Origin of the sequence: Enterococcus sp., from assembly GCF_032555305.1 — a bacterium.
In the GTDB taxonomy this organism is placed as follows: domain Bacteria; phylum Bacillota; class Bacilli; order Lactobacillales; family Enterococcaceae; genus Enterococcus_A.
Genome location: NZ_JAWGOQ010000006.1, coordinates 57,672 through 115,342 on the forward strand (window position 1 = coordinate 57,672; position 57,671 = coordinate 115,342).

Annotated in this window: 57 protein-coding genes (2 of these 57 cut by a window edge); 52 read left to right on the forward strand and 5 right to left on the reverse strand. The window is 41.3% G+C overall.

Annotation, left to right across the window (positions count from 1 at the left end; all coding sequences use genetic code 11):
* The 30 genes from E6139_RS06445 to E6139_RS06590 form a co-directional block, all read left to right on the forward strand.
* A protein-coding gene (locus E6139_RS06445; protein WP_316402236.1) for an aldehyde dehydrogenase family protein crosses the window boundary here: on the forward strand, positions 1–1,047 show its 3' portion. It extends 414 nt beyond the left edge of the window; only the last 1,047 of its 1,461 coding nucleotides appear in the window; the start codon falls outside the window, past its left edge; it ends in the stop codon at positions 1,045–1,047.
* Between the two features lie 396 nt (positions 1,048–1,443).
* Positions 1,444–3,519 carry a BglG family transcription antiterminator gene (locus E6139_RS06450; protein ID WP_316402237.1) on the forward strand — a complete coding sequence of 692 codons (2,076 nt, stop codon included), beginning with the start codon at positions 1,444–1,446 and terminating at the stop codon, positions 3,517–3,519.
* Positions 3,519–3,992 (forward strand): PTS sugar transporter subunit IIA, encoded by a 474-nt coding sequence (locus tag E6139_RS06455; protein WP_316402238.1) that lies wholly within the window; start codon positions 3,519–3,521, stop codon positions 3,990–3,992. The genes E6139_RS06450 and E6139_RS06455 overlap by 1 nt, the downstream gene beginning before the upstream one ends.
* 94 nt (positions 3,993–4,086) lie before the next feature.
* Positions 4,087–4,377: a PTS sugar transporter subunit IIB gene (locus tag E6139_RS06460; protein ID WP_316402239.1), complete on the forward strand. Its 291-nt coding sequence runs from the start codon at positions 4,087–4,089 to the stop codon at positions 4,375–4,377.
* Positions 4,378–4,492: 115 nt separating this feature from the next.
* Positions 4,493–5,761 (forward strand): PTS galactitol transporter subunit IIC, encoded by a 1,269-nt coding sequence (locus E6139_RS06465; RefSeq protein WP_316402240.1) that lies wholly within the window; start codon positions 4,493–4,495, stop codon positions 5,759–5,761.
* Between the two features lie 13 nt (positions 5,762–5,774).
* Complete coding sequence (locus tag E6139_RS06470; RefSeq protein WP_316402241.1) at positions 5,775–6,833, forward strand: zinc-binding dehydrogenase; 1,059 nt, start codon at positions 5,775–5,777, stop codon at positions 6,831–6,833.
* A gap of 191 nt (positions 6,834–7,024) precedes the next feature.
* The gene (locus E6139_RS06475; RefSeq protein ID WP_316402242.1) at positions 7,025–9,115 is read left to right on the forward strand and encodes a BglG family transcription antiterminator; all 2,091 of its coding nucleotides are present in this window, start codon (positions 7,025–7,027) and stop codon (positions 9,113–9,115) included.
* A 234-nt stretch (positions 9,116–9,349) separates the two neighbouring features.
* Positions 9,350–9,808: a PTS sugar transporter subunit IIA gene (locus E6139_RS06480; RefSeq protein WP_316402243.1), complete on the forward strand. Its 459-nt coding sequence runs from the start codon at positions 9,350–9,352 to the stop codon at positions 9,806–9,808.
* Between the two features lie 23 nt (positions 9,809–9,831).
* Positions 9,832–10,134, forward strand: coding sequence for a PTS sugar transporter subunit IIB (locus tag E6139_RS06485; protein WP_316402244.1), 303 nt, complete (start codon positions 9,832–9,834; stop codon positions 10,132–10,134).
* Positions 10,135–10,428: 294 nt separating this feature from the next.
* Positions 10,429–11,850 carry a PTS galactitol transporter subunit IIC gene (locus E6139_RS06490; protein ID WP_316402245.1) on the forward strand — a complete coding sequence of 474 codons (1,422 nt, stop codon included), beginning with the start codon at positions 10,429–10,431 and terminating at the stop codon, positions 11,848–11,850.
* 19 nt (positions 11,851–11,869) lie between these two features.
* Positions 11,870–12,931, forward strand: a complete 1,062-nt coding sequence (locus E6139_RS06495) for a galactitol-1-phosphate 5-dehydrogenase (protein ID WP_316402246.1) — start codon at positions 11,870–11,872, stop codon at positions 12,929–12,931.
* Between the two features lie 15 nt (positions 12,932–12,946).
* Complete coding sequence (locus E6139_RS06500; RefSeq protein ID WP_316402247.1) at positions 12,947–13,642, forward strand: L-ribulose-5-phosphate 4-epimerase; 696 nt, start codon at positions 12,947–12,949, stop codon at positions 13,640–13,642.
* Between the two features lie 25 nt (positions 13,643–13,667).
* Complete coding sequence (locus E6139_RS06505) at positions 13,668–13,850, forward strand: hypothetical protein (protein WP_316402248.1); 183 nt, start codon at positions 13,668–13,670, stop codon at positions 13,848–13,850.
* Positions 13,851–13,875: 25 nt separating this feature from the next.
* A complete protein-coding gene (rhaD, locus tag E6139_RS06510; protein ID WP_316402249.1) occupies positions 13,876–14,715 on the forward strand; it encodes a rhamnulose-1-phosphate aldolase in 840 nt (279 codons plus the stop codon).
* Positions 14,712–15,737: an NAD(P)-dependent oxidoreductase gene (locus E6139_RS06515; protein WP_316402250.1), complete on the forward strand. Its 1,026-nt coding sequence runs from the start codon at positions 14,712–14,714 to the stop codon at positions 15,735–15,737. Before rhaD ends, E6139_RS06515 begins: the two co-directional genes overlap by 4 nt.
* Positions 15,738–15,875: 138 nt before the next feature.
* On the forward strand, positions 15,876–16,676 hold the full coding sequence (locus E6139_RS06520; protein ID WP_316402251.1) for an SDR family oxidoreductase: 801 nt from the start codon (positions 15,876–15,878) through the stop codon (positions 16,674–16,676).
* A gap of 19 nt (positions 16,677–16,695) precedes the next feature.
* The gene (locus tag E6139_RS06525; RefSeq protein ID WP_316402252.1) at positions 16,696–18,540 is read left to right on the forward strand and encodes a BglG family transcription antiterminator; all 1,845 of its coding nucleotides are present in this window, start codon (positions 16,696–16,698) and stop codon (positions 18,538–18,540) included.
* A gap of 53 nt (positions 18,541–18,593) precedes the next feature.
* A complete protein-coding gene (locus tag E6139_RS06530; protein WP_316402253.1) occupies positions 18,594–19,073 on the forward strand; it encodes a transcriptional regulator GutM in 480 nt (159 codons plus the stop codon).
* Positions 19,074–19,075: 2 nt separating this feature from the next.
* Complete coding sequence (locus E6139_RS06535) at positions 19,076–19,636, forward strand: PTS glucitol/sorbitol transporter subunit IIC (RefSeq protein WP_316402254.1); 561 nt, start codon at positions 19,076–19,078, stop codon at positions 19,634–19,636.
* A gap of 20 nt (positions 19,637–19,656) precedes the next feature.
* The gene (locus E6139_RS06540; RefSeq protein ID WP_316402255.1) at positions 19,657–20,661 is read left to right on the forward strand and encodes a PTS glucitol/sorbitol transporter subunit IIB; all 1,005 of its coding nucleotides are present in this window, start codon (positions 19,657–19,659) and stop codon (positions 20,659–20,661) included.
* 21 nt (positions 20,662–20,682) lie between these two features.
* Positions 20,683–21,036 (forward strand): PTS glucitol/sorbitol transporter subunit IIA, encoded by a 354-nt coding sequence (locus E6139_RS06545; protein ID WP_316402256.1) that lies wholly within the window; start codon positions 20,683–20,685, stop codon positions 21,034–21,036.
* 478 nt (positions 21,037–21,514) lie between these two features.
* Positions 21,515–22,741 (forward strand): S-methyl-5-thioribose kinase, encoded by a 1,227-nt coding sequence (mtnK, locus tag E6139_RS06550; RefSeq protein WP_316402257.1) that lies wholly within the window; start codon positions 21,515–21,517, stop codon positions 22,739–22,741.
* A gap of 1 nt (position 22,742) precedes the next feature.
* On the forward strand, positions 22,743–23,798 hold the full coding sequence (locus E6139_RS06555; RefSeq protein WP_316402258.1) for an S-methyl-5-thioribose-1-phosphate isomerase: 1,056 nt from the start codon (positions 22,743–22,745) through the stop codon (positions 23,796–23,798).
* A gap of 12 nt (positions 23,799–23,810) precedes the next feature.
* On the forward strand, positions 23,811–24,452 hold the full coding sequence (locus E6139_RS06560; RefSeq protein ID WP_316402259.1) for an L-fuculose-phosphate aldolase: 642 nt from the start codon (positions 23,811–23,813) through the stop codon (positions 24,450–24,452).
* Positions 24,453–24,974: 522 nt separating this feature from the next.
* A complete protein-coding gene (locus E6139_RS06565) occupies positions 24,975–26,225 on the forward strand; it encodes an NAD(P)H-dependent oxidoreductase (protein ID WP_316402260.1) in 1,251 nt (416 codons plus the stop codon).
* 59 nt (positions 26,226–26,284) lie between these two features.
* On the forward strand, positions 26,285–26,662 hold the full coding sequence (locus tag E6139_RS06570) for a transcriptional regulator GutM (protein WP_316402261.1): 378 nt from the start codon (positions 26,285–26,287) through the stop codon (positions 26,660–26,662).
* Between the two features lie 18 nt (positions 26,663–26,680).
* Positions 26,681–27,214 carry a PTS glucitol/sorbitol transporter subunit IIC gene (locus tag E6139_RS06575; protein WP_316402262.1) on the forward strand — a complete coding sequence of 178 codons (534 nt, stop codon included), beginning with the start codon at positions 26,681–26,683 and terminating at the stop codon, positions 27,212–27,214.
* Between the two features lie 13 nt (positions 27,215–27,227).
* Positions 27,228–28,292 (forward strand): PTS glucitol/sorbitol transporter subunit IIB, encoded by a 1,065-nt coding sequence (locus E6139_RS06580; RefSeq protein WP_316402263.1) that lies wholly within the window; start codon positions 27,228–27,230, stop codon positions 28,290–28,292.
* 28 nt (positions 28,293–28,320) lie between these two features.
* Entirely contained in the window at positions 28,321–28,674 is a 354-nt protein-coding gene (locus tag E6139_RS06585) for a PTS glucitol/sorbitol transporter subunit IIA (protein ID WP_316402264.1), read from the forward strand.
* Between the two features lie 187 nt (positions 28,675–28,861).
* Positions 28,862–29,824, forward strand: a complete 963-nt coding sequence (locus E6139_RS06590; protein WP_316402265.1) for a sugar-binding transcriptional regulator — start codon at positions 28,862–28,864, stop codon at positions 29,822–29,824.
* A 15-nt stretch (positions 29,825–29,839) separates the two neighbouring features.
* Here E6139_RS06590 and E6139_RS06595 read toward each other — a convergent pair whose 3' ends face one another.
* Complete coding sequence (locus tag E6139_RS06595) at positions 29,840–30,766, reverse strand: alpha/beta hydrolase (protein ID WP_316402266.1); 927 nt, start codon at positions 30,764–30,766, stop codon at positions 29,840–29,842.
* A gap of 344 nt (positions 30,767–31,110) precedes the next feature.
* Here E6139_RS06595 and rbsR point away from each other — a divergent pair, with 344 nt between their 5' ends.
* The 4 genes from rbsR to rbsU all read left to right on the forward strand — a co-directional run bounded on the left by rbsR (position 31,111) and on the right by rbsU (position 34,442).
* On the forward strand, positions 31,111–32,103 hold the full coding sequence (gene rbsR / locus E6139_RS06600; protein WP_316402267.1) for a ribose utilization transcriptional repressor RbsR: 993 nt from the start codon (positions 31,111–31,113) through the stop codon (positions 32,101–32,103).
* A 108-nt stretch (positions 32,104–32,211) separates the two neighbouring features.
* The gene (gene rbsK / locus E6139_RS06605; RefSeq protein ID WP_316402268.1) at positions 32,212–33,117 is read left to right on the forward strand and encodes a ribokinase; all 906 of its coding nucleotides are present in this window, start codon (positions 32,212–32,214) and stop codon (positions 33,115–33,117) included.
* A gap of 17 nt (positions 33,118–33,134) precedes the next feature.
* Positions 33,135–33,530 carry a D-ribose pyranase gene (rbsD, locus tag E6139_RS06610; RefSeq protein WP_316402269.1) on the forward strand — a complete coding sequence of 132 codons (396 nt, stop codon included), beginning with the start codon at positions 33,135–33,137 and terminating at the stop codon, positions 33,528–33,530.
* A 24-nt stretch (positions 33,531–33,554) separates the two neighbouring features.
* Positions 33,555–34,442, forward strand: a complete 888-nt coding sequence (gene rbsU / locus E6139_RS06615) for a ribose/proton symporter RbsU (RefSeq protein ID WP_316402270.1) — start codon at positions 33,555–33,557, stop codon at positions 34,440–34,442.
* Positions 34,443–34,464: 22 nt separating this feature from the next.
* Here rbsU and E6139_RS06620 read toward each other — a convergent pair whose 3' ends face one another.
* Entirely contained in the window at positions 34,465–35,898 is a 1,434-nt protein-coding gene (locus E6139_RS06620) for an MFS transporter (RefSeq protein WP_316402271.1), read from the reverse strand.
* A complete protein-coding gene (locus tag E6139_RS06625) occupies positions 35,876–36,820 on the reverse strand; it encodes a nucleoside hydrolase (RefSeq protein ID WP_316402272.1) in 945 nt (314 codons plus the stop codon). Before E6139_RS06625 ends, E6139_RS06620 begins: the two co-directional genes overlap by 23 nt.
* Before the next feature lie 296 nt (positions 36,821–37,116).
* Between E6139_RS06625 and E6139_RS06630 the strand changes: the two genes are divergently transcribed.
* From E6139_RS06630 to E6139_RS06660, 7 genes are all read left to right on the forward strand, one after another.
* Positions 37,117–37,518 (forward strand): hypothetical protein, encoded by a 402-nt coding sequence (locus tag E6139_RS06630; protein ID WP_316402273.1) that lies wholly within the window; start codon positions 37,117–37,119, stop codon positions 37,516–37,518.
* 59 nt (positions 37,519–37,577) lie between these two features.
* Positions 37,578–37,880 (forward strand): DUF5960 family protein, encoded by a 303-nt coding sequence (locus tag E6139_RS06635; protein WP_316402274.1) that lies wholly within the window; start codon positions 37,578–37,580, stop codon positions 37,878–37,880.
* Between the two features lie 134 nt (positions 37,881–38,014).
* Positions 38,015–38,350, forward strand: a complete 336-nt coding sequence (locus E6139_RS06640) for a PTS lactose/cellobiose transporter subunit IIA (protein ID WP_316402275.1) — start codon at positions 38,015–38,017, stop codon at positions 38,348–38,350.
* Positions 38,343–39,737, forward strand: coding sequence for a glycoside hydrolase family 1 protein (locus tag E6139_RS06645; RefSeq protein WP_316402276.1), 1,395 nt, complete (start codon positions 38,343–38,345; stop codon positions 39,735–39,737). The genes E6139_RS06640 and E6139_RS06645 overlap by 8 nt, the downstream gene beginning before the upstream one ends.
* Positions 39,738–39,801: 64 nt before the next feature.
* A complete protein-coding gene (locus tag E6139_RS06650) occupies positions 39,802–40,092 on the forward strand; it encodes a PTS sugar transporter subunit IIB (protein ID WP_316402277.1) in 291 nt (96 codons plus the stop codon).
* A 6-nt stretch (positions 40,093–40,098) separates the two neighbouring features.
* The gene (locus E6139_RS06655) at positions 40,099–41,403 is read left to right on the forward strand and encodes a PTS sugar transporter subunit IIC (RefSeq protein WP_316402278.1); all 1,305 of its coding nucleotides are present in this window, start codon (positions 40,099–40,101) and stop codon (positions 41,401–41,403) included.
* Positions 41,404–41,494: 91 nt separating this feature from the next.
* Positions 41,495–43,351 (forward strand): BglG family transcription antiterminator, encoded by a 1,857-nt coding sequence (locus E6139_RS06660; protein ID WP_316402279.1) that lies wholly within the window; start codon positions 41,495–41,497, stop codon positions 43,349–43,351.
* A 52-nt stretch (positions 43,352–43,403) separates the two neighbouring features.
* Here the strand turns inward: E6139_RS06660 and E6139_RS06665 are convergent, their stop codons facing one another.
* Complete coding sequence (locus E6139_RS06665; RefSeq protein ID WP_316402280.1) at positions 43,404–44,579, reverse strand: NupC/NupG family nucleoside CNT transporter; 1,176 nt, start codon at positions 44,577–44,579, stop codon at positions 43,404–43,406.
* A 213-nt stretch (positions 44,580–44,792) separates the two neighbouring features.
* On the opposite strand from E6139_RS06665, the gene E6139_RS06670 reads away from it, so the two are divergent.
* From E6139_RS06670 to E6139_RS06715, 10 genes are all read left to right on the forward strand, one after another.
* A complete protein-coding gene (locus E6139_RS06670) occupies positions 44,793–45,440 on the forward strand; it encodes a GntR family transcriptional regulator (RefSeq protein ID WP_316402281.1) in 648 nt (215 codons plus the stop codon).
* Positions 45,441–45,789: 349 nt separating this feature from the next.
* A complete protein-coding gene (locus tag E6139_RS06675) occupies positions 45,790–47,130 on the forward strand; it encodes an FAD-binding oxidoreductase (protein WP_316402282.1) in 1,341 nt (446 codons plus the stop codon).
* Positions 47,131–47,294: 164 nt separating this feature from the next.
* Positions 47,295–48,494 carry a glycine betaine/L-proline ABC transporter ATP-binding protein gene (locus E6139_RS06680; RefSeq protein ID WP_316402283.1) on the forward strand — a complete coding sequence of 400 codons (1,200 nt, stop codon included), beginning with the start codon at positions 47,295–47,297 and terminating at the stop codon, positions 48,492–48,494.
* Positions 48,487–50,211 (forward strand): ABC transporter permease/substrate binding protein, encoded by a 1,725-nt coding sequence (locus E6139_RS06685; protein ID WP_316402284.1) that lies wholly within the window; start codon positions 48,487–48,489, stop codon positions 50,209–50,211. The genes E6139_RS06680 and E6139_RS06685 overlap by 8 nt, the downstream gene beginning before the upstream one ends.
* Positions 50,212–50,821: 610 nt before the next feature.
* The gene (locus E6139_RS06690; RefSeq protein ID WP_316402285.1) at positions 50,822–52,765 is read left to right on the forward strand and encodes a BglG family transcription antiterminator; all 1,944 of its coding nucleotides are present in this window, start codon (positions 50,822–50,824) and stop codon (positions 52,763–52,765) included.
* Complete coding sequence (locus E6139_RS06695) at positions 52,766–53,239, forward strand: PTS sugar transporter subunit IIA (RefSeq protein WP_316402286.1); 474 nt, start codon at positions 52,766–52,768, stop codon at positions 53,237–53,239.
* 13 nt (positions 53,240–53,252) lie between these two features.
* Positions 53,253–53,537 carry a PTS sugar transporter subunit IIB gene (locus E6139_RS06700; RefSeq protein ID WP_316402287.1) on the forward strand — a complete coding sequence of 95 codons (285 nt, stop codon included), beginning with the start codon at positions 53,253–53,255 and terminating at the stop codon, positions 53,535–53,537.
* 39 nt (positions 53,538–53,576) lie between these two features.
* Entirely contained in the window at positions 53,577–54,950 is a 1,374-nt protein-coding gene (locus E6139_RS06705) for a PTS galactitol transporter subunit IIC (protein WP_316402288.1), read from the forward strand.
* Positions 54,951–54,981: 31 nt separating this feature from the next.
* The gene (locus tag E6139_RS06710; RefSeq protein ID WP_316402289.1) at positions 54,982–55,488 is read left to right on the forward strand and encodes a hypothetical protein; all 507 of its coding nucleotides are present in this window, start codon (positions 54,982–54,984) and stop codon (positions 55,486–55,488) included.
* On the forward strand, positions 55,488–56,135 hold the full coding sequence (locus E6139_RS06715; RefSeq protein ID WP_316402290.1) for a class II aldolase/adducin family protein: 648 nt from the start codon (positions 55,488–55,490) through the stop codon (positions 56,133–56,135). The genes E6139_RS06710 and E6139_RS06715 overlap by 1 nt, the downstream gene beginning before the upstream one ends.
* Before the next feature lie 140 nt (positions 56,136–56,275).
* Here E6139_RS06715 and E6139_RS06720 read toward each other — a convergent pair whose 3' ends face one another.
* Positions 56,276–57,307, reverse strand: a complete 1,032-nt coding sequence (locus E6139_RS06720) for a zinc-binding dehydrogenase (protein WP_316402291.1) — start codon at positions 57,305–57,307, stop codon at positions 56,276–56,278.
* A gap of 187 nt (positions 57,308–57,494) precedes the next feature.
* Between E6139_RS06720 and E6139_RS06725 the strand changes: the two genes are divergently transcribed.
* On the forward strand, positions 57,495–57,671 hold the 5' end (the start) of the coding sequence (locus E6139_RS06725) for a BglG family transcription antiterminator (RefSeq protein WP_316402292.1). It continues 1,965 nt past the right edge of the window; only the first 177 of its 2,142 coding nucleotides appear in the window; it begins with the start codon at positions 57,495–57,497; its stop codon lies beyond the right edge, outside the window.

The following is a 57,671-nucleotide window of genomic DNA, read 5'->3' on the forward strand; positions in this document are numbered from 1 at the left end:
ACGCATAGACCTGTTGGGGTGATCGGAATTATCAGTCCATGGAATTTTCCGTTTCACTTGACGATGCGCTCTCTGGCACCTGCAATTGCTGCAGGAAATGGAGTTGTCATTAAACCAGCTAGTGATAGCCCAGTAACCGGTGGACTTCTTCCTGCAAAGATTTTTGAAGAAGCAGGTGTTCCAAAAGGATTAGTTAATGTAACCGTCGGCAGCGGGAGTGAAATCGGGGATTATTTTGTGGCACATCCTATACCTGGTTTTATCTCCTTTACAGGTTCGACTCCAGTGGGGAAAAATATCGCTAGTCAAGCAATGAGCGGGAAGAAGATGAAACAGGTGGCTCTGGAATTAGGCGGGAATTCACCTTTTATTGTGTTAGATGATGCGAACATTGAAGAGGCAGCTCATGCGTTGATCGTCAGCAAATTCATGCACTCGGGACAAATCTGTATGGCAGCAAATCGAGCAATCGTGGTTGAAGCGGTATTTGATGAATTTGTCCATAAAGTAGTTGAACGCGTGAAAGAACTAGCTTCTGGCGATCCGTCTGATGAAAAAACAGTGGTTGGCCCTATCATCAATCAAAAACAAACGGAACAAATTCAAGAAATCATTCAACAGGCGAAAGATTCTGGAGCTGAGTTTTTGGTGGAGGGAACTATCAAGGGTCAAGTCGTTGAACCAGTCGTTTTGGTTTCAGAAGATCCTGCTCTAGAAATCTTCCATCAAGAAATCTTTGGACCGGTACTGCCAATCCTGAAATTGAAGGATACAGAAGCAGCGATCATAGCAGCTAATGATACGGAATACGGGTTATCCAGTGCTTTATTCACCAAAGACTTAGACAAGGGCAGAGCCTTAGCCAGTCGAATCGAGGCCGGAATGTGTCATATAAATGGACTAACTGTCGACGATCAACCGAATGCACCATTTGGCGGGGAGAAAAATTCTGGAATCGGACGCTTTAACGGTGAGTGGGTACTAGAAGAATTTACCAGAGTTCAGTGGGTGACAACTAAAGTGGGAAAAGGTCAGTATCCATTTTAGACACCAAGGAAGAAAAATAATCAGCTACAAGCGAAAGTGCTGAAGTGGAATTCATCCATTTCAGTGCTTTTTTTATAGCTAATCAAACTACACGCGCTGTTTGATCAGCAAAATCGGCAAAGTCTAGCTTACATAAAAAACAGACAAATAATGAGACTCTTGCTAAAATGAGGGATGTACAAGAGTACCAAGTTGCATAATAAGTAGTCAAAAACAGGAACGCAAGGATAGATTTTTGCTTTTGTATCAGCTTTCTCTATTTTTGCGGGTCTTTTTTTGTAAAAAAAAGAATTTGTAAGCACCAAGTTGCATAAAGAACACCGAACTATTTGGGAACAAAGAAGATGGAAATGTAAGCGTTTTTCGTCTAAATTGAAGATGTAAAGAGGGATGACAATGAATTTAGAAGAACGAACCAATCAAATTTTTGTTGCGTTAGTTAACAACCCGCAGATCACTAGTAAAGCATTGTGTGAGAAATTTGATTTAACACGCGGGCAATTGAATTACGCGTTGAAGAAAATCAATGATTCTTTATTGGATGAAAAGCTGAGTGAGATTAAACGAACCAAAAATGGTCACTTTCTGATCGCAAATGAGATTCTTTCAAATTATAAGGGTGGTGATGAGCAGCTCGGGGAGTCGACCGAAAGCTATGTCTTTTCCGGCAAAGAACGAGCAGCCATAATTGAATTGATGCTGTTAAGTAAAGAAGAGTATCTTTCGCTGAATCATTTTATCGATGATTTAAAAGTCAGCCGCAATACGGTGCTGCGAGATTTGAAGGAAGTCGATCATGAACTTCAGCAGCATGAACTGGCGTTAAAGTATACCCGCCAAAAGGGTTATTTCATTCAAGGAGATGAGTGGAATAAACGGAATCTTCTATCAGATTTATTAAACAATTTAGCAGTGATGTATAACGGTCTTAACGTCATTATGCAGTTTGCCAATCTCGATCCACAACAGATTAACATATTTCGTAAACGTGTAGAACTAGTAGAAGAAGAATTGGAAGTTCAATTTACTGATGAACGATTAAAAACGTTGCCTTTACTGATCATCTTGATAATTCGACGTGCGCAAAAAGGCAAGTTGATTTCCTACAGCTTTAAGATTAATTATCGGGAGCTAGCAGATACGAAGGAATATTTAGCTGCGGATCGAGTCATTTGGGATGTTGATGGTCTAAGTGAAAATGAACGTGTTTATGTAACGATGCTGCTATTGACGACAAATCTTTCAAGAGGCGATATTTTATCGGTGAAAGAGATCAATAAGATGAAGGAAGCTTTAGAGAAGGTTATTGCGAATTTTGAACGAATTGCCAGTGTCAGCTTAGAAGAAAAAGAAAAATTATTGGAGCGATTGTTGGTCCATATGCGTCCAGCCTATTATCGGATCAAATATCATTTGAATCTGCAGACTCGTTTTTATCAAGAAAATAAAGACGCAAATCTTTTTTCACTGTTTTACTTGGTTAAGGAAGCCAGCGGGCCATTGGAAACGTACTTTGGTCAACCCGTTCCAGATGCGGAATTGTTTTTCATCTCATTGTTTATTGGCAGCCACATCGTTGAAAGCTCAGAGATTGTTCATCCAGAAAATCGCAAACGAGCCATCATTGTGTGTCCAAATGGTATTTCGATTGCCGTGTTATTGGAAAACACATTAAAAAATTTGCTGCCAGAAATTGATTTTGTTACGTCGATGTCGGCCCGGGAATTTTATCGAACCGATTATGAAGTAGATTTCATTTTCTCGGCGGTTCCGTTAAAAACAGAGAAAAAAGTGTTCGTTGTAAACAACTTCTTATCCGAGCAGGAAAAGCGGCAGTTAAGAGAGCGTGTCTTACGGTCAACAGCGATCATCCAGACAGAGATCGTGACTCCTGAAAAAATCTTAACCGTTGTAAAAAAACACGCGAAGATTTTGGATGAAGCGAGTTTGTATGAAGAATTACTGAATTTATTTGCACCGAAGGAATCCAAAATTCTAGAAAAGAAACGGCCGCATTTGATTGATCTGTTGAAAGGCGAGACGATTCAGATCTTCGAGGATGCGATCAGCTGGGCAGATGTTTTAGATGCATTGGCAAAACCTTTGGAACAACAGCAAGTGATAACACCAGCCTATATCCAAGCTTTGAAAAAGGAAATGCCTATATTACCAGCTTACACGGTTTTACGGCATAAAATCGCTTTACCTCACACTGTGACAGAGGCAGGTGCAATTGGTGTTGGGATTAGCTTGGGATTAGTAAAAAAAGGTATTTTAACGGAAGATGGAAGAAAAATCCATACGGTCATTTTATTAGGTTCCAATGATAAAGAAGAGCATTTGGATTTAATATTTGAAATGATGAGTTTAGCCGGTGCAGATGAATTGACACAATTAGAAAAAGCAACAACAAAGGAAGAGATTCGGGAGTCGTTGATTCGTTTCAACGATGAGTATTGGAGGGCAAAATAATGGCAGAAACGACACTTAGTTCCTATGTGAAAGAACCATTAGTTTTCGCACAAGAGAACTTCACGTCACAGGAGGAATTGTTTGAACAAGTGTATCAGAAAGCATTAGACCTAGGTTGGGTGCGAGAAGATTTTATGGAACGGATTATGAAACGGGAAAAAGAATTTCCGACGGGAATCCAATTAATGAATTTTGGTGCGGCGATCCCGCATACAGATGCTGAATGTGTGTTAGAGGAGTTTGTGGCAGTGATTACGATGCAGGAACCTGTGGCATTTCACAGTATGGAAGACAATACCAAGCAGGTAAAAGCACAAATCATTTTTGTTTTAGGATTGAATCAACCTCACGCACAGCTAGAAATGCTGCAATCATTGATGGGGCTTTTACAAAATGAGACCATTTTATCTGAACTATTGTTAGCCACCAGCGAGAATGAGTTAGTCACAGCGATCCAAAAAAATCACTTATAAAAGAATAGGTGCCAGTTCCACTTTTCGCAGATGGACAGTGGAAAGAACGTCTATAAAAAAGTAAATACATTAATAGGAAAAAGGAGAAAACATTATGAAAACAATTCGTGTATTAGTAGCATGTGGAGCAGGAATCGCAACATCAACGGTAGTGATGAAAAAAGTCGAGGATTTATTTGCCAGAAATGAGATGCCAGTGGAAATCACGCAAATTAAAATTGCTGAAGCAGCCGGAAAACAAGATGAAGCCGATATGCTGATCTCAACAACGATGCTGCCAACACAATACAAAATTCCAGCAATTACAGCGATGGCCTTCTTGACAGGAATAGGAATGGAAAAAGTTGAGAATCAAATCATCGAGGCAGCTAAGGGAATTCAATAATTTTAACTACATGTATGTCAATTCCGCGTTTGCGGAATGATGTACATGGCGCGAATCTGATTTATTTTTAAGTTCAAAAATAAATACATCAAAACAAATTAGGAGGAATAAGTGAATGGATGGCTTAATGGATGTGGTACAGAGTATTTTAGGTGCAGGCCCGAGTGTCATGCTCCCTATCATCATTTTCATTGTCGGAATTATCTTTAGAGTTCCAGTAAAGAAAGCAATTATTTCAGGAATTACAGTTGGTATCGGAATGATTGGGATCAACTTGGTCATCACGGTACTGACCACAAATGTAGGTCCAGCAGCGCAAGCGATGGTAGAGCGGTTCGGTCTGAACTTGACGATCATCGATGCAGGCTGGCCAGCAGTCTCAGCCGGGACTTGGGCGCAACCAATCGCGGCTGTGATGATTCCAGTGATCTTGATCGTGAATTTAATTATGCTGGCATTAAATCGAACAAAAACACTGAACATTGACATCTGGAACTACTGGCATGTTAGTTCTGTGGCAGCAACTGGTTATATTGTAACAAAAAGTTTTTTCTTTGGCATCCTATGTGGAATTTTGTTTACGATCATTATTCAAATTATTGCTGATAAAACAGCACCAAAAGTTCAAGAATATTATGGCTTAGAAGGAATCAGTATCACGACTGGTTCGGCGCAAGGCTATGCGGTTTTAGCATTGCCGGTTGGGTGGTTAGTTGATAAGATTCCCGGTATCAATAAATTAGACGTTAAACCAGAAACGATTCAAAAACGCTTTGGTATTTTCGGTGAACCAATGATTATGGGGATTATCATCAGGATGTTCCTGGGCTTGCTAGGAGGCTACGATTTTATCGGCATTCTGCAAATCGGAATGAACATGGGCGGTGTGATGTTCTTGATGCCGCGAATGGTAAAAATCTTGATGGAAGGGCTGATCCCGATTCAAGAAGGCGCGCAAAAATTGCTGCAAAGCCGTTATGGCGATCGCGAAATCTACTTAGGAATGGATGCAGCGTTAGCTACAGGCTCACCAGCAGCTTTGTCAACGGGGCTTTTGATGGTACCGATCACCTTATTCTTGGCAGTTATCTTACCGGGAAACCGTGTACTGCCATTTGGTGACTTAGCCACGATCCCATTCTTCGCGGCCTTAGTCGTTCCAAGTCGTAAAGGAAATATCTTGCACTCAGTAATTTCATTGACAGTCGTAATGGCAGTAGCTCTATTAATGGCGACGAATTTCGCACCAGTCATTACCGAAATGGCGCAAGGAATCGTGAAATTCCCAGATGGTGCAGCAGAAATCACGAACTTAGATACTGGCGGAAACTTCTTGAAATGGATCTTCTTGAAATTATCAGAACTAGTTGCACAAGTGATGTAGGAGGCTTATATAAATGAGTAAAACGATGAAGGGTGTCTCTAAGCAGGCGCCTGGTTATGATCAAATGGAATTTATCGACTTGCCCGTACCTGAAGCAGTCGATAACAAGGTATTAATCAAAGTAGCCTATACCGGTATTTGCGGTTCAGACATCCATACCTTTAAGGGCGAATATAAAAATCCAACTACCCCAGTCGTACTTGGTCATGAATTTTCTGGGCAAGTCGTTGAAGTAGGAGAGAATGTCACAAAGGTCAAAGTTGGTGATCGTGTAACGAGTGAGACGACGTTTTATGTCTGCGGCGAATGCGACTATTGCAAAGAAAAACAATACAATCTATGTCCGCATCGAAAAGGTATTGGGACCCAGCAAAATGGTTCAATGGCGAATTATGTATTGGCTCGTGAAGAAAGCATCCATTTACTGCCAGATTCTTTAAGCTATGAAGGCGCGGCGATGAGTGAACCTTTAGCCTGCTGTGTGCATGCGATGTATCAAAAGAGTCACTTAGAATTAAAGGATACGATCATTATCATGGGTCCTGGGCCGATCGGATTGTATTTATTACAGATCGCAAAAGAAATCGGAGCTTTTGTTATTATGACCGGCATCACGAAAGATGCCCATCGTTTGGCATTAGCGAAAAAGCTTGGTGCTGATGTGATCGTCGATACGATGACTGAAGACTTAGCTAAGGTTGTTAATGAAGTGACAAATGGCTATGGTGTCGATAAAGTCTATGATGCTTCGGGTGCGGTGCCGGCAGTCAACGCAAGCCTGCCGCTGATCTGTAAACAAGGACAATTCATTCAAGTGGGTCTGTTCGCCAATAAAATGGTGGATCTTGATACAGAATCGATCATTCAACGGGAGATCGAATACATCGGTAGTCGTTCGCAAAATCCCTATGATTGGCCAATCGCGATCCATCTACTGGCGAAAGGTGCCATCAATATTGATGAGATGATTACGAAGAAATATCCGCTGACGCAATGGCGGGAAGCCTTCGATAAGGTGATGGAAGGCAATGAGATCAAAGTCATGATCGAATCTAACCCCGGAGAATTTTAATTAAGTTGAAGAAGTTGTACCAGCATTATTGGTACAGCTTTTTTGGTGCCTATTTTTGAATAAAAATCATACGGGACATTTTCTTTAGATCGAGGAAATCGTTATTTAAAATACCGCAAAAAAAGAAACCGTTTACTATCTTTCCTGTTCAAGCTAGACTTAAGGATAAACTGAAGTCGGGAGGAAACGAAATGGATCTTGATAATCGAAGTGTTCAGATTCTACAATCTGTCGCATCTACGGTGAAAATTTCATCTAAAGAAATCATGGAAAAGTACGATTTAACGCGTAATCAGTTGGATTATGCCATAAAAAAAATTAACGATTACCTAGATGAAAACAACTATCGAAAGATCATCCGATCACGCAATGGTAGTTTTGTAGTAGATATAAAGGTGGTGGATGCTTTTTCAGGAATCATGAATAATGAAAGTCGGTTGAAAGCAGACGAAAACAGCTTTTTAGATGAGGACCATCGTCTCCTAGTTATTTTATTATTGATTTTTTCCGCAGACTATCTTTCGTTGTATCATTTTTCAGAGAGTCTAGAGGTTAGTAAGAATACAATTGTTTCGGATATCAAAAAATTAAAAACGCGATTGAAGAGACATAAGCTGACGATCGATTATTCAAGAAAGGGCGGCTACTATTTCCGGGGAGATGAAGAAACGATCCGAGGATTGATTCTTGTCGTGACGGATCAAGTGATGGACTCTATCTATAATCGAATCATTTTTGAAAAGTATCTAACGATTCAATCGGCGGAAATTGATGCCCAACGCCAAATGCTGCGTTTGGTTGAGGAAGAGCTGCAGGTTCAATATACAGATAATCGAATCCAAACGGCTCCTTATTTTTTGGTTCTGTTGGATCGTCGAGTAAAAAATGGTCATACGATTGAGCAGCGTTTTGGTTTGTTGGCTAAAGAAATTATGGATACCAATGAATATGCTGCAATTGTCAAAGTATTGGCAGGCTTGATAATGTTGCCGAAATCCTATACGGAACATCTTTATCTTTGTCTATATATTCTCTCTCTAAAAATCACTGATCTAAGCAATATTTTTTCTCTCAACAAGGAAGCCTTACGAAAGCATATTGAACAATTTATCGCTATGCTTGAGAAAAATACGATCATTCAACTGAATGACAAGACCCAGTTAATCGAGAATCTGGCACTTCATTTGACACCAGCATATTATCGAATTCGCTATGGTTTGACTTCTGACTATACGCTGACAGACATTGTCAAGAATCAATTAGATCCCTTGTTCTTTATTGTGAAATCATCGATTGCTCCATTAGAAGAATTTTTTGAAGAACGGATACCGAACGATGAGATTTATTTGATCACCATGTTCATTGGTGCTTATATGCAGAAGGAAAAGCCAATCAATTTAGATCATACGATCGTTAAGGCAGCAGTGGTTTGTCCGAATGGGATCATCAGCTCAAAGCTTCTTGAAAAAACATTAGATAACTGGTTTCCCATGATCCACTTTGTCAGCTCCTTTTCGATCCGAGAATTCTATGAAAAAGAAGACAGTTTAGACGTTCAGCTGATTTTTTCAACCAATCCCTTGAACACAAATTTACCGGTAATTGTTGTGGGAAATGATTTGTCCGCGATGAATAAGACCTTGATCGTCAATGAAGTCATTCAGCTGATCTATAAAATCGACAGCTATAAGTTACAGCCAGATCATATTCTGTCGATCGTCAAAAAACACCTGCCTATGAATGCTGAAACAGAAGGGAAAATTCGTAAAGAGTTGATGATTTCCTACAATTCGATTTTCCAAATTCAAGATCAAGAGATTTTGACCAATGAAACTAAGCTGAACTTAAGTGATCTGATCACAAAGGAAAGTATTATCATCTTGGAGGATGGCTTGAGTTGGTCAGAGGTTTTACGTGCGACGACCAAGAACTTGATTGATCGGAAAATCGTTGAGACTAGTTACTTGAGGCATTTAGAAGAACAATTTCCTGAGGTCACGCCGAGTATTTTACTGGGAAACCAAATCGTCATTCCCCATACGGTTCCTGAAAACGGAGCCCGCGAATTAGGGATGTGCTTGGCGAAGGTGAATCGAGGATTTTCCAGTCGAGATCAAATCTATCACTATGTCGTAGTTATATCAGCGATCGATAAGAAAATGCATATTCAGCCCATGATGCAGCTGCTTAAAATCGCTAGCGATGCTAAAGTGATTCAGCGTTTGGATCAGGCACAGGATAAAGAATCACTCTTGGAAATTATCCAAGAATATAAAAAATAATCCGTCTTTCGGCTCATTTCTTTTAGGAAGTGAGCCCTTTTTTATCTGGCTGTAGCTGAAATTCAGGAACATCATTAGAGAATAAACACTTGTGAAATCAATGTTTTCAGCAAGTCATACAAATATTCCGGAATAGGTTGAGTAAAAAATGAGTTCAAAAGAAATTTAAAAGAAAGCGGTTCCGTGCTATCTTTTGGTTAAGCAAGAAGCAAAAAACAGAGTAGGAGGGATCAAGTGATCAAACGAGAATTGCTTTTTAGCAAAATGAAACCGCAAGATTATGAAGAGATGATTACGTTCTTGGGTGGGAAAATGGAGGAGCTGGGTTTTGTTAAGCCAACCTATGTTTCAGCAGTTTTGGAAAGGGAGAAGGGCTTTCCTACAGGGCTGCAGATGGGGGATTATGGTATCGCGATTCCTCATACGGATCGAGAGCATGTTTACCAATCCGCGCTAGCTATCGCAACCTTGGCAGAACCGATCGAGGTTTGCTCAATGATTAATCCCGAGGATAAGGTTTGTGTTTCATTAGTCATTTTAATGGCTGTGGAGGATCCAGATGGACAGGTAAAAATGTTGAGCAAACTGATGGGTCTCTTTCAGGATGTTGAAACACTGAAACGGTTAGAGAAAGCCTCATCGACAGAAGAAATGTACAGTATCGTGGCAAAAATGGAATTAGAAATAGCTTAGAAGCAAAAAAAGGAGGAGCAGTAATGAAAAGATACAATGTATTATCTGTTTGCGGATCAGGAACAGTAACATCGTCAATGGTGGCAGAAAAATTGAGAGAGACGTTGGAAGAAAAGGGCTATATCGTGGACACCACAGAGGCAAACCCAAATGAAGCATTGTCATTAGCAAAGACAGGGAAATTCGATTTTATTACCTACACAAGTCCACTACCTGATGGAGATTATGAAATTCCAGTAGTGAACGCGATCGGCTTTTTAACAGGGTTTGGTGAGGATGAGTTCTTAGAAGAAGTAGATGAAGTATTGCTGGCATTGGAAAAATAAATTTTGATGAAACGGTTGTTTTGGTTTCTTGCGAAAAAGTGACATAGAAATAGGTTTGAATGGCTTGGTTTCAACAAGGCTAAATACAATAATATGAAAAAGGATGCCAGTTTGTCAGTTTTACTTCTTGCTTTAGCAAGTTAGTAAAATGATATGCGTAATGACAATCAAACTCATTTTTTGTGGTTTTGGAAAAATGATTTCCTAAATAGGAATTAGCCTTGTCAAAATGTGTTGGCAGAATGGTATACGGCACGAAAAATAAATACAATAATATGAAAAAGGAGTAATGAAATGTTAGATACTTTAAAGAGCGTTTTTGATACGTTTGGTTCGGCTGTCTTTGTTCCGGTAATGATTTTTGTGGTTGCCAAAGTATTAAAGGTGAAGACCCAAAAAGCATTTTTATCTGGATTGTATGCAGGTGTAGGATTAATGGGCTTTACACTGATTTTGAACTCATACACCCCAATTATTTCAAAGGTTGTTCAGCAAATGGTGGATCAAACAGGAATCAATCTTCCCGCCTTTGATGTGGGTTGGCAGGCAACCGCACTAGTGGCGTACTCGACAGAAGCCGGAATGATCTATCTAGTAATCGCATTAGTTTTGCAAACGGTGCTGTTTTTGGTGAAATGGACCAACGTCTTTCAACCGTCAGATTTGTGGAACAACTACTCATATATGGTTTGGGGATCGATGGTCTATCTAGCGACAAAAAATATGGTTTTAGCAGTGGTGTTAATGTGCTTACTGAATATGTATAGCTTGTTGTTGTCAGAAATGTTAGCTAGAAGATGGTCTAGTTATTATCATTATCCGAATTGTACGATCATCGCTATGCACAATATCGAGCCAGGGATCTTTGCTTTATTAATGGACCCGATTTGGAACATGCTAGGTCTGCACAAAGTACGTTTGAATCCTCAAGGTTTGCAAAAGAAGCTAGGGTTCTTAGGTGAACCAATTTCACTTGGGTTGTTCTTAGGACTGTTTTTAGGAATTTTGGGAAATATCAGTAATTTGGCGGAATTGTCGGCATGGGGACAAATTACCGAAGTGGCGATCGCAACGAGTGCGGTAATGGCAATCTTCCCGAAAGTAGCAGGAATCTTCTCACAAGCCTTCAACCCGATCTCGCAAGCGGCAAGTAAGAATGTTCGCGGCAATAATGAAGGACGTGAATGGTACCTTGGTGTAAACGATGCAACTGGGTATGGCGAACCGGCGACATTGATCTCTGGAATCCTGTTGATTCCAATCATGGTCTTTATCGCAATGATCTTGCCAGGCAATCAAACATTACCAGTCGTTGACTTGTTGGCGATTCCTTATATGGTTCAAGCATTGGTATGTTTATCGAATGGAAATATCGCGAAAACACTGCTTAACGGTGTGATTTGGTTCAGCTTAGGATTGTATATGTGTTCATATACTGCACCGATGTTTACGGAAATCGCGCAAACGGTCGGCGTTACTTTACCAGCTGGAGCGTTGATGGTCACAAGCTTCAATATTTTAGGAAAACCAATTTTTGGCCTGATCTTCTTAGCGTTTTTAAGTCAGAATCCATTGTGGATCGGCTTGACGATCGTCGCGTACTTCGTTGTTTATTTCTTATTCCGTAAAAATAAAGAAGCATTTTATGGCTATGTTGAACGCGCTGCAGCGAAAAACAGTGGTGAGATTCCAGAAGGCAAAACGAAGGTTGCTTAATAGAAAAGGATGAATGTTCATGACAAAAAAGATGAGAGCAAGTGTCTTAGTAAAACCCGGTGTGTTGGAAGTGCAAGAGGTGGATGTTCCAGAAATCGGTGAAGAGGAAGTACTAGTCAAAGTCGCTTACGCGGGGATCTGCGGCTCAGATGTACCCCGCGCAAACTTAGAAGATGGTGCACGAATGTATCCGCTCATTTTAGGACATGAATTTAGCGGAACCGTCGATCGGGTAGGATCAAAGGTCACTAAAGTTCAAGTCGGAGACAAGATCGCTGTTGCACCATTGATTCCAGATCCAAATTCTGAATACACAAAAGAAGGATCATATGGACTCAGTGATAATTATAACATAATCGGTACCGGCAGTAATGGTGCCTTTGCAGAATACGTGAAAGTTCCCGAAGAGCATTGTGTGGTCATGCCGGAGGATTTGGATCTGTTGTCAGCCGCAGGAGTAGAACCGGCGACGATCAGTTGGCATGCTATGCAACGCTCAAATATGAAGGTCGGCGATACCGTTGCGGTACTTGGCTGCGGACCAATTGGACAATTTGCCATCCAAATTGCGAAAATATTCGGCGCGAAAAAAGTAATCGCAGTCGATATTTTTGATGACAAACTAACTTTGGCAAAACAGCTTGGTGCAGATGTGACCATTAACAGCAAAGAGCAGGATTTAGAAGATGCAATCAAAAAAGAAACCGGCTTGGGTGTGCACGTAGTGATTGAAACAGCTGGTAGTAAATTTACACAAAAACAGGCGTTACTAATCACTCGCAAACATGGCACAGTCGTACTTGTAGGTATTTCCCATCAAGACCTGCCGCTGTCTGAGCATGAAGCTGAACGGATCATGCGGGCAGAATTGACAATCACGGGTTCGTGGAATTCCTATACAGCGCCCTATCCGGGTCGGGCGTGGGAAGCGACATTGGAAGAAATGTCTAAACGCCGAATCAAATTTAAAGAGATGGTGAGTAATGAAATCACCTTAACCGATTTACCAGATGTGCTGCCTAAGATGTTTAAACGCGAGCTTGCTTATAACAAAATCGTTGTTGCCGTCAATCCAGAATAAGAGGGGACCGAATCGATGTTAGAACAATTAAAAGAAGAAGTATTTCAAGCCAATTTAGCTTTACCTAAGCACGGATTAATTAAATATACGTGGGGCAATGTCAGCGCCTATGATCCCGAAACGAAGTATTTTGTGATCAAACCTAGCGGGGTAGGTTATGAAGAAATGAAAGCCTCGGACATGGTGGTAGTTGATTTAGACAACAATGTAATCGAAGGACAGTTGAATCCTTCATCGGACACACCGACTCATGCAGTGTTGTATAAGGAATTTCCAGAAATTGGCGGGATCGTACACACGCATTCGACTTGGGCGGCTGCCTGGGCACAATCAGGTCTGGATGTTCCAGCGATGGGGACGACGCATGCAGATACTTTTTATGGATCCGTTCCATGTGCCCGATTTTTAAGTCAATATGAAATTGATGAAGGCTATGAGCACGAAACAGGCTGTGTCATAGTGGAGACCTTTAAACAGCGTGAACTTAAGCCTTTGGAAGTTCCAGGGGTGTTGCTTCACGGACACGGTCCCTTTACTTGGGGCAAGGATGCAAATAGCGCCGTGATGAACGCAGTGGTGCTGGAAGAAGTCTGCAAAATGAACTTGTTGACACGGCAATTAAATACTTTTGCCGAGGAATTACCGCAACGTGTACTGGACAAGCATTATTTACGCAAGCATGGCGCGAATGCTTACTATGGGCAGAAATAGGAATTAATCTGGAAGGAGGATTGCAATGATTAGCGAATTATTTGTTTTGATTGGTCTAGCCTTTTTCATCAAAATATTTTTTGATGGTGCCAAAAAGCTGGTTATTGGAGCTAATGGAGATGTTGTTAAAAGTAAAACATATTTGATCCATGGTGTATTGGGCGTGGCCTTTCTGATTGTTGCTCGAATCATTACGATCCTTCTTTAATTTTCAAATAACGGAGGATGATGGAATGAAGCTTCATGAGATCAATCAGGCTCCTTTTATTAAAGAAATGTGCGAAGCGACTAGTCAGCTGTGGTCTTATGGCTGGGCGGAGCGTAACGGCGGGAATATCAGTTATCGGCTACCGCAGGAGGAAGTTCAATATTATCTCAATATTGACCATGTTAAGAGGACAGTGGCGCTAGATTTTACTGTAAAAAATTTAGCAGGAGAGATATTTCTCGTTTCCGGATCAGGAAAGTATTTTAAAAATATCCAAAAGAATCCCGCTGATACCCTAGCGCTCATTCGAATAAATGCAAAAGGAGATAAATACGAACTATTATGGGGGTTAGAAGGAGGCGATCTGCCAACGAGTGAGCTGGCGTCGCATCTTCAATGCCACGAAGTTCGACTAGCACAAGACCCAGAACATCGAGTTATCCTGCATACCCATGCAACAGCGATATCTGCGATGACGTTTATTCATGACTTAGACGAAAAAAAATTTACAAAGACGTTATGGCAAATGATTACAGAGTGTTTGGTAGTTTTTCCCGAGGGGGTGTCCGTCCTTCCTTGGATGGTAGCCGGCACAAGTGAACTGGGTGATGCATCTGCTAAAAAAATGCAAGATTCTAGGATTGTCATTTGGCCGCATCATGGAATTGTGGGGGCGGGTCAAACGATGGATGATGCTTTTGGTTTAGTCGAAACAGCGGAAAAAGCTGCGAAAATCTATTTGCAGATCTGCTCGACGCGACAGGAGGTCAAACAGAGGATCACCGATCGTGAACTTTGGGCGTTAGCCGAAACGTTTCACGTGAAACCTAAGGCGGGTATTCTAGCCGAGGAGGCCGCAGAATGACAAACATTGTTGTTATTGGAGATCCCTTTGTATCAGCAGAAAATCTAGCTAAAGCGGCTGAAGGACTAGCACTTACAGAGCCAGTGACGATTCAAAAATTTGATTGGTATGCTGGAAAATCTCGTTCAGAGTTTCGCCAGATCATCAAGGTTTTAGAGAAGAACGGACCCGATGAGTTTGAACTTTCAGCTGAAATCGTAAAGGCGATATCTGCGGCAGATTACTTACTGATCCATCTGGCTCCGGTCTCGCGTGATCTGCTCACTCATGCCAAAAAACTAAAAATCATCGGAACATGTCGTGGCGGGCTGGAGCATATTGATTTAGCGGCAGTCCACGAATATCCAGATTTAGCGGTAATCAATGTCATTCGAAACGCTGAGCCAGTCGCTGATTTTACGATTGGCTTGATGTACGCTACAGTGCGCAATATCGCAGCTTCCGCCATTCAGGTAAAAAGTGGTAACTGGCCGCAAAATTTTCCGAATGATGCTTACAAAACTTCTTTTTCTAACTTAAAGGTTGGCTTAGTTGGTTTAGGTCATATTGGAAAAATTGTTGCCAAACGGTTGTCCGCTTTAGGAATCAGCGTTAGCGCGTACGATGCTTTTTCAGATCAGACAACACTAAACCAAGAAGGGTATCAGATCGAGCTGAAGAGTTTAGCTGAGATTTTCAGCGAGTCGGACGTTGTTTCGCTTCATTTACGGGTAGTTCCAGAAACCAAAAATCTCATTGATCACTCGCTATTAAAATTGATGAAGCCCAATGCTTATCTAATAAATACCGCACGACCGGATATTATTAATCGTAAGGACTTACTTGACTGTTTACAGAATAAAAAAATTGCTGGCGCAGGCATTGATGTATTATGGGAGGAACCCGCTGATCCAAATGAACCTTTACTCAGATTAGATAATGTAGTAATCACGTCACATATTGCTGGAGATACAATCGACGCAATTGAGCGTTCCCCGCAACTACTGCAAACAGAAATGAATAAGGTACTGCAGAAAGCTTAAGTAGATGATTCTACTTAGGCTTTTTTGTTTTTCACAAATTAGTGTACATTTTTTTCTGTTATTCAAAAAAAGAGCGTATTAAACAATCTGGGAAAGCGCTTTATACTTGGCGTGTAATTAAGAGGAGGGAACATAAAAATGTCAGATTGGTTAGACGTTGCAGGAAAAAAAGTGATCGTAACAGGCGGTTCGTCTGGGATTGGGGCAAGCATTGTCAAAGAATTGTTGGATCAAGGAGTGATTGTCGCGAACTTTGATCTTCAACCTGGTAAAGTAGTTCATGAGCAGCTTTACTATTTTCCAACAGATATCTCAGATCGGCAGCAAGTAGAAGAAAATGTAGCAAAAGTCGTTGAGAAATTAGGTCTGATTGATGGGTTAATTAATAATGCCGGAATTAATATACCGCGACTATTGGTTGACGAAGAAAATCCGCATGGTCAGTTTGAATTATCTGATGAGGTTTTTGACAAAATGATGGCGATCAATCAAAAGGGACTCTTTCTAATGACGCAAGCGGTGACGAGGACAATGATGAAAAGGCATGAAGGTGTGATTATCAATATGTCTTCGGAATGTGGATTGGAAGGTTCAGAAGGACAAAGCCCCTATGCTGCAACTAAGGCAGCAGTAAATAGTTTTACGCGGTCATGGTCTAAAGAGCTGGGTAAGCAAGGAATTCGGGTGGTAGGAATAGCTCCTGGAATTATGGAAGAGACCGGTCTACGTACGGAAGCTTATGAGACAGCGTTAGCCTATACACGAGGAATCACTGTTGAAGAGCTTCGTAAGAACTATGATAAAACCACTACGATTCCACTGGGACGCAGCGGAAGGCTCAGTGAAGTCGCTGATTTAGTATGCTATTATTTATCTGACCGGTCTAGTTATATTACAGGTGTTACAACCAACGTCGCTGGAGGAAAGACACGAGGATAAGAGAAGGTGGGGTAATAGGATGGCATTAATCAATCGCTGGTATCAATTATTGCAGCATTTTATTACTCATGATCGCTTGAGTCTGAGTGAACTGCAAAAAATAACGGATACGAGTGCACAAACCACCAAAAAAGCAATTCAATTATTAAATGATCAGATGGACAGAATTGCATTGATTGAAGAAAAAGGACACAACTATTCACTAAAAGTGCTGGACTCGAAACAGTTTTCAGAAGTTATGAATGGTAGTTTAAAACAACGAACGGATTTCAACTCTAGTACGAAACGAATGGCCGTTTTGATTGATTGCTTTATGAAACAAGAAGATTACGTTGTTATTGATGATTTATCTGAGGTACTAGGAGTCAGTCGTTCAACAGTTAATAAGGATTTGCGGAATTTAAAGCAGCTGATGGCAAGGTATCAAATTTCACTGATTGGTACACCTAATAAAGGATTGCGAATATCTGGCGTCGAATCACAGTTGCGATTACTTTATCTGCATCATGCCTATGATTATTTGGAGCAACCAACCTTAAGCAATGATTTGCTGCAGCGAATTGATGCGATTGCGTTGAGTAAGAAATTGGATTTCCGTACATTGGGATTATTGCAAAAGACAATTATTTTAACGATACAGAGAATTCAGGCAGGAAAATCCTTAAAACAAGAAGTGCCTTATTATGTGAATTATTTTTCGGGAGACCAGTTATTGGAAGAGCTGTTTGTTAGTTTGGCAACGGATTACAGCTTAACTATTAGTACTTTTGATTTTGACTTTCTCTGTTTCCCGCTCAATATTTTCAACAATAATTTGGTTTCTGAGCAGCAGGCAGACAATCAAGAAGTGAAGACGTTGTTCCGGTATATGATGGAGCAAATCAATGCTGCTGTAATTATTAATCTAGACCAAGAAGTATTGTTTCAGGATTTGCGGGCCCATTTCATGTTCTTGATCAATCGGATTATTTTTCAAGTTGAAACCTATGATATATTTCGTGAGGAGTTTAAACAGAAACATGCATTTGCGCATGAACTAGCAGAATTGGGGATTGCAGCGTTAGCGGATTTTTTACAAAAGCCCATTCAGCAGTCCGAGCTTTCCTATTTAGCTATTTACTTTGAGCTGGCATTGAAATCAGAAGCCCAACCGAAGATGAAAGAGATTGCAGTGGTATGCAATACTGGAAAAGGTACTGCCTTAATGATCAAACGTCAGCTGACAACCGTTTTAGGTCCGAATATCCGAATTGCTCATTATTCAGAGGAAGAATATGAAACAAAGGATTTGGATCGCTACTTTGCAGTATTTACAACAGTTCCGTTGAAGCATACTAAGGCAACAACAGCTGTAATCAAGCTGACGGATCTGTTTAACGAGAACTGGCTTTTAAGTGAATGGAAGCGGATTGTCGCTTCAAAGGCTGCTTCGTTCGAGCATATTCAGTTTTCTTTCGAACACTTAGATAAACAGTTGGCGTATGAAGAGAACTTAATTGAACTGTTGGGAAAATTACGAACTAAGCAGCTAATTGATGATTCCTTTGCTGATTATATCTTGACGAAAGCTCAAGAGGAATCTGCAGTAATTGATAATGGGATCGCTTTCCCGCATGGGATCAATCGTCAAAGTGATGAAATTCTTGTCACTATCGGAATTTATCCAGAAGGAAAATCAATCGAAGACATTGAACTTATTTTTCTGGTCGCCATTCCGGAAAATCTAACGTTGACGATGGAGGATGAGCTGTTAAGTTTTTATGACACGATTTTTGTTATCTCTTCCAGCTTGTCGTTGCGAGAGCAAGTCAAGGGAATAAATAGTAAGGAAGAATATCGGCAATTACTGGTGAAAGGGTTCTAGTGGGTAAGGGTGTAAGGAGTTATTTCTTTGCACCAGAAGGGAGCGAGTATCGTATGAATATCTTTGTTTTAGGCGCTATTGCAATTATTGCTTACATTCTCCAGATTTTCTTAGGAATGAAGCAGATCAAGAATTTTAATGCTGTTTATATTCGAATGAAGCGTAAAGGAAAGGTTGCGATTGGTCGTCGACCCGGCAAGCTTGTCTCTGGGACGATCTTGTTGCTAGGAGTTGATGAAGCAGGAATGATTCAAGAAGCGGAAATGATGCAAGGGACTTCAATCTTGGCACGCTTCAAACCCCATCCGCAATTTATCGGAATCGATATCCATCAACTAACGGAAGCAGAGATGTTGATGAAAGAAAATAAATTAACCCGCCAAGCAGCAGCCAATGCGCAAAAAATTTATTTAGAAGTAGAAAAAGGCAGTCATCGTGATGAAACTCCAGTATCGCCAATCTTCAATCTAGGAAATCAATTATCATTAATGAAATTGTCGCTTCAAAACAAATTTACAAAAAGGAGTGTTTAAAAATGGATTATATTACAAAATTTGCGGAAGGCTTTATGAGTCTCTTCCAAACAGGTGCGGAAACTTTTATAAGCTGGATGACAGGAATTGTCCCAGTAGTGTTGATGTTGATGGTAGCAATGAATACACTGATCGCTTTTCTAGGAGAAGAGCGAGTAACAAAAGTCGCAAAAGTATCTTCGAGAAATCCTGTGACGCGTTATCTAGTGCTACCTTTTGTCTCAGCCTTCATGTTAGGGAATCCTATGTCCTTTACCATGGCTCGCTTTTTACCAGAGTTTTATAAGCCAAGTTATTATGCTTCAAACGCTCAATTCTGTCATACCAGTAACGGTGTTTTTCCTCATATTAATCCTGGAGAGCTGTTCGTATGGATGGGAATTGCGCAAGGAATCACACAATTGGGATTGAATTCGATGGAATTGGCGATTCGCTATATGTTTGTTGGGCTAGTCATGAATTTTATCGGCGGCTGGACGACCGATTTTACCACTGCGCTTGTTTGTAAACAGCAAGGCATTCAATTAAGTAAAACCGTTGATGAAGTCGCGGTAACAGAATAAGTTTGAGGGGGAAATGAAAAATGGCTTATAATAGTATCAAAATTGTAAAAGGTTCAGGCGGATATGGCGGACCTTTAGTGATTACACCAACAGAGGAAAAACATAAATTTGTTTATGTGACTGGCGGCGGTGACAAACCAAGTATCGTTGATAAGATTGAAGAGTTATCTGGGATGGAATCGGTCAATGGCTTCAAGACTTCGATACCTGATAATGAAATCGCTTTAGCTATCATTGATTGCGGCGGGACTTTGCGTTGTGGAATTTATCCGAAAAAAAATATTCCCACGGTGAACATTGTCCCTACTGGAAAAAGCGGGCCATTAGCACAATACATTAATGAAGAAATTTATGTGTCTGCTGTTGGTAAGAATCAAATTATGCTAGCCGATGAGACAGAGGCAGCGGATAAACCAGCGTTCATTACGGAAGAAAAACCAGAACGTGAATTCAAATATTCAACAGATAAGAAAATTACGGAACAAAAAGCAGAACAAAAAAGTTTCATCGCAAAAATTGGGATGGGTGCCGGAAAAGTTGTAGCCACTTTTAACCAATCGGCTCGTGAAGGTGTTCAGACAATGATCAACACGGTGATTCCTTTCATGGCATTTGTATCATTACTGATTGGGATTATTCAAGGCTCTGGTGTGGGTACGGTCTTTGCTAATCTAATGAAACCATTGGCAGGAAATGTGTTCGGGTTGATCATTATCGGTTTTATCTGTTCGCTACCATTCTTATCGCCATTGTTAGGACCTGGCGCGGTTATCAGCCAAATCTTAGGTACCTTGATCGGCGTAGAGATTGGGAAAGGGAATATCCCACCGCAATTGGCGTTGCCAGCACTATTTGCCATTAACACGCAAAATGCCTGTGACTTTATTCCGGTTGGACTGGGTCTAGAAGAAGCCGAAGCTGAGACTGTTGAAGTAGGTGTGCCATCAGTCCTATATTCACGTTTTCTAAATGGTGTTCCACGAGTAATTGTTGCTTGGTTAGCAAGTTTTGGATTGTATAGTTAAAAATGTTTGGAGAGATGAAAGATGATTTTTGAGACGCAAGTAACCAATATTGGTCCGGAAGCTGAGATGTTTCAGCAAGAAAAGATGCTGATTTTTTTCGGTGATGATGCGCCGGAAACGTTGGCGGATTATTGTTATAACATCCAATTGACACCATCTACTGACGAAATCACAGCAGGAATGAACTTTTTCTTTGATGATCAGTCATATAAAATCACGGCAGTAGGCGACGTAGTGAAGAAAAATCTAGATGATTTAGGACATATCACTCTGCGTTTTGATGGATCAGAAACAGCGGAGCTTCCAGGGACGCTGTATGTAGAAGACAAATTGATGCCGAATATCACTATAGGTACAAAAATAGCGATTCATTAAGAATACTCATCTAAGAGTTGCATTTAACCAGTTTAAATGTACACTTTTAGATGAGTGTTTTTGCGAGTTCCGCTTTTCGCAGTTTATTAAAGAGGCGAGTTCTTATAACGATTTTTTCTTGAATAATGAACGGTCTGTTTAGCGGAATCGTATGCGTGCGAAGATGAGCTCATTTTTCACGTTTTTTGAAAAATGATACCCGTACTTCGAGCTAGCTGCGAGTTCCGCTTTTCGCAGTTTATTAAAGAGGCGAGTTCTTATAACAATTTTTTCTTGACAATGAACGGTCTGTTTAGCGGAATCGTATGCGTACGAAGATGATCTCATTTTTCCGATTTTTGAAAAATGAGATCAACAGTCTTGAGCTAGCGGTCAGTTTCTCTTCTCGCTTTAGCGTGATTAGAGAAATGATATGTGTACGAAAAATGACTTCAATTATAATGAGTTACCTGGGAAATTTAACGAATGAGGCGATAATATGAAACTTACACCGAAGGAAACAACGGCGTATCAAGAACATTTTTTAATGGATCGTGAAACGATCAAACAGTATGTCGTGGAAAAATTGGGCGCTTTTCCTGACGATGCATCCATCGAGGTGACCGAGATTGGTGACGGGAATATTAACTATGTTTTTCGTGTGGTGAACGCGACAACGAAAGACAGCTTGATTATTAAACAAGCCGATGTTCTGCTGCGTTCTTCAGGCAGACCGTTGGATATCGAGCGGAATCGGATCGAAGCAGAGATTTTGCAGTTGCAAAATGAGTTGGCACCACAGTTTGTTCCAGAGGTTTATTATTATGATCAAAAGATGTATGCTGTGACGATGGAGGATATTTCAGAATATCAAAATATGCGCTATGAAATGATCAAGAAGCGGATTTTTCCTAATTTTAGCGAGGAAATCGCTGAGTACTTAGCTCGCACGTTGCTCTTAACGAGCGATCTTGTGCTGGACTGCGATGAAAAAAAGCGACGTGTTAAAGCTTTTATCAATCCTGAGATGTGCGAGATCAGTGAAGACTTAGTGTTCACTGAGCCCTATGATGATTATAAACAACGAAATATCGTGACAGCTGGCAATGAACGATTTGTTGAGGAGAATTTGTATCAGAATGAACCGTTGCAAGTAGAAGTCGCACTGCTGCGGAATAATTTCATGAACAATGCCCAATCATTGCTGCATGGGGATCTTCATACAGGTTCGATCTTTATCAATCAAACAGGTCTGAAGGTGATTGATCCGGAGTTCGCCTTCTATGGTCCAGCGGGATATGATATCGGCAATGTATTGGCTCATCTTTATTTTCCAATGGTAAAAAATCTGTTTGATTCAACGAGGGATCCGGATTTTCATCAGTGGAGCAAAGAAACGATCGCAGCAGTTTACGATCAAGTCCAAGTTAAATTAGAGAAGTATTATGATGAAGCGGTGGTTTTTCCGTTGTATCGGAATCATGCATTTAAAGAAACAATGCTGCGAGGAATGATGGCAGATGCAGTCGGCTATGCTGGAACGGAGATTATTCGCAGAGTCGTAGGGGATTCGAAGGTCAAAGAATTGTCCTTTATTCCCGCTGAGCAAAAAATCGCAGCAGAACGACTATTACTGAAGATAGGCGTTCAATTAATTATTAATCGACAACATATCACTAGTGGAGGTCAGCTAGTTGATGGAATAGTTGATTTAGCAGGTGAGTAGAGTGGAAAGACAAGATTATACAATGCCAACGTTATTGCAATATGAGAATGTCGCGTGGTATGAAAACGGCAAAGTTCGTATATTGGATCGGCGAATTTATCCGACACGTGTCGAATTTGTGGAGTGCGAGAGTCATGAAGCAGTAGCGCAGGCGATCACAGATATGGTTACTCAAAGTGCGGGACCCTATACTGCAGCGGGTATGGGCATGGCGTTAGCCGCCGAGGAAAGCAAAGAGCTAGAAGTAGCAGAACAACTCGCTTATCTGAAAAAAGCGTCACACACGATCGCCAATGCACGTCCAACGACGGCGAATCGCATGACGCTGATCACAGAAAAATGTGTCACAGTGGCAGAGCTAGCATTGAAAAAAGGCGAAGATCCAGCGGAGGCAATTAAACAAAATACGATTGATTCTTTAAATCGGCGATACTATACGATGGATCAAGTTGCCAAATATTTGATTGAAAAAATTCCTGATGAGGGAACAGTTTTGACCCAATGCTTCGGGGAAACGATTATCGGAATGCTGCTGCGGGAAGCGATCGAGCAGAACAAAACGTTGCATTTCTTTTGTGCAGAGACACGTCCTTATTTGCAGGGGGCTCGCTTAACTGCTAGCTGCTGTGCTGAAATGGGGTTTGAAACGACGGTCGTTTCTGATAATATGATTGCGTATTTGATGGAGCACGAAAATATCGATCTGTTTACTTCGGCAGCGGACACGATCGCTCAAGATGGTTATATTGCCAATAAGGTTGGTACTTATCAAATCGCGATCTTAGCTCAACGTTTTGGTATTCCTTATTTTGTCACAGGGATTCCTGATATGGATAAAGCAAGTCACGAGAGTATCAAGATCGAAATGCGTGATCCTGAACAGGTCATGGAGTTGAATGAGATCAAGCATACCTTAGATGGGGTTCATGCTATCTATCCGTCCTTTGATATTACACCACCTGAATTGATCGGAGCTGTAGTAACAGATCGCGGTATTTTCTCACCATATGACTTGAAACGATATATCAAAGAGCAGCCTGAAAATAATTTTTATTGATTGGAGTAAAAGATGAAATACCTAAAAGAACGTGAGCGAATCGTTGAGTACGGCAAAAAGCTCATCACTGAAAAGTTGACGACAGGTACTGGCGGCAACATTAGCATTTATTTACCTGAAGAAGAAGCGATGCTGATCAGTCCAAGCGGCATTCCTTATTTTGAAACGAGATTGGAAGATATCGTGATGATGGATCTTCACGGGAATGTGTTGGAAGGGACACGCAAACCATCAAGCGAGTATGATCTTCACAGTATTTTTTACGCGAATCGACCAGATGTCCGTTCTGTCGTCCATACTCATTCAGAATACGCGACGACCTTTGCTTGTCTACAGCAGGAAATCGAGCCGCTTCATTACATCATTGGTTCCGTGGGTGAAAAAATTCGCTGCTGTGAATACAAAACCTTTGGCACGCGTGAATTGGCTGAGGAAGCCTACAACTTTATTCATGATGACAACGGTATTTTGTTAGGAAATCATGGTGTTTTGACTATTGGACCTGACTTAGCCAGCGCTTTTGGCGTTGCGAAAGATATTGAGTTTCTAGCTAAACTTGATTATCGAGCTCGCTGCATTGGGAAGCCTAAATTATTAAATCAAGATCAAATGAAGGAAGTCTTGGAGAAGTTCGAGACCTACGGACAACAATAATTGGAATCAAGCCGCTGCTTTGGCTTAGGTCAAAGCAGCGGCTTTTGTTTTTTCGTTTGAGTAAAATTAATCTTTAATAATTGATCACTCGTTCACAATAGGTGTGCTATAACACAGCTTCTGTAAATTGGTCTATGATTTTTTCAATTAGAGTGCAAGTTGGCAGAACAACTATTGATGTTAGTAAGATTGTGAAACAACCTTCAAAAAAATGCTTTTTTCTATTATATTTTTGAAATTGAAACCCTCTACTTTTTGTGGTGTACGTTATTTTAAAAATGTGTAATTGTGACTGGATATTTCCGATAACCATTTAAATTTGATAGAAATTATCTATATTTTGCTGATATATCACGTTTTTTACGGTATGAATTATTTTTGTAACATATGTTCCAAATGATAGAAAATGATAGTTTGTGAAAAGAAAGCGTTGACATGTTATTAACCGATGTTATACTAAAGGTGTCTTAAGTCATATGTCAATATGTTTGTCATATGTCAAAAAAGTATGGAGGGGTAATAATGACACTTTATGGGAAGCTTTTGGAAAGAGAAAGAAACGGTGCACCAATCAAGGTTGGGGTAATTGGTGCAGGCCAAATGGGTTTTGGGATGATTGCTCAGATTTCAACGATTCCAGGTATGGCTGTTACAGGGATCAGTGATATCAATAAGGATGCCGCACAGCGAGCAGCGGATGCCTACAATGCAAGTGCAGAGAAAAAAGTGGATATCTTAGTCAGCTCAGATTTTAAAGAAATTATTCATTCGGAAAAAGTAGAAGTGATTGTTGATGCGACAGGTGTCCCAGAAGTTGGTGCACAAATTTCGCTGGAAACGCTGTTAGCGAAAAAACACATTGTATTACTGAACGTGGAAGTGGATATCACGATTGGACCATTGATGAAGAAAATGTATGATTCGGCTAACTTAGTTTACACAGGTTCTGATGGTGACGAACCGGCTGCGACTACAGAGTTGTTCGAATTTGCGAAGAGCATGGGAATGGAAGTCTTGGTTGCAGGTAAAGGAAAGAATAACAAATTAAAAGTCGGCGCAAATCCAGATACCGCCCAAGCAGAAGCAGACTCTAAACAAATGTCTAGCCACATGTTGGCAGCCTTCCAAGATGGTACGAAGACCATGGCTGAGATGAACCTATTGTCCAATGCGATCGGTTTTATTCCTGATAAGGTTGGGATGCATGGTATCAGCGGTGATGTCGATTCAGTAGTTAAGGACTTAGATCTTAAAGAAAATGGCGGCGTTTTAGATAAATATGGTGTTGTAGAATATGTTGACGGTTTGGCGCCAGGTGTATTCGTTATCGTCAAAGGACAAAATGATGGTGCTCGTCATGAATTAAGCTACTTGATGAAGAAGGGTGATCGCGACCATCATATCTTGTATCGCCCATACCACTTAGCTAGTTTAGAAACACCGATCACGATTGCGAAAGCTGTTTTGAATCATGATCACGCAATCGTGCCATTAGGCGCTCCGATTTCAGAAACTGTTGCAGTGGCGAAGAAAGACATCAAAGCGGGCGAAAAAATTGATGGAATCGGCGGCTATTGTGTACGTGGTGTGTTAGAAACGCACGAGGACCTAGTGAAAAACAACAATGTACCGATCGGCTTAGTTGGCGGTTCATCGGTTGCAAAACGCGATATCAAAGACGGAACATTCTTGACCTATGATGATATCGAGATTGATGAATCAACCACTGTTTATCGATTGCGGAAACTTCAAGATTCAACGTTTGGCGGGTAAGGAAAAAATGAAGCAGGTGGGGGTAGGACCTTCATCTGCTTTTGGGAAGGAGCAGGACGATGAGTGGCTTAGTGATTGTTTTGATCGTTTTGATGCTTAGTCAAAGTCTGCTGAGCATCGTTCAGGTGAAGTATTATCAAGGCTTCATCAAGAAAATCACCACAGAACAGGCAGGAACGGAATATGAATTTTATACGGAAGTAGTCAAGGGTAGAATCTTGCGGACGATCGTTGCAGTGGTTGTTGATGCAGACGGCAAAGTCATTCAGTGTTACATCTGTAAAGGATTGACAATTTTTGCTCGTTTCAAAGAGGCGCAAGCATACAGAGGCGCGCGATTAGTCAACTACAGTGCAGCTGCACAGGAAAAAAAGGCACCACAAATTGATAGAGCTTTGGCGCAAATTTACTCGCGGAAATTGGAAGCGGTTACCTAAAAGAGGGAGGATTTTATAATGAAATATATCGAGTGGGCAGGTAAAAATTTTATTGGTATGTTTGAAGCTGGCGGCGAACAGTTTATGGGCTACATGACTGGGATCGTTCCATTATTGATTGTACTGTTAACCTTTACTTATTCAGTTATTGCATTTATTGGTGAAGAGCGTGTCGATAGAGCCATCCGCTATTGTTCAAAATACATGATTCTGCGTTACTCATTAATGCCAATATTAGCGGTCTTGATGCTGACGAACCCGATGGCTTACACCTTTGGGAAGTTTGTTAAGGAAGAAGAAAAACCGGCGTTCTATGATGCTGCCGTATCATTCGTTCATCCAGTTACTGGTTTGTTCCCTTATGCAAATGCTGGAGAGCTCTTTGTTTATCTAGGTATCGCAAATGGGGTGACCAAAGCAGGATTTAGTCAATCAAGTTTGGCTGTTCGTTACTTCCTAGCAGGAATCGTGGTCATCTTGATTCGTGGGATCGTCACGGAAAGACTGACAAAATTCATGATGGCTAGAGAAGCGAAGAAAGCAGCTGTATAAAGGAGGAAGCGAAATGTACAAAACAGTATTTGTAAAACCTGGAAGTAAGGGTTGGGGCGTTGGTCTAACATTAGTTCCATCAGAGCAAAAAAATAAGGTTGTTTCTGTTACAGGCGGTGGAATCCATCCAGTTGCGCAACAAATCGCGGACTTGACTGGCTGTGAGGCTTGTGATGGATTTAAGAATCAAATTCCAGAAGAAGAAACCCTTTGCGCGGTGATTGATTGCGGCGGAACGGCTCGAATCGGTGTATACCCCATGAAACGGATTCCGACAGTTGATGTGTTGCCTTCATCTCCTTCAGGACCGCTTTCCAAGCATATCACTGAAGATATCTTTGTATCAGGGGTTCGACCAGAGGACGTATCGATCCTAGAAGAGGCAAATTTAGAAGATCGACAAATGGCTGCAGTTAATCATGCTCATGCACAAGATGCAGAATCAGCAGCAACGACAGAAAAAATAGTCACTGAAGGTCGCGAATCGGATGAAGAATTCAAAGAGAGATATGCTAAACTGAAAGAAGATCATAAAGAAGAACAGGCGAAGAAAGATAGCTTTTTAGTCCGTTTCTCTCGTGGAATCGGCGGTGTTATGAGTACCTTTTATCAATCAGGACGAGATGCATTGGATATGTTGTTGAAAAACATCATTCCATTTATGGCTTTCATCAGTATGATTGTTGGGATTATCAATTATACCGGTGTTGGTGACTGGTTGGCTAAAGTGCTTTCGCCATTAGCTGGATCATTGCCGGGGATGATCGTCTTAGCTTTGATTTGTAGCATCCCGATCCTGTCGCCAATCTTAGGTCCGGGTGCGGTAATCTCACAGGTTATCGGGGTATTGATTGGGACACAGATTGCCAATGGTTCGATTCCTGTGCAGTATGCATTACCAGCATTGTTTGCGATTAATGCGCATGTAGGGTGCGATTTTATACCGGTAGGTTTGTCATTAGGAGAAGCAAAACCGGAAACAGTAGCGATCGGTGTACCTGCGATTTTATATGGTCGGATGTTAACAGGGTTCACAGCGGTAATCTTGGCATGGTTGGCTAGTTTTGGAATGTATTAAAAACTGTTTGAATGGAGCGAATTGATTGATGGTAAAATCTAAAATTGTTGAAATCGGCAGCATGGTGCCAGCTTTTGAGGAAGAACGACTGGTTATTTTGTTCGGACCTACTGCGACTGCAGAGTTGAGAGATATTTGCGTGATTCATGAATTTGAAGACCGCCCGAAGGATGCATTGAAAATCGGCGGAAAAATCAAATTTGGTGATCAAGAATTTACGATTGAAGAAGTCGGTTCACAGGCGAATGCGAATTTTGAAGAATTAGGACATATTTCGATTTATTTTCGTAACGCGATCGGAGAGATCTTACCGGGAGCAATCATCGTCAGCCCAGGTATTTTTCCAGACTTCGAAATCGGAGGCGTCATCGAAATTAGTTAGTTAAAAGGTCGAAGATGTGCCGAAATGAGGTGCATCTTCGACCTTTTTATTTAAGCCAAGAGGTTATGAAACGAAGCACTATTGCACTGCGAATTTTAAATTTTTGTTCTCCTTTTTTCACTTGCACGCTCGTGAAATCACTCGTATAGTGGATGAGACCAAAAGTTGTTCAGAGGATGGGATCAAAATGGCTATAAAACATAATCGCGACATCGTAAAAGTGGCTACGATGTACTACAAAAAGAATTTGAAACAGTCGGAGATCGCTAAACGTCTGGGCATCTCTCGTTCGCTGGTTTCAAAATATTTGAACGATGCAAAAAATGAAGGAATTGTTGATATTTTTATCAAAAGCGAGAGCGCTTACTCCGTCGAGTTGGAATTGGCGTTGGAGGAAACATTTGGGCTGAAAAAGGCCGCGGTGTTAGACACCAGCAGCCTGCGCAAAGATGAAATCGAACGTTTGCTGGTCCAAACCGCGATTACTGCTTTTCAGAAAGAAATCGCTAAGGCTCAGACGATCGGGCTATCTTGGGGGAAAATGCTGCGGGGAATCGTCGATGAATATCCCTACGAGAATCATGCGGATGCCACCATTATTCCCTTGATCGGCGGATTGGGATCAGAGCTAGTAGATGTCCATTCCAATCAATTGGCCTATGATTTAGCTAAAAAGTTGCGGGCTAAGTGTAAGTATTTATATGCACCAGCGTTAGTGGATAATGCTTTTATTAAAAAGAGTTTGATCGAGAATGAAGGCATTCGTGACGTTTTGGATGCAGGAAGAAATGTCGATTTCGCTTTGGTTGGGATCGCGAGTCCCTTTTCTAAGAACAATACGATGACTGAAATCGGTTATGTCGATCAGCAGGATATCGATGAGCTGGAAAAGCTGGCAGTGATCGGAGACGTCAATTCGAAATTCATTGATCATAATGGACAGGAAGTCGCCTGCGAGATCAATGAAAACGTCATTGGATTGAGTGTTGGTGATGTCCGGAAAATTTCAAATGTCGCAGTTGCCTGTTATGAGGAAAGTAAAAAAGATGTGTTGTATGTTGGAACAAAGACCAAGATTTTTACTCATATTACAGTGACGGACAGCTTGGCAGAATACTTATTAGAACAAGCAAAAAACGAGGCGCATTGAGCGTCTCGTTTTTATTTATGGCACGTACTTCGTTACAAATTCAGTGACTTTTTTCTGATACATCGCAGGATCAGTGCTCAGAGCCTCCGCATGCCCAGCGCCATGCACGACATATTTTTCCTTTGGTCCCTTGGTCGCATTATAGACCTCATCCAGCATTGAATAGGGAACGAAATCGTCCTTATCGCCATGAATGAAGAGCATCGGGCGATCATTCTTTTTCAATTGTTTCATCGAATCTGCTTCACCGAAAAAGTAGCCGGCACGTACTTTCGTTACTAAACTAGTAACGGGAATCAATGGAAAGGAGGGCAGATTGAACATGTCTTTTAATTGATAGCTCAGTTCACCATTAACTGAGCTGTACCCGCAGTCTTCCACGAAGGCTTTGACGTTATCCGGCAGTTTTTCACCGCTGGTCATCATGACAGTTGCTCCCCCCATACTGACTCCATGGAGCACGATTTCAGACTGAGGATCCTGCTTGATGACACGATTGCTCCATTGCTGGTAATCTTTTCGTTCTGGCCAGCCAAATCCGATGTAGTCACCTTCACTTTTTCCGTGACCACGGGCATCAGGCATCAATACATTGTAACCGAGGTCATGATAAATCTTGGCATACTGCGGCATATCTGAGGCTTGTCCCATATAGCCATGTGCTATGATTGCTGTTTTGTGTTGCTCTTTTTCAGCTGGCAGATAATAAGCGGATAGTTTCAGCCCATCCGAAGAAGTCAGCTGCCAGTCAGTACGATTATTTTTATTGTTGAACCAATCTTCAGCAGCTATCAACTCCGCTGACTTTTTAGCCGATCCGTCAGACAGAAAATCCTTTTCATCCGGAACGACCGCGTATGAATAGAAATAATTTCCTGCGGCGATCAGTGCAATTACTAAGATTAAGACAATTCCTAAAATGATTTTTGTTGTTTTCTTCATTTCTTCCCCCTACAAACTTATCATAAGCAGTATAAAAAAATTTTCGCTGCATAGCAAGTTCACAAACTGGCGTATTTACAGCCAAACACATTCATGAGAAAATGTAGCAGAGTTTAGAGCAGAATGATATACGGCGCGACCATAAAAGTGATTTTGAAAAAAATCATTCCCTCATTAGGAGCAAGGATGTCAGTTCTGCTTTTCGCAGATAAAAAAAGCACGAGTACTCATTAAGAAATATTAGTCTTATTAAAGATGAGCAGTTTAGCAGAATGATATACGGTGTGAACATAAAGTGATTTTTGTAAAAAATCACTACCTTACTATGAGCAAGGAGTAATCAGATGAAAAAAAAGAAAATCACCATTAAAGAGGTGGCCCAACAGTCTGGGGTCTCGATCGCTACGGTTTCACAGATTTTAAACGGCAACGAGCAAAAATTTAGTCCAAAAACGGTCGAAAAAGTGCTGGCAGCTAAGGCCGCATTGAATTATGAACCTGATTACTTTGCCCGGCGAATGATTGTGAAAAAAAGCAAAACGATCGGGGTTTTGATTCCTGATATCACCAATCCTTTCTTTAGTACTTTAGTGCGCGGTATCGAAGGGGTTTTATATCGCGAAAATTTTATTACTATGTTATGTAATGCGGATTTGGATACAAAAAAAGAGACGGATTATTTAGAAGAGTTAAGTCGTCGCGGGGTCGACGGCTATATCATCGCTAGTTCAGCGATTTCCAACCAAGCTATTAATGACAGCCTACGTAAAAAAAATCTGCCATATATTGTTTTAGATCAAAAGAAGGCGGAGGGCTTTAGCGATGCCGTCTTGACGGATGATTTTTCTGGTGGGAAGCTTGCTGGCGAACATTTGAGTCAGCTGGGACATCAAAAGGTAGCGATCGTTTTACCTGAAGATGCGACAGAGAATATTCGGACGCGGTTGACAGGTTTTCAAGAGATGTATCCTGATGTAGTCTTGATTCATGGGGAGTTGTCTAAAGCTGGCGGGCGAAAAGCAGCGGAAGAGATCGTTAAGACCGATGTAACGGCGATTTTTGCCATTAATGATGAATTGGCTTTTGGGATCTATTTGGGTCTGGCTGATTTAGGGAAGAAAATCCCGCAAGATTACAGTGTGATCGGGTATGATAATATCGATATGTGTGAATACGTGACTCCGCAGCTAACGACGATCGCACAGCCGATTTATGAATTGGGTCAAACGACGGCAGAATTATTATTGGATAGAATCTCACAGCCTGAGAAAAATTGGGAAGAGCAAACCTTGCCAGTTCAACTGATTCAACGTTTTTCGACAGCACACTTGAAATAGCTTTCAAGCTGTGCTATATTTTTGGTGTCGAATTAAAACGTTTTAATAAAACGTTTTAATTTCCAAACAAATGAATGAACTAAAAGAATAAGAAATGGAGTGGACAAAATGAATACGATTACAATCATTGGGAGTATCAACTTGGACCGCACGATTCGCGTGAAGCAAATGCCGAAACCGGGTGAAACGATGCATACAAAAGAGATTTTTTCTGCTGGCGGGGGCAAGGGCGCCAATCAAGCCGTCGCAGCGAAGCGTTCTGAAGCAGAGACGAATTTTATTGGAGCCATCGGCAATGACGAAGCCGGCGACATGATGCGGGAGCTTTTATCAGAAGAAGGCATCGAATTAGCTGGTGTCCAAACATTGGAAAAACAAGCGACTGGTCAGGCCTATATCATTGTGGATGATCAAGGGGAAAACAGTATTATGATCCATTCAGGTGCCAACAACGCTTTCACACCGCAACAAGTCCAAGAGCACGCGGATTTGATCAAAGCCAGTGATTTTGTGATTGCTCAATTTGAAAGCACTTTAGAAAGTACGGTCGAAGCCTTTACGATCGCTCGGGAAGCTGGAGTAAAAACAATTCTAAATCCAGCACCAGCTTTAGAAAACGTACCAGAAGAATTATTGAAAGTCACAGACATGATCATCCCGAATGAAACGGAAACAGAAATCTTAACGGGGATCAAAGTCACAGATGAAGCGAGCCTAAAAGCTGCAGCTGAACATTTGCATCAGCTAGGGATTGAAGCAGTGATTATCACGATCGGCAGCAAGGGTGCCTTTTACGATGTACAGGGACGCAACGGAATCGTTCCAGCCTTCAAGGTTAACGCGGTGGATACGACCGCAGCTGGTGATACCTTTATTGGCGCGATGAGCAGTGTATTAGCGAAAGACTTCAGTAACCTAGAGCAGGCAATCGAATATGGAAATAAAGCATCTTCGTTAACCGTTCAACGATTTGGTGCACAGCCTTCTATTCCTTATAAAAATGAACTAAAGTAACGAAAGGATTTTTTACTATGAAAAAAAGCAAAGTTATCAACTCAGATATTTCACGTGTGATCGCACAAATGGGTCACTTTGACCAAATCAGCATTGGCGATGCCGGCATGCCGGTTCCTATGACAACAGAAAAAATTGATCTAGCCGTCGACAATGGCATACCAAGTTTCATGGATGTTCTGAATAATGTGCTGGAAGAATTAGAAGTTCAACGGATTTACTTAGCGGAGGAAATCAAAACAGAAAATCCTGAAATGTTGAAAAAGATTCAAGACCGTTTACCAGAAACTCCTGTGACCTTTATTCCTCATAGTGAGATGAAAGCAGCCTTACACGATAGTCGGGCATTCATTCGCACGGGAGAGATGACTCCTTATGCCAATATTTTATTGGAGAGCGGCGTCGTATTTTAAGCATAGTCACAAGGGGGAATTATTATGAATACAACAGCGATCTTGATTGGTTTAGGCCCGTTACTTGGTTGGGGACTTTTCCCTACCATTGCATCAAAAATCGGCGGACGGCCAGTCAATCAAATTTTAGGTACGACCTTAGGCACGTTGATCTTTGCACTTGTCTTTTTCGTAATGAACGGCATGAGTTTTCCAACAGGGATGGATCTGTTCTTTTCGATCCTCTCAGGCGTTGGCTGGGCGATTGCTCAGATCATTACCTTCCAATCATTCACGTTGATCGGCTCATCACGGGCGATGCCGATCACGACAGCCTTTCAATTGTTGGGCGCTTCATTGTGGGGTGTTTTTGCATTAGGTGATTGGCCTGGTCTGAACGCCAAATTATTAGGTGGCTTCGCTCTAGTCCTAATCATTTTAGGTGCGTGGATGACGGTTTGGACGGAAGAAAAAACACAGGAAAAAGCCAGCAGCTTGAAAAAAGCCGTACTCTTGCTGGCTGTTGGTGAGATCGGTTATTGGGCTTATTCAGCCGCACCGCAAGCAACCAATATTGATGGGATGCATGCATTCTTGCCGCAAGCGATCGGGATGCTCTTAGTCGCTCTTGTCTATTCAGTAATTTTAGGCGTGAAGGACAAAAACAAATCAGCGCTGGCAGAAACAGTTTCTTATAAACACATTTTTTCAGGGTTCTTTTTTGCTTTTGCGGCGTTGACCTATTTAATCTCCGCACAACCGGACATGAATGGTTTAGCGACTGGCTTCATCTTATCGCAAACCTCGGTTGTTTTAGCGACCTTGACCGGAATCTGGTTCTTAGGTCAAAAGAAAACGAAAAAAGAAATGACGATTACGATCATCGGACTGGTACTGATTCTAGCTGCCGCTGCGATGACCGTGATGATCTAAAAAAACGCCCGCGGGCGTTTTTTTAGTATTCTCGACGATAAATCATTTTGCGGAAGATAATGAAGAGTACCATTGCAGAAAGCACAACGATACCGCCAATCAAGAAGACATTGGCATAGGTGGAGGCTTCCCCAGCTTCGACCGGTACAGGACTGCCACTAGCCATTGCACCGTTTGCCATCAGATTACCGAAGACCGCGACACCGACTGAGCCAGTTATGGCTTGGACTAAGTCATTGAAGCCCATTACACGACCTGCTTCTTCGGCAGGTACTGTTTTGGCTGCTGTATCGACGATCGGAGAATAGAAGAAGGAAGTACCGAAATAGTAAACGCAAGGAGCTAGTGCAAGAGCGGCAATCTTTCCATGAGGAATGGCCCAAGCAATCAAGATCAAGCCCAGTCCCATGAAACCAAGAGCACCTATGATCGCGGCTGTACGTCCGATTCTTTTGATGATCGTGCCGCAAGAGAAGCCTAACACACAAGCCAGTAAAATCGACCAAATCAGGAGCATCGAAACTTCGGCGGAATCAATCCCAAAGACATTCAAACCAATCGCATTGACACCGGCGTTTAGAGTATAGCTGAAGAAATAGCCGACAAAAATAATGATCATCGTAATAGCGAAGGCCGGATTCGTAAAGAATTCTGGACGAATATAAGGATTTTGTGCCTTAGTGATATAGACGATAAAGGCAGCTAGTGTGGCGATGATCGCGACGAACCAATAAAGGGTCATATTGGTAAAGAACATCGTGACCGAACCGGCGAATGCGCCAGTGATCAGGAAGCCCCAGCCATCAATCTTGGCACCTTTCGCTTGCTCATCCGGCAGATTTTTCGCCAGTGCGGGTAAAAAGAAGACGGATAATAATGGTAGTAGGAACAACCAGCGCCAATCAAGCTTCATGATAAAACCTGCCGCTAGGACACCGACAGCGGCAGATAAGCGAAAGATCGCAGAAAAGATGCCATAATAAATCACCCGATTTTTAGCGGTAATGTATTTTGAAACTAACACTAAAAACACGGAGCCGGGAACCTGTCCGCCGGCAGATTGCAGCATTCGAGCGATAATAACGGCCCAAATATTGCTCGAGCCGGCAAAGCCGATGATCGATCCTAATAAAAAGATTGCGATTCCGATGAAGGTCATCTTCTTCAAGGATAGAAAATCTCCTAACGAACCGTAGACCACACAGACAATTCCTAAAATAATTCCGGGAAGCGAGGTAATCAAGGAAGCGTACTGCGGCGCTCCTAGTTGCTGTCCGATATTTACAAAAATCATACCAAAAGCTTGCTGCTCTAAAATACCAAAAATAAAGATAATCAATACTAAAGGAATGGCGCGTTTTGCCATTCTATTCAATTTCTCAAATTCCGCTGTTCCTTCCTGCGGGACGGGGATGCCTGTCTGTTCAACTGGATTACTTGCTACTTCTTGTGCCATTTGCTACTTCCTCTCTAATTGCTAAAACGCGTTCTAAATATTTTTGACGAAACGCTTCGACGTCTACATCAACACAGATCGTCGCGTTGTCGGCTTGTTCAAATACACCGTCGAAATCGACGACTGTCGCCCCCAAAGTCAGTGGGCTTGAGATTTCTACATCAACGAAGGCGGGCTGAGTTTGGAACAATTCAGGATTTAATAAATAAAGCGCAGCTGAAGGATCATACATTTTTACCCCTTCTGAGATATCTCCGCCATCGTAACTGCGGAAGAGGTCAGCCACCATCTTGCCAACAGGATGAGTTTCCAATGCATCGAGATTCTCTGCCAATAACCGTGCTTTGCGACCAATGTCTAAGCCAACCATGGTAATCGGAACGCCCGAACGAAAAACGATCTTGGCTGCTTCGGGATCGATCATGACGTTGAATTCGCCATAGACGCCAATATTTCCTCGTGCGGTGGAGCCGCCCATCAAGATAATTTCTTGGACTTTTGATCGTATTTCAGGAAACGTTTGCAATAATAAGGCCACGTTTGTCAATGGTCCTAGAGCAATAATAGTGACTGGCTCTTCGGTTGCTTGCAAAATCTGCCACTGCTTCAGCACGGCATTTTCTTCTGTCAGTAAAGCGGTCTTAGCTTCGGGAAAGTCAAAGCTCCCCATCCCTGAAGCACCATGAGCATTCGTTGCAAAACGATTCTCTCGCAATAAGGGGGTAGCTGCTCCTTTGGCAACCGGAATGTTTTTTTGTAAAAAGTTCAACAAACGTAAAGCGTTATTCGTGGTGTGCTCGATGCCGACATTTCCCGCGACACAGCTGATCAGTTCCACATTTAGACTAGGTTCATTTAGCAAAATAGCGATTGCTGCCGCATCATCAATACCAGGATCGGTATCAATAAGTACTTTTCTCATCAATAATTCCTCCATTGGTTCAGATTTAATTAAAACGTTTTAATTTTGTGGTAATGAAAAAGAAGAATGACATCGCTTTCTTCGATGGGACTATTATAAAACGTTTTAATAGAAAAAAGTTTTTTAAATATTTTTTCAATATAAAAAAAGTCAGTCGATCATTCTCCGCAAGACTGATAATTCGAAGAAATAAGCTTGTGAATGCTATAATCAAAATATGAAAAATTGGTGCTCTTTTGCTGATTGATTAGTCAAAGGGCATCCGGTTTGATCATCATCAGAAAGAAGGACAAGCTATGAAGCTGACCGTTTCATTAGATATTTTGGAAGAAGCGTTTTATTATGTGTCGTCAATCAAGCCCGTTTCCACAGTGCCATTGATGTATGCGACTTTTTTTGCGGAAAAGGCACAAGTGGCTTATACAATTGAGAATGAACCGAAATTTGCGCGCAAAGTCGAGCGTTCATTCAAGGCCGCGTTTCACGAAATTGTGGAGGCAAATCAGGAGTATCGGAAAATTCTTGATCAAGACAAATTATTATCACCGCAAGAGCAGTTAACCAAACAAGCTGAATTGGTCGATTCTGTGATAGCAGCGATCCAAAAATATCCTGAATTGGATTTGATCCGTCTAGAATTGGCAGGTAGCTGGCCAGTGTTTCAGACAGAGGCGGGTCATTTAGATCTCGCAGAGTAAGCACGTATCTTTGGCATAGCAGAAAGAGATGTTACAGTTAAAATGAAAGGGTGAAGAAAATGGAATTTACATATTTTGAAGGACAAGAAGCGTTTTTAGAGGATTATCAAAAAGTTGCTAAGGCAGCAACGATTGATCAGCAGCAAGTAGTTGATGAGGTAATGAAACAGCTGAACAAACCGACACCAGATGATAAACTTTTCTACATCTTACCTGGCGATAAAACAGTTAAGGGGCAAGCAGTCAGATTTCCTTTCCGTAAAGAATTGATCGCAATGGATGAAGAAGCTACTGTTTCGACGCAATTTTTCTATGAAGGCTCCCCTTATGAATACGAAGTTTTAGAAGAGGAACAACGGTAAAAATGATCTCTCAAGCTGATCAGGGCTTGAGAGATTTTTTTTTATTCATTTCCACTTTAATGTGGAAAATAAAAAATTTAATCCATTTAGAAAACGCTTTATAGTTGAACTATAGAAAAAAGGAGGGAGTTTACTTGGGAGAAGCGAAAATTGGAACAGAAATGGAATCAATGGCGATCATTTTACATGCAGGCAATGCTAAAAGCGACGCATATGAAGCACTACATGCAGTGAAACAAGGCGACTTTCAGAGTTTTGAGGCAAAGTATCAATCGGCAAAGAGTGAAATTCGACAAGCACATAAGGCGCATGCAGAGATGCTTCGTAAACTTTCTGCAGAAGAGCGCATGGATGAAGTGGATCTATTATTGGTCCATGCTGAAGGACATTTAACATCAACAGATATCGCTGTTGATATGATCGGTGAATTTGGTGAGTTATATAAGTGGAAGGAGACTATAAATGGATAAAAATTTCTTATGGGGTGGCGCAACAGCTTCTTATCAGTGTGAAGGTGCCTGGGATGTAGATGGAAAAGTAGAATCAATGTGGGATCGTTATTTGCATGAGAATGATTTAGAAAATGGCGATGTTGCCAGCGATCATTACCATCGTTTTGAAGAAGATATTCGCATGATGAAAGAAGGCGGACAGAATTCGTATCGCTTTTCACTTTCATGGCCGCGTATCATTAAAAATAAAGAAGGAGAAATTAACGAGAAAGGGATCGCCTTTTATCAACGGTTACTTGACGCTTGTCATAAATACGATATCGAACCATTCGTGACGATCTATCATTGGGATCTTCCTCAATATTGGGAGGACGAAGGTGGTTGGTTAAACAACAAAGTGGCTTATGCCTTTGAACATCTTGCAAAGGTTTGCTTCGAGCATTTTGGGGATAAGGTACGTAACTGGACAACGTTTAATGAACCGAAATGGTTTATCGCAAATGGTTATTTTATTGGAAATTATCCGCCCGGTTTACAGGATGTCCAAAAAACAATGATCGGTGCATACAACGTGATGCTAGCTAGTGCGTTAGGAGTCCGTGCATTCAGAGCAGGAAACCATCAAGGGCAAGTGGGGATTGTTCATAGCTATACACCAGTTAATGGGGTCGATGATACGATCGAAACAAGGGTCGCGATGCGCTATGCAGATAATTATTGCAATAACTGGATTTTAGACACGGCGGCTTTAGGTGAGTTCCCAATTGATCTAGTAGCTAAGTTGGCGGAAGATTATGATATCAGCTTCATGAAAACCGAAGAACTAAGGATCATCAAAGAAAACACCGTCGATTTTATTGGATTGAATTATTATGCTCGCACATTAGTGAAACCGTATACCGGAGGAGAAACGCAGTTAGTATTTAATCATTCCGGTAAAAAAGGTGAGAGTAAAGTTGTTATCAAAGGCTGGTTTGAACAGGTCAAGGACCCTAACAGTGAATTTACTGCTTGGGATACAGAAATTTATCCAAAAGGACTGCAAGATGGCTTGCTAGAAGCTTGGGATCGGTACCACTTACCAATCTATGTAACGGAAAATGGTGTCGGGGTCCGTGAAGATGTGACAGTAGAACAGGTGAATGATGACTATCGAATTTCATTCATGAATGATCATATCAACGCTATTATGAATGCGATGGATCAAGGTGCAGATATTCGCGGATATTATGCATGGGCGTCATTCGACTTGTACTCATGGAAAAATGGCGTGGAAAAACGTTATGGCTTAGTGGCAGTTGATTTTGAAAAAGAACAAATTAGAAAACCAAAAGCTTCCTATTATTGGTTCAAGGACATTATTGAAAGCAATGGTGAGAAAATTCAACGAAGAACGTTTGAATAGAATACTGCTCTGAAAGAAAAATAAATACTTTAATATGAATAATGAATAAGGAGAGACGAAAAAAATGAAAAAAATCATGTTGGTTTGTAACGCGGGAATGTCAACAGGCATGTTAGCGAAGAAAATCGAAGCAGCGTCAGATCATACCTTAGAAGTTAGTGCGTATAGTGAGTCAGAATATCAAGATTACCTTGAAGGGATCGATTTAGTATTAATTGGTCCGCAAATTCGTTTCTTAAAACCACAGATTGAAGCCGCAGTGGACGTGCCTGTTGAGGCGATCTCACCAATGAAATACGGGATCATGGACGGTAAAGGCGTGTATGAGGATATCAAAAAATTGATTGGAGGATAAGTAGTCATGGGATTTAGTACATTTAGCGATACAATGGATAAATACATCTCACCATTGGCAAATAAATTGAGTCAGCAACGGCACTTGAAGGCTACCCGAGATGCTTTTATGTCTATGCTGCCGATCACCTTGTTCGGATCAATTCCGATCATTTTGAACGCCCCGCCAGTGACGGAAGATACGAAAAATGGTTTCTTGCTGGCTTGGGCCAGCTTTGCTGAAAAGAATGGTCTGGTTTTGAACTGGATCAGCGGTGTGACACTGAGTGCCATGGCCTTGTTTATCTGCGTGGGTGTGACGTATTTCTTGTGCCGCCATTATAAAGAAGACGTGTTGCGGCCAATGATGTTCGCGCTGGTTGGCTTTCTGATGCTTGTATTGACTCCGTTAAAAATGGGTTGGGACGGCAAAGAAGTTGAGATTAGCTTCTTAGATGGTCGAGGAATCTTACTGTCACTTTTTGTGGCGATTGTCACGGTGGAAGGCTACCATTGGATGCGCAAAAGAAATATTGGGCGGATCAAGATGCCCGACAGTGTCCCCGCTTCGCTCTCAGAAACATTCGCTGCCTTGGTACCAGGCTTGGTTTTGATGACCTTCTTTTCAATCATCTTTATCATTTTTCATGCCTTTGATACAACAGCGGTTCAGTTCTTATACAATATTATGGCTCCGAGTTTCAAAGCGGCCGATAGCTTGCCATTTACGATCATCAGTGTCTTTTTAATTCATTTATTCTGGTTCTTTGGAATTCATGATGCCGCTTTGGCTGGAATTTTAGGACCTATCCGTGACGGCAATCTATCGATCAATGCGGCAGAAAAAATGGCAGGTACTGATCTTAGCAATATTTTCACGACACCATTTTGGACTTATTTTGTCATTATCGGGGGATCTGGCTCCGTGTTAGCCTTGGCCTTCTTGATGATGCGCTCGAAATCTAAGCAGTTGAGTACAGTTGGGAAAATCGGTTTGATTCCTTCTTTCTTCGGTATTTCTGAACCAATGATTTTTGGGACGCCATTAATGCTAAATCCGATTTTCTTCTTTCCTTTCATTTTTACTTCAGTCTTTAACGCTGTTGTTACGTATCTGTGCATGTCGTGGGGAGTTGTTGGAAAGACCTTTGCTGTCTTTTCTTGGCAGATGCCGTCACCAATCGGTGCGTTTCTATCCACAATGGATTGGCGGGCAGTTGTCTTAGTCTTAATTTTGATTATTCTCGATGGCGTGTTGTATTATCCGTTCTTGAAAGTCTATGAGAAAAACCTTGTTCAGTTGGAAAAAGAGAGCGAGACAGAATCTGTATAATGTTATAATAAAGCGTAGAAGTTTAGGACTTCTATGCTTTTATTGGGATAAATAATTAAGTAAATGTTACTTATTTACAGGAGGGATCAGAGTGAATATTTCTCACAGACAAGAAAAAATTCTAGAGAAATTGTCCCTAAGCCAGCAGCCTTCAACTGCAAGCCAGTTATCTAAAGAATTAGGTGTTTCTTCGAAGACAATTCGAAATGATATTCAACAGTTAAATCAACTATCAGAGCTGCCAGTAATTCTTTCTAAAGCCGGAGCTGGTTTCTTTTTAAACCAGAAAAACAGTTTGTTTCAACAAACTAAAATTGAAAAGCAATCTGACAACAGCGCCTTTGAGTTGCTGACCCGTTTGCTGGATCAAAAAGAATGCGACTTTTATCAATTGGCCGATGAGTTTTTTATCAGTGAATCTACACTGGATCGAATCGTCAAAGAACTTAATACCAAAATCGCTAAAAATGATCCGCGGCTCTTAATCAAACGACGACAAAATCAATTATTCATCGAAGGGGATGAAGCGGCGAAGCGCCGAGTTTTTACGTTGTTTTTAAATCAGGAAATTGAGACGAATAAGCTGAGTTTAGACAATTATTCGGATTACTTTGAAGAAATTGATTTAGCAAAATTATCCAGCATTGTCGTAAAGGTACACCAAGAAGAGGGGTTTCTCATCAATGACTTTTCGACAATCTCGTTTATTTTACATCTTGCAGTTTTGCTAGAAAGAGTAAGCAAGAAAAGCTATCTAAACGCTTCTCAAAGTGTTTTGAAAGAAAATAAGAGTCGGCAGCTGACCTTAGCGATGGTTCATCAATTAGAGAGCAGCTTTGGCGTTGAAATCCCAGAAAAAGAATATGCGTATATTTATCGTCTCTACTCCGGTTCCGTTGTTTCTGATGAAGATTTAGCAGATAAAGAGTTAAAAAGGATCATTGAAGCTTTACTAGTCAGCATCGATTCGATATTTTTGATTGATTTTACCCAAGATGAGAAAATAATCGACTACTTGATGACGCACGTCTCGGCTTTATATAAGCGTTCCGCTCATCAACAATACTTGGTCAATCCATTGTTGGAGGAAATCAAAAGCAAATTTCCTTTTGTCTATAATGTGAGTGTTTATGCTTCCGGGTTTCTACAAGAAAAGCTAAATATTCAGTTTCCAGAGGATGAGGTCGCTTATTTGTCCCTGCATTTTCTTTCTGCTTTAGAAAATATCCGTGCTCATAAGAAGAAGCGCATATTGCTCGTATCCCCCTATGGCGTGGGGAATCAACGTGTAGTTAGAAATCAACTGAATAAAATTCAAGAATTTGACATTGAGTTGTCTGTGGCGGAATCCATTTTTGTAATGACAAGTGAAATGACAGAAGACAAGTCGTTGATTTTGACGACGGAGGCTTTGGATTTGAAAACAACCGTTCCGATCTATCGGTATGAGTCATTTCTAACGGAACGTGATTTAGAAAAGATCCAACAGATTCTAGTTGAAGAAAATCAAACGCCCTCTGTCTTAACAACCTTTTTAAAGGAAGACTTGTTTTTTCCGCAAAAAGAGTTTACAAATAGGGAAGAAATCATTCAGTTTCTTTGCCAAGAGTTATCTGAAAAAGGATATTGCGAGAAAGATTATGTGGAGAAGGTCTTGAAGCGTGAAGCACTATCTAGTACTGCCTTTGGGGATTTTTACGCGCTGCCTCATGCCATTAAGCGTGAGGCGAAGAAAAATGCTGTTGCAATCTGTTCGTTAGCCAAACCCGTTCAATGGAAGGAAAAAAAGGTTCGATTGGTTCTGCTGTTTGCGCTGAAGGAGGAGCGAGACAATTCCTTTGAACAGCTTTTTGAGGAGCTTGTACAGATGTTGAATGATGCATCCCGAGTAAAGAAACTTTCGAAGCAAGCGACATTCCAAGACTTTCTATCACTTTGTCAAAAATAATCGAAAACAACCGTCAAGCCCTAAAATGAATAGCGCCTGACGGTTGTTTGTTTTAAAAGATTAATCCTGTGATAATGGCACTTAAGAAACTAACTAGACTTGCACTTAACAAGATTTTTAACCCATGTTTAGCAACTAAATTTCCCTTTTCTTCATTCAGTCCCTTCATAGCACCAGAGATGATTCCGATGGATGAAAAGTTCGCGAAGGAAACTAAGAAGACAGAGATGATCGCTGTTGTACGAGCGGAAAAATCCCAGCCGCCTTTCGCTAATTCAGTCATCGCAACAAATTCGTTGGTCACTAATTTGGTTGCCATCAAGCTGCCGGCGTCGACTGCTTCACTCCAAGGGATTCCTGTGATAAAAGCAAGAGGAGCAAAGACATACCCCAAAATTTCTTGGAAAGTTAGACCCGTAATCTTGGAGAAAATAAAATTGATCATAGCGATTAAAGCCACAAAACCAATCAGCATCGCGGCTACAGTGATTGCCACATGGAACCCATCTAAAATATATTCTCCCAGCATTTGAAAGAAGGTTTGGTCTTTATCTTCTTCAATCACTAACTCATCAGCTTCCAATTGATAAGGATTGATGATAGATGCGATGATGAAGCCTCCGAATAAATTCAGCACAAGTGCAGTAATTACATAACGCGGTTGGATTAGTGCCATGTACGAACCAACGATAGACATCGAGACAGTGGACATCGCCGAAATACTCATAGTTGTTAAACGCTGTTCCGATAAGGTCGATAATTCTTTTTTTATGGAAATAAAGACTTCTGACTGACCTAAAATCGCTGAGGCAATCCCGTTATAGGATTCCAATTTCCCCATTCCGTTGATTTTACTAAGAGCCAAACCAACCCCCTTCATGAAAAGAGGTAAAATCTTAATGTAACGCAAGATACCAATGATCGCTGAGATGAAGACAATCGGCATCAATACATTTAAAAAGAAAGGAAAACTGCCTTTGTTGGCGATCCCACCGAAGACAAAGTCTACACCTGAGCCTGCAAAGCTCAACAACGCGTCAAATACACCGGCTAAACCACTAACAATTGTTGTTCCCACTGTTGTCCGCAATAAAATGAATCCTAATAAAAATTGCAATACCAGCATGAGTATGATCGGGGAATAGCGAATCTGCTTCCGATCGTTACTGATCACGAAGCTTAATGCAAAAACAATCACCAACCCAAGAATACCTATTACAAAATGCAAAAAACCACTCCTTTTTCATTTAAAAAAATCTGAAATAGCTTATCCTGAATTGAACAATTTTGCGAAGGATAACCTTTGAAAAGTGGTCTCTATGAACAAATTCTAAAAACGTAAGCACTAACATCCTCATTTTTAAAGACGTATGATGATTACAGCTTTTCCTAAAAAAATATGCTATGCTTGAACAGAATTCTGCAGAAAAAGAGGGATCGAATGGAAGGGGAAAACAAAAAACGAATACTGTTGCCACGCTATCAGCAAGTAGCAGTAGAGATCGCTGAACGAATCGCGGACAAACGGTATCAGGTGGGAGAAAAAATCCATGCTCGTTCAACGTTAGCGAGTAATTTTAATGTTTCACCAGAGACTGCTCGTAAGGCAATTAATGTGCTAGTAGATCTAGGAATCATGGAAGTTCGACATGGCAGCGGTGCTTATGTGTTGTCGCGGGAAAAAGCCAAAGTTTACTTTGAAAAGTATCAAGACGTCCAATCTGTTCAGGAAATTAAAAATGAGCTTCAAGAAAGTGTGGAGAAACAGAAAAGGGAGCTAGAGAATGTCAGCCAGCTGTTGAACCAATTACTCGCTCAGACAAAACGAGTTCATAATGTTGCGCCTTTTGTTCCTTATGAATTGACCCTGACCGACCAAGCGATCCATCTGGATAGTACAGTGAATGATTTAAATATTTGGCATGAGACTGGCGCCACCATTATCGCTATTCAGCAAAAGGACGAACTCTTATTGTCTCCCGGACCGTACGCGAAAATTTGTGCGGGAGATACATTGTTTTTTGTGGGTGATGAGCTGGTTCTGCAACGAATGCAGCATCTCTTTTATCCAGAAGATAGATCTGAATGAATACTGTAAAAGGACCAATTGTTTGGTTCTTTTTTGTCCTTTAAGGGAGTATAAAATTTTCACATGCAAAAAGCTTATGAGAGCAAGGGTATCCATGTCCGGCTTTACGAACTAGCTTTATCGGCAATAAGCAAAAATATTTCGAAATTTGAGGAGCAATTTAGAAATATTTTGGTCTTATTGCTCAAAAGCTGAGCGAGTTCGTGAAGCCTTTCTTATTTGAAAGAAATTAAACCTTAAGAAAAGATAACGCTTACGGAATTTCGAATTCGATCCTTTTACTAAATATTCGTCCCATGAGAAGCTTGACTTAGTCTATTAACGGCTTTAGTGAAATGGAGGATTTACTATGGAAAAAGAATTGCCACAATCTTTGAAAAAAGTTGCAGTGTTCCCAGAAGACCCCCGCTATGATAAAGTTCGTTCAAATGCATATAGAGTTGGTCGGCCTAAAGTGGTTATTTTAGCGGAGACGGATGAACAGGTGCGCGAAACGATCAACTATACAGCCAGAATCAAGCAGGAGCAAAAGGAGCCATTTCCGCTTTCTGTCAAATGTGGCGGTCATGGCTTATCAGGTACATCCGTAAATGATCAAGGGATTGTCTTGGATCTGTCGAACATGAACCAAATAAGCGTAATTGATAAGGAGAAAGGGATAGTCAGCATCCAAGCCGGTGCATTGTGGGGCGATGTAGCAGTGAAGCTGCATGCCGATCAATTAGTTATTTCCAGTGGTGATCATGGAGATACAGGTGTTGGCGGATTAGCAGTATCTGGCGGCATGGGAACGATTCTACGGTCCTTTGGTCTTACCATTGATAAAGTGATCGGAGCGACGATTATCACCGCGGATGGAAAAAGACATGTGGTAGATAAAGACCATGAACCGGATCTTTTTTGGGGGATTCGAGGAGGTGGCGGTCAGTTTGGTGTAGTGACGGAATTTCTTTTCCAAGCAGATAGGGCAACCGCAATGGATTCAAAAATTTCCAATCCGATGATTGTTCAGACAATTAACTATTCGATTACGGATCTTTTTGAATTTGTTCAGGGATGGCATCAATGGTTTAAAAATTCGTCAAATAAATTGACGAGTATCTTACTGTTGAATAAAGGCCCTGCTGAAACGATCACCGTACAAACGAGAAATTTTTGGTACGGGGAAGAAACGGTTGAAGCAAAGGAAGTTCTTGAACGCGCCCTTCAATTAGGAACGGTCTCAGCTACGACGGAAGTTTTGATGAACTACGTGGACTTCTTTCCAGACGAACATGCCCGAATAGAAGGGAAAAATACGGGGTTTGGGAAAAATACCCTAGTGACACATATCTCGCAAGAAATGGCCGCAGAAATAGAAAAAATATTAGAACCATCCTTTGTATATGGGGTGGAATTGCGGGCACTTGGCGGGGCGGTCAATGAAAGGGCAAGTGATTTTAATGCGTGGTCTTTTCGAGAAGCGGAGATCATGATTGCTTTTTGGGTCAATAAAGAACATGCGGCAGAAGCTGGTCAGTTATTTCAACCACTCCAAGAATTCGGACAAGGTGTTTACGGTGCTTACTCAAGTGATACGAGTCAGGAAGAGAATGCGCGGGTTTGGCCGGGACAAACTGCTGAAAAAATCAGAGAACTAAAACAAAAATACGATCCAGCCAATCTGTTTGATCAAAATCGTGTGTTATAGGATCTTTTTCTTCAGTTGATGGGAGGGAATCCAAGAGTAAAATCTAGGATTCCTTTTTTTAGTGCTCATTTTCGGTTTACAGAAAATTTTCTGCATCTTCTTTGACAAAAGTGACCACATGATGTTAGTGTTGTATGGTCACTTTTTTAAGAGGAGGATATTTTTTGAGTAAAGTTAAGGTAGAACATTTAACCAAAATTTTCGGTAAGAAGCAGCAGCAAGCTCTCGCGATGATCAAAGAAAATCGCGATAAGAATGAGATTGTGGAGCAAACTGGTGCGACCGTTGGTGTATATGACGCAAGTTTTGAAGTCGAAGAAGGAGAAATTTTCGTTATCATGGGACTTTCCGGCAGCGGAAAATCCACGATGATTCGTTTATTAAATCGGTTGATTGATCCAACCTCTGGGGAAATCTATATCGATGGCGAAAATATTGCCCAAATGGATAAAGAAGCACTGCGGGAAGTGCGTCGCCATAAAATCAATATGGTCTTTCAAAATTTTGGACTATTTCCCCATCGAACGATTTTAGAAAATACAGAATATGGTCTTGAAGTGCGGGGCGTTCCCAAGGTTGAACGTCAAGCATTGGCTGAACAAGCACTGGATAATTCAGGTTTGTTGACCTTTAAGGATCAATACCCAAATCAACTTTCCGGTGGGATGCAACAGCGGGTCGGCTTAGCGCGGGCTTTAGCAAACGATCCGGAGATTTTACTGATGGATGAAGCTTTCTCAGCGTTAGATCCATTGATTCGCCGGGAAATGCAAGATGAGTTGTTGGACTTACAAGCAAACGTACAAAAAACAATTATTTTTATCACCCACGATTTAAATGAAGCGTTACGGATCGGTGATCGGATCGCCTTGATGAAGGATGGTCAAATCATGCAGATCGGTACGGGGGAAGAAATCTTGACCCACCCAGCGAACCAATACGTTCGTGATTTCGTGGAGGATGTCGATCGTTCGAAAGTACTTACGGCACAAAACATCATGGTTCCAGCTTTGACGACCAATATCGAAGTTGATGGACCGAATGTTGCGTTGAATCGAATGCGTAAAGAAGAAGTCAGCATGCTTTTAGCAGTTGACCGTAAGCGCAAATTGAAGGGCAGTCTAACTGCGGATAAAGCGCGGGAAGCACGTAAGAATAATTTAGAGCTGAAAGATGTTATCGATAAAAATGTGCGCCGTATTCCGAAAGACATGCTGGTCACTGATATTTTCAATCTGATTTTTGATTCGCCGGCACCGCTGGCCGTAGTTGAAGGCGACCGTTTAGTCGGTGTTGTCATTCGCGGCAGTGTGTTAGAGGCGTTAGCAGATACAGAAACAGAAGAGGTGATCGCAAATGTTTAGTATTTTACAACAAGCTTTACCTGTCGCAGATTGGGTCGAAGGCTTTACCGATTGGCTGACCGGAACCTTCGCGGGGCTGTTCTCAGCCTTACAGCATGCCGGACAGTTTTTAATGGATGGGATGACCAATCTATTAACGATGATTCCGCCATTACTATTGATTCTCGTTTTAACAGTTGCCGCCTTTTTTATTTCCAATAAAAAATGGGGGTTGACGAGCTTTACGTTGATTGGCTTACTCTTTATCTACAATCAAGGTTTATGGATTGATTTAATGAGTACTGTCACATTGGTTCTTTTATCTAGTGTACTGTCGATCATCATTGGAGTACCTCTAGGGATCTTGATGGCGAAAAATGAGACAGCCAAAAAGATCATTACGCCAATCTTAGACTTTATGCAGACGATGCCTGGATTCGTGTATTTGATTCCGGCTGTGGCTTTCTTTGGGATCGGAATGGTACCCGGCGTGTTCGCATCAGTCATTTTTGCTTTGCCGCCAACCGTGCGTTTTACCAATTTAGGAATCCGTCAAATTCCGAAAGAATTGGTGGAAGCTTCTGATTCATTCGGTGGTACCAGCAAACAAAAATTATTTAAATTAGAATTGCCATTAGCCAAAAGCACGATTTTAGCAGGGATTAACCAAACAACGATGCTGGCCTTATCGATGGTCGTAATCGCATCAATGATTGGTGCGCCTGGTCTCGGTCGCGGTGTCTTGTCTGCTTTGCAGCGAGCACAAGTCGGTAATGGTTTTGTGAACGGTCTGGCGCTAGTTATTTTAGCGATCATCATTGACCGTTTTACCCAGAATATCAATAAGCCGAAACAACAGGCAGCTGAAAAAATGCCGAAAACGAAAAAACGTAAGATCGGGATTGCCGCTGGTGTAGTTGCAGCAATTGTATTGCTTGCTTCTTTTGGTTTTGGTGGATCTTCTACTGAGAACAAAGGCACGATCAATCTGACGTATGTTGAATGGGATACCGAAGTGGCTTCCACTCATGTAGTCGGTGAAGTCCTAAAAGAAATGGGCTACAACGTCAACATGACGCCGCTGGATAATGCGATCATGTGGGAATCTGTCGCAAAAGGCGAATCAGATGCGATGGTCGCTGCTTGGCTACCGAATACGCATAAATCACAATATGCCCAGTATAAGGATCAAGTGGATGATTTAGGCGTCAACTTAAAGGGAGCCAAGGTGGGAATCGTTGTTCCAGATTATATGGATGTCAATTCTATTGAAGATTTGACCGATCAAGCCAATAAAACAATCACTGGAATCGAACCTGGTGCCGGTGTCGTAAATGCAGCGGAAAATACATTGAAGGCTTATCCCAACTTAGCGGATTGGAAAGTTTCCACTTCCTCTTCAGGGGCCATGACAGTCGCACTTGGTCAAGCCATCAAGAAGAAACAACCAATCGTAATTACTGGTTGGTCGCCTCACTGGATGTTCGCGAAATACGGCTTGAAGTATTTGGAAGATCCGAAGGGTGCCATGGGTACGGAAGAAGCGATTCATACGATGGCTCGTAAAGGTCTGAAAGATGACCAGCCTGAGGCATACAAGGTATTGGACAACTTTAATTGGAACCAAAAAGACATGGAAAGTGTTATGCTGGCAATTAATGAAGGAAAAGATCCTTCGCAAGCAGCCAAGGATTGGATCCAAGATCATCAAAAAGAAGTCGATGAATGGAAGAAATAGCATAGATAGAAACTGCTGATCAAGTCGATCAGCAGTTTTTTCGTTCTTTAAGGGAGTATAAAATTTTCACATGCAAAAAGCTTATGAAAGCAAGGGTATCCATGTCCGGCTTCACGAACTAGCTTTATCGGCAATAAGCAAAAATATTTCGAAATTTGAGAAGCAATTTAGAAATATTTTGGTCTTATTGCTCAAAAGCTGAGCGAGTTCGCGAAGCCTTTCTTATCTGATTAATAAATAGAAATAATTTCATAAATATTTTCAAAAAAGAATGATTCCTATTAATTAGTGTTTTCATGATTAATGATGAAAAAAGGATGTCTTTAAACAATGCGGAAAATTTACTATTATGAATATAAGAGATAGTGAGGAGGTCAGCGCAACTTTGTAAGTCTTTCTTTACACTGCTGCCTAATTAAGAAAGGTCTACCATTAAAACGAGTAAGGATGTCAGTTCAACTTTTCGCAAACTACTTAATCAGAGAAGTATGTAACCGGCTTAGCGCATCAACGCTCAAACACTTTAGTTGAATGATATACGGTATTCGAATAGAACTAATTTTTCACTTGTGAAAAATTAATACTTTAAAACGAATAAGGAGGTGGGAAAATGGATAAGAGTATGCGGCGGCGAAATCAATTGTTGTCTTTACTTCTTTCTGAAAGCGATTACAAAGCGACGGATTATTTTAGTGAGAAGTTAGAAGTCTCTACAAGAACAATTTTGAATGATGTTAATTTTTTGAATGAGGAGCTAATCAAGAAGGAGATCGAGATTGTCAAGGTACCGCGGCATGGAATCAAGCTGGTCGGAACGGAAGGAAATGTCAATCGTATTGGTGCTTTGATCTTGGAGAACGACGGGGATGCCTATGATGTGCTGGGGAGAAGAGAAGCGATCTTTCGCCGATTATTTATGAAGCCAGAAGGGCAATTACTAGAAACCTTGGAAAAAGATTTTTTTATCTCAGATTCGACGTTAAAGAAAGACCTGGATTATCTTCAGCGTTATCTTCGCCACTTCGAGGTCAAGATTTGTCAAAGCAGACGAAAAGTTATCCTTAAAGGATCAGAGGTCGATGTTCAGCAGTCTTACCAGAATTTTTTGATGACGAAGTTTCCTGATACATTACTAGTAAATAATGACGAACTGTTGCTCCAACTAGAAAATTATTTTCCGAAGCAACTGATTCAGCTGGTCAAAGATACCTTAGAAAAGTTTTCGGACATGTTCTACAGCGATATTTCGAATAAATATTTTTCAGCAATTTTTCTTACATTTTTATGTTTACTTACGCGAGCAGAGCAGGGCTATCATATGACGATCGAGGAGAAGAAGAAAAGCGAGTTGGAAGACTTGGCTCTTTATACCCAAACTTATGAGATCTGCGCCTTTATTTCTGCCAACAGTGCGATCGAACTTTGGTACCCCGACATTTATCACCTGTCTGAAACGTTGTATGCCATGAATATCAAGCCTTTTTATAAATCAAGCAAGCGCTACAGTGATTGTTATCAAGAAGCGGTAGAGGAACTGATGGCTGATCTGGGAAATTTATTGAACATTGATTTTTCTGGTGATCAGGAACTGCATGAATCACTAATGAGTCATATTGTACCGATGATTTACCGTCTGCGTCGCAATATTTTAATCAAAAATCCTTTTATGGAGGAAATCAAAAACCGCTATTTATTACTTTATTCCATGATGTGTTATGCCACTAGTAGTTTGGCTCAGCGTTTTTCGATCGAGATTACTGGTGATGAGATTTCCTTTTTAGTGATTTATTTTCAAGTGTCCTTGGAAAGAAAGTATGGTGTGAGTTTCCGCAATATCTATGTTGTTTTATCACGGGGGTTGATCACAAGTGATTTGATTTATACGAAAATTCGCCGAATCATTCCCCATACCGATAAGGTGCTTCAATTGACCACCAAGGAGTTCGAACAGGTAACCTTGAATTCTCGTGATGTTGTCGTCACCACCGACCCGAGTGTCAAGGCCAGAAATGTCGTCTATATTTCTCCTATGATCAAAGATGAGGAAATTAGCCGGATTGTTCATACCTATTACAAACGATACCACGCGACAGGAAAAGAAAAAACACAGGCACGGCAGCAATGGATTAACCCAGAGCTTGTTTTTCTTCGACAGCACGTGGAGAACAAAGAAGAATGCTTGAATTTCATGATTGAAAAATATCAGGAGCTGGGAATCGCGAAGAAAAAATTTGGTGAATCAGTTTGGGTCAGAGAAAAATTAGGCGATACCAGTTTTTCCGTAAGTGTGGCGATTCCCCATGCAGATCCCAGTGAAGTGAATCAAACCTCGATCGGGATCATGACCTTGGATAAAAAGATCAATTGGGGTATCAACAACGTCAATGTCATTCTATTTTTTGCTATTTCAGATACGGATATCGATGCGGCGAAGAGCAAGATTACAGGATTGCTTGAATTTATCGAGAAGGAGGAGAACGTGGAGCAGTTGATTCAAGCAACAGATAAACAGACACTATTGGAATTAGTGATGGGTGAAGGGAGTGCAATCTAAGTGGCTGACTTTTGGGATGAAATGTACTTAGATGAACATTTGGTAGATTTGGAAATCGATGCGTCAGATAACTTTTCAGCATTGGCGGCATTAGCAGGCTGTCTTGAGAAAAATCAATGTGTGAATGGCGAATTCAGCCAAGCAATCCAAGAACGGGAAAAAGAATTTTCAACAGGACTGCCATTAGAACATGTTGGGGTTGCGATTCCTCATACGGATTCCGAGTATGTGTTCAAGCAATCGATGGCGATCGGTATTTTAAAGAACCCCGTGATGTTTGAAATGATGGGGTCGCCGGAAGTCTTGGTACCGGTCAAAATCATGTTCATGCTAGCGATCAAGGAACCCAAGAAACAATTGGAATTTCTCCAAGCATTGATCGACATGTTCCAAACAGACGAAAAGGTCTTAGCGATTATTCAAGCGAAAACGGCAACGGAAGCCGTGAAAAAAATGAAACAGAATTTAAATTAAGGACGTGGGAAAAATGAAAAATATCTTATTGGCATGCGGCTCAGGGATTGCGACATCAACAGCGGTGAACGGAAAGATCTCAAAAATTTTGGATGAAAATGGCTACAAAGGACAATACAAAATTACCCAATGTAAGATTTCGGAAGCACCTAGCAAAGCTTCCAACTATGATTTTTTAATCTCCACAACAGTAATACCCAAGGATTTAGCTTGTGAATCTGTTTCGGGTGTCTGCTTCTTGACAGGTGTCAATACGAAACCAACGATTGATCGAATTTTAGGCTTGATGGAAAAGTAACCTGCATTTAAATAATACGAGTAAAGAGAGGGAATAATCATGGATGCTATTATTAAAGTGTTTCAATTTATCCAAGACTTGGGTGTATCCGTTGTAATGCCAATTGTAATCTTTATCATTGGTTGTGCCTTCAGAACCGGTGTCGGGAAGAGTCTTCGGGCCGGGTTGACTGTAGGGGTTGGGTTTATTGGGTTGAACTTGGTTATTAACTCGTTGTTAGGGACAAGCCTTTCGCCAGCTGTACAGGCGATGGTCGATCGTTTTGGGCTTAGTCTTTCAACCATTGATGTAGGGTGGCCAGCCGCGGCGGCAATCGCTATGGGTTCGACAGTTGGTTTGATCATTATCCCGCTGGGTCTAGTCGTCAATATCGTGATGCTATTTACGAATACGACACAAACGGTCGATGTGGACATTTGGGATTACTGGCATTTTGCCTTTACCGGCGCTTTGGTTGCAATTATTACAGATACGTTGTGGTTAGGGATCGTGGCAGCGGTTGTCAACATGGTTATCATCATGGTTCTGGGAGATGTTACCGCTCCAGAGGTAGAAAAATCGCTGGATCTGCCGGGGGTCTCACTGCCTCATGGCTTCACGACAGCCTATGCGCCAATCGCGATGGTCATTAACAAAATCATTGATATGATTCCTGGTGTACGCGATATCAATATTAATATGGATACGGTTCAACGCCGCTTCGGTGTTTTTGGTGAACCGATCTTAGTTGGAACGGTCATGGGGATTGTCATTGGAGTGATCGCCGGGTATGATGTAACGAATGTTTTAACACTAGGTGTTTCGCTAGGTGCGGTTCTAGTTTTGATTCCGAAAATGGCTGCTTTATTGATGGAAGGTTTGATCCCGATCAGTGACGCAGCCAGTGATTTCATTCAAGAAAGATTCCAAAATCGTGGAAAAATCTATATCGGATTGGATTCAGCTATCGGGGTAGGTCACCCAGTAACATTGGCGATTTCATTTATCTTGGTACCGTTGTTGATTTTCTTGGCAGTTGTTCTACCAGGAAATACGGTCTTGCCATTTGCTGACTTGGCTGTTATTCCGTGGATGTTTGTTCTAATAACGCCAATCGTAAAAGAAAATGGGTTCAGAGGTTTGATTGTCGGCTTAGTCGTATTAGTATTCGGACTATGGATCGCCACTGATTTAGCTCCGATGATTACGACAGCTGCTAAAAATGTGAATTTCGAAATGCCGGAAGGAGCCTCTCAAATCTCCTCTATCTGTGATGGGGCAAACCCGTTAACATGGGTACTGGTTCGATTAAACGGTCTTGGTTATATTGGTACCGGTATTGGAGCAGCCGTTGCATTAGTTATGGCTATTTGGAACCGAAATCGGATTAAAAAAGAAGCGGCTCAAATACACGATGGAGGAGAAGCTGCTTAATTCTTTCGTATGAAAAAAGGGGGAAGAACGAATGAAACGGTTTGAATACGATAAAACATTGTATTTTATAGATGTCCCTGTTACAGGAGTAGTCTCTTTGATCGTTTTCCTCATCGCGGTCAGCTCTGTTATCGCGAATCGAATGCCTGCACTGATGGTTTTTGTCGGGATCGTGGCTTTTTATAGTTTTTGGAATGCGCTGGTTGCCAGAGTGACACCGAAGGAAGTGGATGTCTCCGGTGATACGCTGACGCTGCGTTCATTTAAACGAACAGATGACTATAGCCTACCGCAGTTGAAGAGTTTTAAGATTCGTGAATTTCCATCTGCTGGGAAAATGTTTCTGCGTGTGGATGGTGGCGGCTTGTTGAAAGGGCGTTATTGGCTGAATACGAAAAATTATAATGACGGTCAGGAGCTGTTTCGACTATTGCTGGATATGGAGTATGAGAAGCATCCAGAATCGTTGAAGGCACGTGCCAGAAGAGTGAATACTGAATATAATGCACAAGCCAAAAAGAAAAAAGAGGCCAGCTGATGTTAGAAAAAGAAAAAGCAGAGATTATCGCAGCGGGAATAAAATTGGATCGTTATGGGTTGATTTCTTTGTCCGGAGGCAATGTGAGTCTGCGAATCGATGAAGACACATTCTTGGTGACACCTAGTGGAATGATGTATGAAGAGATGGTTCCAGAGGATGTTTTGGTGATGAACCTTGACGGTAAAATCATCGAAGGAACACGTCGTCCAAGTGTCGATACGATCGCAATCCGCTACATTTTCCAGAAAATGCCCGCAGTCAAATCAGTTATCCATACACATCAGCCATACGCAACCGGGATTGGTCTCGTGGTGGATCGAATTGATTGTGATGTGACAACCCTAGCCAACACCGCAAAAGGCCCAGTCAATGTGGCTCCTTATAGTTCTGCGGCTAGTATCGATATGGGCTATGCGGTGGTGGATCATATTGGTGATCAATTGGCTGTCGTACTGAAAAATCATGGTGTCGTAACCGTTGGCAAAAATTTAAAAGAGGCCTTGTATGCGGCGGTCTATTTAGAGGAAGCCGCGAAAACACTATATGTCGCGCATTCCTATGGCGGCGAGATCGCTAAACTAAATGACGAACAGATCCAAACCGCAGTGGAAGTGTTTAAGGATTATGGACAGGTCAAAAGCTGAGTCAGAGTCTTTGTAACGAAAAAAAGATCTTTTTATAAACTGTCTGCCGGATTTTGGCAGGCAGTTTTTGTGTACGAAAGACATCAGATACTTGGATTCATCTTGTGTAGATATTTATCTACACAAGATGAGAATCAGATTTATTCAGGCTTCAGCAAGACTTTTAGTTCCTTCCCATTCATTGCTAATTCAAAAGCTTGCTCCCAATGATTTAAAGGCAGGATTTTTGTGATCACAGGAGATAAGTCCACATTGGATGTCTCTAGCCAATCAAGTGCCTTCTCCCATGAGCTTGGTTTTTGGGTTCGCGAGCCGATCAGTTGAATTTCTTTATTCAGTAGTAGGCTCATGTCAATCGGTACGGGATTTTTGGCGAATAGCCCTTCTTGAATGACCGTTCCTTTTTTCTTAACGATTTCCAGAGCTTGCTGGAGGGCTTGCGGACTGCCGGAGCATTCAAAAACTTGATCGAAGCCTAAACCCTTTGTTTCAGTCTTGACGAGCTCTGTCAGCTCCTTTTTTTGGCTGTCAATCACGTGAGGGATGCCCAGTTCTTCCGCCTTTGCTAAGCGATTGGCATCTTTTGTGATACCGATGAGCGTGACCTCAGCTCCTAATGATTTTACGACTAAAGCGAGTAACACGCCGATAGGACCAGGACCGAAAACAGCGGCCTTTTCATTAGGTCGTATTTTTGTTTTTTCCATTGCGGCATGAATGCAGCAAGCAAGTGGTTCCATTAATGCGGACACTTCGTCTGATAAAGAATCAGGGAGCTTGTGGCAGCGTTCCGCTTTTGCTGAAACAAAAGAGGCAAAGCTTCCCTCCACCTGTGTTCCTAATCCTTTTCGCTGGCTGCAGAGGTTATATTCTTCTGCTAAACAGAACGGGCATTTTTCACAAACTTCAAAGGTTGTTTCGCTAACGACCCGATCTCCTATCGCGATATTTGTTACTTTATGGCCAATTTCTGAGACTATACCAATGAACTCGTGTCCGAGTGTTAATGGTATTTTTTTGTTATATTCTCCTTTTAAAGCATGAATATCTGAGCCGCAAATTCCGCTATATGTCACTTTGATAATAATTTCATCTCTTTTAGGAGATGGCTTATCAATATCACATAATTCTACATTTCCAACGCCAGGCGCTAATTTCCTCAATGCTTTCAATTTGATGTCCTCCTTGAATGTTTCTTTATTTAAAATTGTTATTAAAAATAATTTATTCCTAGTATGCCAAGCGTAGCACAGGCACTCGCTGACTATCTATCACAATTCTTTTGAGAAACGGACAAAAAGGATTGGTCTTGTGAAATAATAGGAGGCAGATACAATAAAAAGTGTAGAGGTGATAGTGATGAACAGAAGGGTCAATAAAATTTTATTGGATATTTTGCATGACAAAGAAGATTCATTGGCCAATTATGCCAAATTATTTCATGTCTCCGAACAGACGATTCGTAATGACATTAAGGAAATCAACTTTCAATTAGAAAGCAATAATGCAAACGGAGCTATTTATTTGGAGGATGGT

Excerpts from the sequence above, each read along its gene's own strand:
- E6139_RS06675 (WP_316402282.1), top strand. The coding sequence starts at position 45,790 with ATGGAAAAAGAATTGCCACAATCTTTGAAAAAAGTTGCAGTGTTCCCA.
- E6139_RS06560 (WP_316402259.1), top strand. The coding sequence starts at position 23,811 with ATGAAATACCTAAAAGAACGTGAGCGAATCGTTGAGTACGGCAAAAAG.
- E6139_RS06635 (WP_316402274.1), top strand. The coding sequence starts at position 37,578 with ATGGAATTTACATATTTTGAAGGACAAGAAGCGTTTTTAGAGGATTAT.
- E6139_RS06490 (WP_316402245.1), top strand. The coding sequence starts at position 10,429 with ATGTTAGATACTTTAAAGAGCGTTTTTGATACGTTTGGTTCGGCTGTC.
- E6139_RS06575 (WP_316402262.1), top strand. The coding sequence starts at position 26,681 with ATGAAATATATCGAGTGGGCAGGTAAAAATTTTATTGGTATGTTTGAA.
- E6139_RS06670 (WP_316402281.1), top strand. The coding sequence starts at position 44,793 with ATGGAAGGGGAAAACAAAAAACGAATACTGTTGCCACGCTATCAGCAA.
- E6139_RS06525 (WP_316402252.1), top strand. The coding sequence starts at position 16,696 with ATGGCATTAATCAATCGCTGGTATCAATTATTGCAGCATTTTATTACT.
- rbsU (WP_316402270.1), top strand. The coding sequence starts at position 33,555 with ATGAATACAACAGCGATCTTGATTGGTTTAGGCCCGTTACTTGGTTGG.
- E6139_RS06655 (WP_316402278.1), top strand. The coding sequence starts at position 40,099 with ATGGGATTTAGTACATTTAGCGATACAATGGATAAATACATCTCACCA.
- E6139_RS06545 (WP_316402256.1), top strand. The coding sequence starts at position 20,683 with ATGATTTTTGAGACGCAAGTAACCAATATTGGTCCGGAAGCTGAGATG.
- E6139_RS06650 (WP_316402277.1), top strand. The coding sequence starts at position 39,802 with ATGAAAAAAATCATGTTGGTTTGTAACGCGGGAATGTCAACAGGCATG.
- E6139_RS06495 (WP_316402246.1), top strand. The coding sequence starts at position 11,870 with ATGACAAAAAAGATGAGAGCAAGTGTCTTAGTAAAACCCGGTGTGTTG.
- E6139_RS06485 (WP_316402244.1), top strand. The coding sequence starts at position 9,832 with ATGAAAAGATACAATGTATTATCTGTTTGCGGATCAGGAACAGTAACA.
- E6139_RS06450 (WP_316402237.1), top strand. The coding sequence starts at position 1,444 with ATGAATTTAGAAGAACGAACCAATCAAATTTTTGTTGCGTTAGTTAAC.
- E6139_RS06690 (WP_316402285.1), top strand. The coding sequence starts at position 50,822 with ATGGATAAGAGTATGCGGCGGCGAAATCAATTGTTGTCTTTACTTCTT.
- E6139_RS06465 (WP_316402240.1), top strand. The coding sequence starts at position 4,493 with ATGGATGGCTTAATGGATGTGGTACAGAGTATTTTAGGTGCAGGCCCG.
- E6139_RS06625 (WP_316402272.1), bottom strand. The coding sequence starts at position 36,820 with ATGAGAAAAGTACTTATTGATACCGATCCTGGTATTGATGATGCGGCA.
- E6139_RS06565 (WP_316402260.1), top strand. The coding sequence starts at position 24,975 with ATGACACTTTATGGGAAGCTTTTGGAAAGAGAAAGAAACGGTGCACCA.
- E6139_RS06580 (WP_316402263.1), top strand. The coding sequence starts at position 27,228 with ATGTACAAAACAGTATTTGTAAAACCTGGAAGTAAGGGTTGGGGCGTT.
- rbsK (WP_316402268.1), top strand. The coding sequence starts at position 32,212 with ATGAATACGATTACAATCATTGGGAGTATCAACTTGGACCGCACGATT.
- E6139_RS06455 (WP_316402238.1), top strand. The coding sequence starts at position 3,519 with ATGGCAGAAACGACACTTAGTTCCTATGTGAAAGAACCATTAGTTTTC.
- E6139_RS06520 (WP_316402251.1), top strand. The coding sequence starts at position 15,876 with ATGTCAGATTGGTTAGACGTTGCAGGAAAAAAAGTGATCGTAACAGGC.
- rbsR (WP_316402267.1), top strand. The coding sequence starts at position 31,111 with ATGAAAAAAAAGAAAATCACCATTAAAGAGGTGGCCCAACAGTCTGGG.
- E6139_RS06505 (WP_316402248.1), top strand. The coding sequence starts at position 13,668 with ATGATTAGCGAATTATTTGTTTTGATTGGTCTAGCCTTTTTCATCAAA.
- E6139_RS06590 (WP_316402265.1), top strand. The coding sequence starts at position 28,862 with ATGGCTATAAAACATAATCGCGACATCGTAAAAGTGGCTACGATGTAC.
- E6139_RS06585 (WP_316402264.1), top strand. The coding sequence starts at position 28,321 with ATGGTAAAATCTAAAATTGTTGAAATCGGCAGCATGGTGCCAGCTTTT.
- E6139_RS06645 (WP_316402276.1), top strand. The coding sequence starts at position 38,343 with ATGGATAAAAATTTCTTATGGGGTGGCGCAACAGCTTCTTATCAGTGT.
- E6139_RS06540 (WP_316402255.1), top strand. The coding sequence starts at position 19,657 with ATGGCTTATAATAGTATCAAAATTGTAAAAGGTTCAGGCGGATATGGC.
- E6139_RS06460 (WP_316402239.1), top strand. The coding sequence starts at position 4,087 with ATGAAAACAATTCGTGTATTAGTAGCATGTGGAGCAGGAATCGCAACA.
- E6139_RS06715 (WP_316402290.1), top strand. The coding sequence starts at position 55,488 with ATGTTAGAAAAAGAAAAAGCAGAGATTATCGCAGCGGGAATAAAATTG.
- E6139_RS06630 (WP_316402273.1), top strand. The coding sequence starts at position 37,117 with ATGAAGCTGACCGTTTCATTAGATATTTTGGAAGAAGCGTTTTATTAT.
- E6139_RS06710 (WP_316402289.1), top strand. The coding sequence starts at position 54,982 with ATGAAACGGTTTGAATACGATAAAACATTGTATTTTATAGATGTCCCT.
- E6139_RS06470 (WP_316402241.1), top strand. The coding sequence starts at position 5,775 with ATGAGTAAAACGATGAAGGGTGTCTCTAAGCAGGCGCCTGGTTATGAT.
- E6139_RS06475 (WP_316402242.1), top strand. The coding sequence starts at position 7,025 with ATGGATCTTGATAATCGAAGTGTTCAGATTCTACAATCTGTCGCATCT.
- E6139_RS06595 (WP_316402266.1), bottom strand. The coding sequence starts at position 30,766 with ATGAAGAAAACAACAAAAATCATTTTAGGAATTGTCTTAATCTTAGTA.
- E6139_RS06705 (WP_316402288.1), top strand. The coding sequence starts at position 53,577 with ATGGATGCTATTATTAAAGTGTTTCAATTTATCCAAGACTTGGGTGTA.
- E6139_RS06535 (WP_316402254.1), top strand. The coding sequence starts at position 19,076 with ATGGATTATATTACAAAATTTGCGGAAGGCTTTATGAGTCTCTTCCAA.
- E6139_RS06700 (WP_316402287.1), top strand. The coding sequence starts at position 53,253 with ATGAAAAATATCTTATTGGCATGCGGCTCAGGGATTGCGACATCAACA.
- E6139_RS06500 (WP_316402247.1), top strand. The coding sequence starts at position 12,947 with ATGTTAGAACAATTAAAAGAAGAAGTATTTCAAGCCAATTTAGCTTTA.
- E6139_RS06570 (WP_316402261.1), top strand. The coding sequence starts at position 26,285 with ATGAGTGGCTTAGTGATTGTTTTGATCGTTTTGATGCTTAGTCAAAGT.
- rbsD (WP_316402269.1), top strand. The coding sequence starts at position 33,135 with ATGAAAAAAAGCAAAGTTATCAACTCAGATATTTCACGTGTGATCGCA.
- E6139_RS06515 (WP_316402250.1), top strand. The coding sequence starts at position 14,712 with ATGACAAACATTGTTGTTATTGGAGATCCCTTTGTATCAGCAGAAAAT.
- mtnK (WP_316402257.1), top strand. The coding sequence starts at position 21,515 with ATGAAACTTACACCGAAGGAAACAACGGCGTATCAAGAACATTTTTTA.
- E6139_RS06530 (WP_316402253.1), top strand. The coding sequence starts at position 18,594 with ATGAATATCTTTGTTTTAGGCGCTATTGCAATTATTGCTTACATTCTC.
- E6139_RS06620 (WP_316402271.1), bottom strand. The coding sequence starts at position 35,898 with ATGGCACAAGAAGTAGCAAGTAATCCAGTTGAACAGACAGGCATCCCC.
- E6139_RS06685 (WP_316402284.1), top strand. The coding sequence starts at position 48,487 with ATGTTTAGTATTTTACAACAAGCTTTACCTGTCGCAGATTGGGTCGAA.
- rhaD (WP_316402249.1), top strand. The coding sequence starts at position 13,876 with ATGAAGCTTCATGAGATCAATCAGGCTCCTTTTATTAAAGAAATGTGC.